Origin of the sequence: Streptococcus sp. HPH0090, from assembly GCF_000411475.1 — a bacterium.
GTDB lineage: Bacteria > Bacillota > Bacilli > Lactobacillales > Streptococcaceae > Streptococcus.
This window is the reverse complement of the sequence record NZ_KE150464.1, coordinates 286659-344329: the sequence shown is the minus strand read 5'-3', so window position 1 is coordinate 344329 and position 57671 is coordinate 286659. Positions and strand designations below refer to the sequence as shown.

57 protein-coding genes and 2 tRNA genes (1 of these 59 only partly in view) are annotated in these 57671 nt (G+C 39.2%); 5 read left to right on the top strand and 54 right to left on the bottom strand.

Annotated elements, in window-relative coordinates:
• Positions 1-67 precede the first annotated feature (67 nt).
• The gene (locus tag HMPREF1481_RS03655; RefSeq protein ID WP_004253349.1) at positions 68-310 is read left to right on the top strand and encodes a type B 50S ribosomal protein L31; all 243 of its coding nucleotides are present in this window, start codon (positions 68-70) and stop codon (positions 308-310) included.
• Positions 311-507: 197 nt separating this feature from the next.
• On the opposite strand, the gene HMPREF1481_RS03650 is transcribed toward HMPREF1481_RS03655, so the two are convergent.
• The 4 genes from HMPREF1481_RS03650 to HMPREF1481_RS03635 all read right to left on the bottom strand — a co-directional run bounded on the left by HMPREF1481_RS03650 (position 508) and on the right by HMPREF1481_RS03635 (position 4291).
• Positions 508-783 carry an HU family DNA-binding protein gene (locus tag HMPREF1481_RS03650; protein WP_004253345.1) on the bottom strand — a complete coding sequence of 92 codons (276 nt, stop codon included), beginning with the start codon at positions 781-783 and terminating at the stop codon, positions 508-510.
• Positions 784-890: 107 nt separating this feature from the next.
• The gene (locus tag HMPREF1481_RS03645; protein ID WP_016465722.1) at positions 891-1727 is read right to left on the bottom strand and encodes a DegV family protein; all 837 of its coding nucleotides are present in this window, start codon (positions 1725-1727) and stop codon (positions 891-893) included.
• A gap of 178 nt (positions 1728-1905) precedes the next feature.
• Entirely contained in the window at positions 1906-3138 is a 1233-nt protein-coding gene (locus HMPREF1481_RS03640) for a tetratricopeptide repeat protein (protein ID WP_016465721.1), read from the bottom strand.
• Positions 3128-4291, bottom strand: coding sequence for an AI-2E family transporter (locus HMPREF1481_RS03635; protein ID WP_016465720.1), 1164 nt, complete (start codon positions 4289-4291; stop codon positions 3128-3130). Before HMPREF1481_RS03635 ends, HMPREF1481_RS03640 begins: the two co-directional genes overlap by 11 nt.
• A gap of 187 nt (positions 4292-4478) precedes the next feature.
• Between HMPREF1481_RS03635 and HMPREF1481_RS03630 the strand changes: the two genes are divergently transcribed.
• Positions 4479-5492 carry a lactonase family protein gene (locus HMPREF1481_RS03630; RefSeq protein ID WP_016465719.1) on the top strand — a complete coding sequence of 338 codons (1014 nt, stop codon included), beginning with the start codon at positions 4479-4481 and terminating at the stop codon, positions 5490-5492.
• A gap of 40 nt (positions 5493-5532) precedes the next feature.
• On the opposite strand, the gene HMPREF1481_RS03625 is transcribed toward HMPREF1481_RS03630, so the two are convergent.
• The 12 genes from HMPREF1481_RS03625 to HMPREF1481_RS03575 all read right to left on the bottom strand — a co-directional run bounded on the left by HMPREF1481_RS03625 (position 5533) and on the right by HMPREF1481_RS03575 (position 16668).
• Positions 5533-5952, bottom strand: coding sequence for a F0F1 ATP synthase subunit epsilon (locus HMPREF1481_RS03625; protein ID WP_016465718.1), 420 nt, complete (start codon positions 5950-5952; stop codon positions 5533-5535).
• 10 nt (positions 5953-5962) lie between these two features.
• The gene (gene atpD, locus HMPREF1481_RS03620; protein ID WP_000094353.1) at positions 5963-7369 is read right to left on the bottom strand and encodes a F0F1 ATP synthase subunit beta; all 1407 of its coding nucleotides are present in this window, start codon (positions 7367-7369) and stop codon (positions 5963-5965) included.
• Between the two features lie 81 nt (positions 7370-7450).
• On the bottom strand, positions 7451-8329 hold the full coding sequence (locus HMPREF1481_RS03615; RefSeq protein ID WP_016465717.1) for a F0F1 ATP synthase subunit gamma: 879 nt from the start codon (positions 8327-8329) through the stop codon (positions 7451-7453).
• Positions 8330-8344: 15 nt separating this feature from the next.
• Positions 8345-9850 (bottom strand): F0F1 ATP synthase subunit alpha, encoded by a 1506-nt coding sequence (gene atpA, locus HMPREF1481_RS03610; protein ID WP_016465716.1) that lies wholly within the window; start codon positions 9848-9850, stop codon positions 8345-8347.
• 14 nt (positions 9851-9864) lie between these two features.
• The gene (locus HMPREF1481_RS03605; protein ID WP_016465715.1) at positions 9865-10401 is read right to left on the bottom strand and encodes a F0F1 ATP synthase subunit delta; all 537 of its coding nucleotides are present in this window, start codon (positions 10399-10401) and stop codon (positions 9865-9867) included.
• The gene (gene atpF / locus HMPREF1481_RS03600; RefSeq protein WP_016465714.1) at positions 10401-10895 is read right to left on the bottom strand and encodes a F0F1 ATP synthase subunit B; all 495 of its coding nucleotides are present in this window, start codon (positions 10893-10895) and stop codon (positions 10401-10403) included. The genes HMPREF1481_RS03605 and atpF overlap by 1 nt, the downstream gene beginning before the upstream one ends.
• An 18-nt stretch (positions 10896-10913) precedes the next feature.
• Positions 10914-11630, bottom strand: coding sequence for a F0F1 ATP synthase subunit A (gene atpB, locus HMPREF1481_RS03595; RefSeq protein WP_006150950.1), 717 nt, complete (start codon positions 11628-11630; stop codon positions 10914-10916).
• A 32-nt stretch (positions 11631-11662) separates the two neighbouring features.
• Entirely contained in the window at positions 11663-11863 is a 201-nt protein-coding gene (locus tag HMPREF1481_RS03590) for a F0F1 ATP synthase subunit C (protein ID WP_001054551.1), read from the bottom strand.
• A 226-nt stretch (positions 11864-12089) separates the two neighbouring features.
• Positions 12090-12401 carry a CHY zinc finger protein gene (locus HMPREF1481_RS10625; protein WP_016465713.1) on the bottom strand — a complete coding sequence of 104 codons (312 nt, stop codon included), beginning with the start codon at positions 12399-12401 and terminating at the stop codon, positions 12090-12092.
• Positions 12402-12414: 13 nt separating this feature from the next.
• Positions 12415-13701 (bottom strand): peptidase U32 family protein, encoded by a 1287-nt coding sequence (locus tag HMPREF1481_RS03585; protein WP_016465712.1) that lies wholly within the window; start codon positions 13699-13701, stop codon positions 12415-12417.
• Between the two features lie 122 nt (positions 13702-13823).
• Complete coding sequence (locus HMPREF1481_RS03580; RefSeq protein WP_016465711.1) at positions 13824-16043, bottom strand: ComEC/Rec2 family competence protein; 2220 nt, start codon at positions 16041-16043, stop codon at positions 13824-13826.
• A complete protein-coding gene (locus HMPREF1481_RS03575) occupies positions 16027-16668 on the bottom strand; it encodes a helix-hairpin-helix domain-containing protein (RefSeq protein ID WP_016465710.1) in 642 nt (213 codons plus the stop codon). Before HMPREF1481_RS03575 ends, HMPREF1481_RS03580 begins: the two co-directional genes overlap by 17 nt.
• Before the next feature lie 228 nt (positions 16669-16896).
• On the opposite strand from HMPREF1481_RS03575, the gene ald reads away from it, so the two are divergent.
• Complete coding sequence (gene ald, locus HMPREF1481_RS03570; RefSeq protein WP_016465709.1) at positions 16897-18009, top strand: alanine dehydrogenase; 1113 nt, start codon at positions 16897-16899, stop codon at positions 18007-18009.
• A gap of 45 nt (positions 18010-18054) precedes the next feature.
• On the opposite strand, the gene HMPREF1481_RS03565 is transcribed toward ald, so the two are convergent.
• From HMPREF1481_RS03565 to HMPREF1481_RS03505, 13 genes are all read right to left on the bottom strand, one after another.
• Positions 18055-19041 carry a PhoH family protein gene (locus tag HMPREF1481_RS03565; protein ID WP_016465708.1) on the bottom strand — a complete coding sequence of 329 codons (987 nt, stop codon included), beginning with the start codon at positions 19039-19041 and terminating at the stop codon, positions 18055-18057.
• An 84-nt stretch (positions 19042-19125) separates the two neighbouring features.
• A complete protein-coding gene (locus HMPREF1481_RS03560) occupies positions 19126-19341 on the bottom strand; it encodes a YozE family protein (RefSeq protein WP_016465707.1) in 216 nt (71 codons plus the stop codon).
• Positions 19342-19349: 8 nt separating this feature from the next.
• A complete protein-coding gene (gene cvfB / locus HMPREF1481_RS03555; RefSeq protein ID WP_016465706.1) occupies positions 19350-20204 on the bottom strand; it encodes an RNA-binding virulence regulatory protein CvfB in 855 nt (284 codons plus the stop codon).
• 60 nt (positions 20205-20264) lie between these two features.
• Positions 20265-20822, bottom strand: a complete 558-nt coding sequence (gene frr / locus HMPREF1481_RS03550) for a ribosome recycling factor (RefSeq protein ID WP_006145717.1) — start codon at positions 20820-20822, stop codon at positions 20265-20267.
• Positions 20823-20830: 8 nt separating this feature from the next.
• Positions 20831-21568: a UMP kinase gene (gene pyrH / locus HMPREF1481_RS03545; RefSeq protein WP_004253279.1), complete on the bottom strand. Its 738-nt coding sequence runs from the start codon at positions 21566-21568 to the stop codon at positions 20831-20833.
• Between the two features lie 83 nt (positions 21569-21651).
• Positions 21652-22986, bottom strand: coding sequence for a methylenetetrahydrofolate--tRNA-(uracil(54)-C(5))-methyltransferase (FADH(2)-oxidizing) TrmFO (gene trmFO / locus HMPREF1481_RS03540; RefSeq protein WP_016465705.1), 1335 nt, complete (start codon positions 22984-22986; stop codon positions 21652-21654).
• A 157-nt stretch (positions 22987-23143) separates the two neighbouring features.
• Positions 23144-24097 (bottom strand): hypothetical protein, encoded by a 954-nt coding sequence (locus HMPREF1481_RS03535; RefSeq protein WP_016465704.1) that lies wholly within the window; start codon positions 24095-24097, stop codon positions 23144-23146.
• A gap of 78 nt (positions 24098-24175) precedes the next feature.
• Complete coding sequence (gene rsmI / locus HMPREF1481_RS03530) at positions 24176-25054, bottom strand: 16S rRNA (cytidine(1402)-2'-O)-methyltransferase (protein WP_016465703.1); 879 nt, start codon at positions 25052-25054, stop codon at positions 24176-24178.
• Positions 25055-25056: 2 nt separating this feature from the next.
• Positions 25057-25374 carry a DNA replication initiation control protein YabA gene (gene yabA, locus HMPREF1481_RS03525; RefSeq protein WP_016465702.1) on the bottom strand — a complete coding sequence of 106 codons (318 nt, stop codon included), beginning with the start codon at positions 25372-25374 and terminating at the stop codon, positions 25057-25059.
• Between the two features lie 35 nt (positions 25375-25409).
• Positions 25410-26294, bottom strand: a complete 885-nt coding sequence (locus tag HMPREF1481_RS03520) for a DNA polymerase III subunit delta' (RefSeq protein WP_016465701.1) — start codon at positions 26292-26294, stop codon at positions 25410-25412.
• On the bottom strand, positions 26291-26929 hold the full coding sequence (gene tmk, locus HMPREF1481_RS03515; RefSeq protein WP_016465700.1) for a dTMP kinase: 639 nt from the start codon (positions 26927-26929) through the stop codon (positions 26291-26293). The genes HMPREF1481_RS03520 and tmk overlap by 4 nt, the downstream gene beginning before the upstream one ends.
• Before the next feature lie 270 nt (positions 26930-27199).
• Positions 27200-28396: an elongation factor Tu gene (gene tuf, locus HMPREF1481_RS03510; RefSeq protein ID WP_016465699.1), complete on the bottom strand. Its 1197-nt coding sequence runs from the start codon at positions 28394-28396 to the stop codon at positions 27200-27202.
• Positions 28397-28599: 203 nt separating this feature from the next.
• Entirely contained in the window at positions 28600-29700 is a 1101-nt protein-coding gene (locus HMPREF1481_RS03505) for an AI-2E family transporter (protein ID WP_016465698.1), read from the bottom strand.
• A gap of 105 nt (positions 29701-29805) precedes the next feature.
• On the opposite strand from HMPREF1481_RS03505, the gene pbp3 reads away from it, so the two are divergent.
• Positions 29806-31047 carry a D-alanyl-D-alanine carboxypeptidase PBP3 gene (gene pbp3 / locus HMPREF1481_RS03500; RefSeq protein ID WP_016465697.1) on the top strand — a complete coding sequence of 414 codons (1242 nt, stop codon included), beginning with the start codon at positions 29806-29808 and terminating at the stop codon, positions 31045-31047.
• 27 nt (positions 31048-31074) lie between these two features.
• Here the strand turns inward: pbp3 and HMPREF1481_RS03495 are convergent, their stop codons facing one another.
• From HMPREF1481_RS03495 to HMPREF1481_RS03380, 25 genes are all read right to left on the bottom strand, one after another.
• Positions 31075-32472, bottom strand: a complete 1398-nt coding sequence (locus HMPREF1481_RS03495; protein WP_016465696.1) for an APC family permease — start codon at positions 32470-32472, stop codon at positions 31075-31077.
• A 137-nt stretch (positions 32473-32609) separates the two neighbouring features.
• Entirely contained in the window at positions 32610-33179 is a 570-nt protein-coding gene (locus tag HMPREF1481_RS03490; protein ID WP_016465695.1) for a hypothetical protein, read from the bottom strand.
• Between the two features lie 19 nt (positions 33180-33198).
• A complete protein-coding gene (sufB, locus tag HMPREF1481_RS03485; protein ID WP_000797053.1) occupies positions 33199-34611 on the bottom strand; it encodes a Fe-S cluster assembly protein SufB in 1413 nt (470 codons plus the stop codon).
• A gap of 57 nt (positions 34612-34668) precedes the next feature.
• On the bottom strand, positions 34669-35109 hold the full coding sequence (gene sufU / locus HMPREF1481_RS03480) for a Fe-S cluster assembly sulfur transfer protein SufU (RefSeq protein WP_016465694.1): 441 nt from the start codon (positions 35107-35109) through the stop codon (positions 34669-34671).
• On the bottom strand, positions 35096-36322 hold the full coding sequence (locus HMPREF1481_RS03475) for a cysteine desulfurase (RefSeq protein WP_016465693.1): 1227 nt from the start codon (positions 36320-36322) through the stop codon (positions 35096-35098). The genes sufU and HMPREF1481_RS03475 overlap by 14 nt, the downstream gene beginning before the upstream one ends.
• Positions 36323-36332: 10 nt before the next feature.
• A complete protein-coding gene (sufD, locus tag HMPREF1481_RS03470) occupies positions 36333-37595 on the bottom strand; it encodes a Fe-S cluster assembly protein SufD (protein ID WP_016465692.1) in 1263 nt (420 codons plus the stop codon).
• A gap of 27 nt (positions 37596-37622) precedes the next feature.
• Positions 37623-38393, bottom strand: coding sequence for a Fe-S cluster assembly ATPase SufC (gene sufC / locus HMPREF1481_RS03465; RefSeq protein WP_000114489.1), 771 nt, complete (start codon positions 38391-38393; stop codon positions 37623-37625).
• 155 nt (positions 38394-38548) lie between these two features.
• The gene (locus HMPREF1481_RS0101760; protein WP_004253242.1) at positions 38549-38743 is read right to left on the bottom strand and encodes a DUF3272 family protein; all 195 of its coding nucleotides are present in this window, start codon (positions 38741-38743) and stop codon (positions 38549-38551) included.
• A gap of 22 nt (positions 38744-38765) precedes the next feature.
• The gene (gene dnaX / locus HMPREF1481_RS03460; RefSeq protein ID WP_016465691.1) at positions 38766-40430 is read right to left on the bottom strand and encodes a DNA polymerase III subunit gamma/tau; all 1665 of its coding nucleotides are present in this window, start codon (positions 40428-40430) and stop codon (positions 38766-38768) included.
• Complete coding sequence (locus HMPREF1481_RS03455) at positions 40430-40927, bottom strand: GAF domain-containing protein (protein ID WP_016465690.1); 498 nt, start codon at positions 40925-40927, stop codon at positions 40430-40432. The genes dnaX and HMPREF1481_RS03455 overlap by 1 nt, the downstream gene beginning before the upstream one ends.
• 85 nt (positions 40928-41012) lie before the next feature.
• Complete coding sequence (rpsA, locus tag HMPREF1481_RS03450; protein ID WP_006145742.1) at positions 41013-42215, bottom strand: 30S ribosomal protein S1; 1203 nt, start codon at positions 42213-42215, stop codon at positions 41013-41015.
• 158 nt (positions 42216-42373) lie between these two features.
• Positions 42374-42445, bottom strand: a tRNA-Gln gene (locus tag HMPREF1481_RS03445).
• A gap of 9 nt (positions 42446-42454) precedes the next feature.
• Positions 42455-42535: transfer RNA gene (locus HMPREF1481_RS03440), tRNA-Tyr, on the bottom strand.
• 49 nt (positions 42536-42584) lie between these two features.
• On the bottom strand, positions 42585-42815 hold the full coding sequence (locus tag HMPREF1481_RS03435) for a DUF2969 domain-containing protein (RefSeq protein ID WP_006148690.1): 231 nt from the start codon (positions 42813-42815) through the stop codon (positions 42585-42587).
• Between the two features lie 134 nt (positions 42816-42949).
• Positions 42950-43594: a pyroglutamyl-peptidase I gene (gene pcp / locus HMPREF1481_RS03430; protein ID WP_016465689.1), complete on the bottom strand. Its 645-nt coding sequence runs from the start codon at positions 43592-43594 to the stop codon at positions 42950-42952.
• 13 nt (positions 43595-43607) lie between these two features.
• Positions 43608-44531 carry a DUF979 domain-containing protein gene (locus HMPREF1481_RS03425; protein ID WP_016465688.1) on the bottom strand — a complete coding sequence of 308 codons (924 nt, stop codon included), beginning with the start codon at positions 44529-44531 and terminating at the stop codon, positions 43608-43610.
• A complete protein-coding gene (locus HMPREF1481_RS03420; protein WP_016465687.1) occupies positions 44528-45217 on the bottom strand; it encodes a DUF969 domain-containing protein in 690 nt (229 codons plus the stop codon). Before HMPREF1481_RS03420 ends, HMPREF1481_RS03425 begins: the two co-directional genes overlap by 4 nt.
• Positions 45218-45251: 34 nt before the next feature.
• Complete coding sequence (locus tag HMPREF1481_RS03415) at positions 45252-47219, bottom strand: peptide ABC transporter substrate-binding protein (RefSeq protein WP_016465686.1); 1968 nt, start codon at positions 47217-47219, stop codon at positions 45252-45254.
• A gap of 21 nt (positions 47220-47240) precedes the next feature.
• The gene (locus HMPREF1481_RS03410; RefSeq protein ID WP_016465685.1) at positions 47241-48263 is read right to left on the bottom strand and encodes a branched-chain amino acid aminotransferase; all 1023 of its coding nucleotides are present in this window, start codon (positions 48261-48263) and stop codon (positions 47241-47243) included.
• A gap of 126 nt (positions 48264-48389) precedes the next feature.
• Complete coding sequence (gene parC, locus HMPREF1481_RS03405; RefSeq protein WP_083936637.1) at positions 48390-50870, bottom strand: DNA topoisomerase IV subunit A; 2481 nt, start codon at positions 50868-50870, stop codon at positions 48390-48392.
• Between the two features lie 311 nt (positions 50871-51181).
• Positions 51182-52492 (bottom strand): hypothetical protein, encoded by a 1311-nt coding sequence (locus HMPREF1481_RS03400; RefSeq protein WP_016465683.1) that lies wholly within the window; start codon positions 52490-52492, stop codon positions 51182-51184.
• A 105-nt stretch (positions 52493-52597) separates the two neighbouring features.
• Positions 52598-54547 (bottom strand): DNA topoisomerase IV subunit B, encoded by a 1950-nt coding sequence (parE, locus tag HMPREF1481_RS03395; RefSeq protein ID WP_016465682.1) that lies wholly within the window; start codon positions 54545-54547, stop codon positions 52598-52600.
• Between the two features lie 145 nt (positions 54548-54692).
• Complete coding sequence (locus HMPREF1481_RS03390) at positions 54693-55535, bottom strand: amino acid ABC transporter substrate-binding protein (RefSeq protein WP_016465681.1); 843 nt, start codon at positions 55533-55535, stop codon at positions 54693-54695.
• Between the two features lie 9 nt (positions 55536-55544).
• The gene (locus HMPREF1481_RS03385; RefSeq protein WP_016465680.1) at positions 55545-56174 is read right to left on the bottom strand and encodes an amino acid ABC transporter ATP-binding protein; all 630 of its coding nucleotides are present in this window, start codon (positions 56172-56174) and stop codon (positions 55545-55547) included.
• A gap of 10 nt (positions 56175-56184) precedes the next feature.
• A complete protein-coding gene (locus HMPREF1481_RS03380; protein WP_006151191.1) occupies positions 56185-56826 on the bottom strand; it encodes an amino acid ABC transporter permease in 642 nt (213 codons plus the stop codon).
• A 217-nt stretch (positions 56827-57043) separates the two neighbouring features.
• On the opposite strand from HMPREF1481_RS03380, the gene plsY reads away from it, so the two are divergent.
• Positions 57044-57671 carry the 5' portion of a glycerol-3-phosphate 1-O-acyltransferase PlsY gene (gene plsY, locus HMPREF1481_RS03375; protein ID WP_016465679.1) on the top strand. The gene runs 14 nt beyond the window's last position, so 628 of the gene's 642 nt are visible here — the first part of the coding sequence; its start codon is at positions 57044-57046; its stop codon lies beyond the right edge, outside the window.

Sequence of the window (57671 nt, the reverse complement as noted above, 5' to 3'; positions counted from 1 at the left end):
TGATAGACTAGTATGGTAACAATCTATGGCTCGCAAAGAGACCATGGCAGAAAGGAAATATTGCAAAATGAAAAAAGATATCCATCCAGAATATCGCCCAGTTGTCTTCATGGACACAACTACTGGTTACAAATTCCTTAGCGGTTCAACAAAACGCTCTAGCGAAACAGTTGAGTTCGAAGGCGAAACTTACCCATTGATCCGTGTGGAAATTTCATCAGACTCACACCCATTCTACACTGGACGTCAAAAGTTCACTCAAGCAGATGGACGCGTGGATCGTTTCAACAAAAAATACGGTCTCAAATAATCAACCGCATCACTTGCATAAGGTTGAACAAAAACAACTTCGATTCGAAGTTGTTTTTTTGTTGCTTTCATTAGACTCATCGATGATGATTTCAAATGTAGTTCGACTAGAAATACTAGTTTATCTCCTCCTGCTACTTTCACTCGAAAATATGAAAAAAACCTGTCACTTAATATGACAGGCTTTTTATAGAATCATTATTTAACTGCTTCTTTAAGAGCTTTACCAGCTTTAAATGCTGGAACTTTAGAAGCTTTGATTTTGATTTCTTTACCAGTTTGTGGGTTGCGACCTTTACGAGCTGCACGTTTACGAACTTCGAAGTTACCAAAACCGATCAATTGAACTTTTTCACCAGCTGAAAGGAATTCAGTTACAGCTGCGAATACAGCGTCAACTGCTGCTGCTGAATCTTTCTTAGTCAATTCTGTAGCTTCTGCTACTTTAGCGATCAAATCTTGTTTGTTTGCCATGTTAATGAATCCTCCAAAATTATTTCTAATTAACACTTATAATCATAACCTAAAATTCCTTTTAGGTCAAGTCAAAAACACCTTTTCTTTGATTTTTCTCAATTTTTTTAGGAATTATAGTGAATTAAGATAGCCCAGGCGTTTTCTCCGGTGTGAGTTTGGATAATAGAACCAGTTTCTAGGACTGAAATTGGCTTTTCAACGTATGGTTGAAGCACCGCTTTCATCTCATTTGCCCATTCGTTAGTACCAGCATATGAAATGCCAATCTCAGCAACTGAACGATGTGACAAAGTCTCTACTAGTTCATCCAACCATTTTTTAAAAGTTTTTGCACCACGTCCCTTCACAATAGGTTGAAGTTCGTTATTTTTCATTTGCATCACTACACGAATATTAAGCAGTGAGCTTAACAAACCTGTTACACGACCAATACGTCCACCTTTAACAAGGTTTTCTAAAGTAGATACACCGATATAAAGTTCTGTGTGATTTTTAACGTCTTCTACATGTGCTAGGATAGTTTCTAGGTCTTTTCCTTCTTTAGCTAATCTAGCAGCTTCTACAACTTGAAACTTCAATGCCTGGTCTGTAAAAGAGCTATCTAGAACAGTGACATCAGCCGTTGAAAGACTTGCTCCTTGACGAGCTGCTTCTACCGTACCTGATAGAGCATAAGACATGTGAATCGCAAGAACCTGACTACCATCTTTGCCTAAGTCATCAAATATTTCTGCAAAGAGTCCCACAGGAGGTTGACTAGTCTTAGGAAGATTTTTACTTGCTTGCATCAAGCGAAGGAATTCACCTTCTTTAAGATCTGCATCTGAATAGAGGACACTATCAATCATTACAGATAAAGGAACAATCGTAATATCTAATTCTTTGACCACTTCTGGTTCAATGGTAACAGACGAATCCGTTACAATTTTTACTTTTGTCATAATTCAAATCTTTCTATTTTTACTTATTGTGATTATTCAATTTAACTATAACAATTATATCAAAAAAAAACTAAAAATTCATACTGTATCTATCTATTTTAGTGCGATTCTTGATTTATTTTTTTGATGTGTATATAAAAAAATAACCGCCTATTTAAAGGCGATTATTTCTAACATTTTAAATGAGATGATTATACAATTCTTGCATCTGAATATCATCTGGAACTAGATCAAGATAAGCCTGAATGTATTCTGTTGCTTCTTCTAACTTCCCTAGTTCTCTTAATAAATAAATGTATTGTTCCAAGAACTCCGGATTATCCTTCAGTTCTGTAGCAAGCTCCTTATAGAGTTCATAGGCTGCATCCAACTCCTCAGTTTCCTGGTAGCTTCGAGCAATCATCCATTTTGTTAAGAGATTTTCAGGTTCATGCGCCTCTAAGGCTAAAATATCTTCATATCGCTCTTGTTCTTGGTAGATGGTCGCTAAGCGCAATAAAATCTCTTCTTGATCTTCAGCATTCTCTTGTGCTTGCAAAAGATAAGCTTCGGCTTGTTCTGGTTGATGTAATTCATAAGATAACTGAGAAGCAAGGAGCAATAAACGTGTTTCAAAAGGATTTTTTGACAATCCCTGCTGGGCAATCTGTAAGGCTTGTTCCGTTTGATGTTCCTTATGGAGTGCCTGGCTATAGCCATACTCATATCCTTCGAAATCTGGAGAAATCGTATCTAATTGTTTAAAGTATAAGGCTGCTTTTTGGTAGTCCTCTTGGTCAAAATAGAGACTTGCCAGTTCATTGGCCGTTTGGTCGTCATATTCTAGTTCCAAAGCTTTTTCAAGAAACTCAATAGCAGATTCGAATTTTCCAAGTCGTGCATATGCAAGGCCAATTCTCTGATAGGTTGAAATTCCAGTTTGGTCATAGATAGCACGATTATCTAATTGAGCATAGCCCTTAATAGCCTCTAAATCGTTTCCTAGTTCGCTATCTAGCTCTGCTAGTCCAAATATCAAGAGAGGATCATCGGAGTAGTTACGAGCTTCTAAAAGCTTCTCACGCGCAACATCTGTCAATCCTTCCATCTGATATAAATCAGCCTTTAAGGCAAGAGCTGATACATACCATTCGCTCTCCGGACCAATATTCTCTAGATAGTCAAAAGCTTCTTCAATCAGTCCATCTTCGCCAGAGATTGCAGCTAGATTGATGTAGACTTCTGGGAATTTCGGTGCTAATTTCTCATAAATTTGACCTGCTTGCGGGTAGAAACCTATTCCTTCGAGATATGCAGCAAGTTCAAGAAGCACTTCATCTGAGTCTTCTTCTAAAGCTTTTTGAAAGAAAGAATCTGCGCTTGTTAAATCCTGTTGTTCTAAGGCTTCAAGCATTTGTTGACTATTGTTCACAATCAGTCTCCTCTACCGATTCATAAAGTCCACTAACTTCTTTGTACCAATCAAAAACCGCTGAGATGACTACTTTAGCAGAAGCATAGATTGGAATTCCTAGCAATACTCCCCAGATACCAAACATAGAACCCGAAGTCAAAAGGACAAAAAGAATGGTAATTGGGTGAATATTCAATTGGCTTCCTAAAATCAGTGGTGAAACGAAACGACCTTCAATGGTTTGCTCAACAATAAAGACGATAATAACCTTTAGGAGCATGACTGGACCTGCAATGAGACCCAACACAAGGGCTGGAAGCATAGCAAGGAAGCTTCCAAGATAGGGCACAAGGTTCAATACACCTGCTGTAACACCTAGTGCTACTGCATAACGAAGGCCAATAATCTTGAAGAAGATAATAAACATGATAGCTACGATTACAGCGACCGTAATTTGTCCTCTAACGTAGTTCGCAAGTTGTTGGTTCACATCTGATAGAACCTTACCTACTGGTTCTCTTAATTTATTTGGTAAAAACTGAGTGATATAATCTCTCAACCCTTTTCCATCTCTAAGAAGATAGAAAAGCATAAATGGCATGATAATCAAAGCGACAATTACTTGAGAAGTTCCACTAATAATAGCACTCACCCAGTTAACAGCTTTGGAAGAGATATTACTTGCCCATGCAGTTGCCTGAGTTGAAAATTGCGCTAAAACCTGTTCCAGTTGAGGTCTAAAGTCATCTGGCAAACGCTTGGTTACAAGATCATCAATCACTCTGTCAGCATCTTCTATATAACTTGGCACATTTTGCGCAAAAATGACAACTTGACGTTGAAGGTTTGGAATCGCAACAGCAAGCCCTATAATCAAAAGAAAGGCGATTATCACAAAGATAATACTAATGGCTAAGACACGGTTTATCTTGTACTTCTCCATCAAATCTACCAGTGGATTCAATAGATAAAATAGTAGCCCTGATAAGATAACAGGCAACATAACTACAGATAAAAAGTCAATGACTGGTATAAATAAAAAGCTGATTTTACTGAGAATAAAAATATTAAGACCTAACAGTAAAGTCACCAAAAAGACCGTGACGGCCTTATTATCTAAAAACCATTTAAAAAACCAAGATAAGTTAAAGTGTTTCTCTTTTTGTTCCATGATATCTTCCTTTCCTATGTCCTAACATTATACCATTTTTTAGAAAAATAAGGGGTTTTTATAGGGTTTTCATTATAGAGAAATAAGTTCTTTCTATGTTGAATTAGCTTACTATTTCTTCTCTAGAATTTTCACGTAGTAAATCTTTTATGATATAATGGAAGTATATTTTCTTAGAGGTATGAATATGAAAGAAACAGTATATTTTGGAACTTATACTCGTCGTATATCCCAAGGGATTTACAAGGCTAATTTTGATACCGAGACAGGTGAACTAGCAAATTTAGAACTCTTTGCAGCAGAACCAAGTCCAACCTATTTAGCATTTGACCAAGACCAGCATGTATATACCGTTGGAAGCCATGATGGCAAAGGGGGTATTGCAGCATACAAGACGGATGGTAGTCTCCTTAATCATGTCGTTGAAGAAGGTGCTCCTCACTGTTACGTTGCAGTTGATGAGAAGCGTAGTCTAGTCTATGGCGCAAACTACCATAAAGGACAAGTGCTAGTCTATAAACGAAAAGAAGATGGCAGTCTTGAATTGGCTGACATTGTTCAACATACCGGTCATGGTCCTCATGAAAACCAAGCCTCCTCACACGTCCATTATACAAATTTAACACCGGATCAATATTTAGTAACTTGTGACTTAGGTACTGATGAAGTTATCACTTATGATGTCGATGCAGAAGGAAAATTAAGTCCATTAGCAACATACCACGCTAACCCTGGTGCGGGTGCGCGTCACCTGGTTTTCCACCACCACTACAAGATTGCTTATCTTATCTGCGAACTGAACAGTACAATTGAAGTATTGATTTACGATGGAGTCGGAGCGTTTGAAAAAATGCAAGTTATTTCAACCTTACCAGATGACTATAAAGGTTTTAACGGCACTGCTGCTATTCGTCTCTCAAAAGACGGCAAATACCTCTATGCTTCGAACCGCGGACATGATTCTATCGCAGTATATAGTATTTTAGCAGATGGAAGTTTAGAGTTATTAGAGATTGTTCCAACTCATGGACAAAACCCACGTGATTTTGATTTGTCACCTGATCAAGAATTTCTTATAGCAGTTCATCAAGATTCAGATAATGCAACTGTCTTTAAGCGTAATCCTGAAACTGGTCGACTTGCAGAACTTTCGAATGACTTTCATGTACCTGAAGCAGTCTGTATTAGTTTTCATAACTAACAAAAAAAGAACTTGAATAAAGATCAAGTTCTTTTTTATTTTATAATTTATTTCCGACATTGATACGGTTAATGGCACGTTGCAATGCAATCTTAGCACGACGTTCTTGGTCAATCAAATGTTTATCTTGTGCTTCTTCGATTTCACGTTCTGCACGAAGTTTCGCACGTTCTGCACGGCTAACATCGATATCACGAGCGCGTTCAGCTGAGTCAGCGATGATAGTTATGACATCATTAGCAATCTCAATGATTCCTCCGTTTACTGCTATCCAGTTTACATGAGAATCATCATCAACACGTTTGACTTTAACTTCATCAACTGCTAATACCGCAATCATATTTTGATGTCGTGGCAAGATCCCCATCTCACCATCCAGAGTTCGAACCGATACAAAGCTGGCATGGTGATCATAGACGAGGCCATCTGGTGTCACGATCTGGACAGTTAACTGAGCCATAGGTCACCTCTTAAAATCCCATTTTTTCAGCCTTAGCAATAACATCTTCGATTGAACCTACACCACGGAAGGCATCTTCTGGGAGATGATCGTGTTTTCCGTCGAGAATTTCCTTAAATCCACGAACTGTTTCAGCTACTGGAACATAAGAACCTGGTTGACCAGTAAATTGTTCCGCAACGTTGAAGTTTTGTGAAAGGAAGAACTGAATACGACGCGCACGAGCAACCAAAGTTTTTTCTTCATCAGAAAGTTCATCCATACCAAGGATTGCAATGATATCTTGCAATTCATGGTAACGTTGAAGGACACGTTTAACCTCAGCAGCAACTGCGTAGTGCTCTTCTCCAACGATTTCAGGTGCCAAGGCACGTGAACTTGAAGCAAGTGGGTCTACGGCAGGGTAGATACCCAATTGAACCAATTTACGTTCCAAGTTTGTAGTAGAATCCAAGTGAGCGAAAGCTGTTGCTGGCGCTGGGTCAGTATAGTCATCCGCTGGCACGTAGATAGCCTGGATAGAGGTTACTGAACCTTTCTTGGTTGAAGTGATACGTTCTTGCAATTGACCCATTTCAGTTGCGAGTGTTGGCTGGTAACCAACGGCTGAAGGCATACGACCCAAAAGGGCAGATACTTCTGAACCAGCTTGTGTGAAACGGAAGATATTATCAATGAAGAGTAGAACGTCTTGGCCTTCAACATCACGGAAGTATTCAGCGATTGTCAAACCGGTAAGAGCAACACGCATACGTGCTCCTGGTGGCTCATTCATCTGACCAAATACCATGGCTGTTTTTTCGATAACGCCTGATTCTTTCATTTCCCAGTAAAGGTCATTCCCTTCACGAGTACGTTCCCCAACACCAGTAAATACTGAGATACCACCGTGTTCTTGGGCAATATTGTGAATCAATTCTTGGATCAAGACAGTTTTACCAACTCCGGCACCACCGAAGAGCCCGACCTTACCACCTTTAAGATAAGGGGCAAGAAGGTCGATAACCTTAATCCCTGTTTCGAGAATTTCTGAAGAGGTAGACAACTCATCAAAAGTAGGTGCTTTTTTATGAATTGGCTGACGTTCTGCGTCTTCTCCAAAAGGAGCTTCCAAGTCAATGGTATCTCCCAAAACATTGAAGACACGTCCCAAGGTTTCTTTACCTACTGGTACAGAGATTGGACGACCTGTGTCCAACACTTCCATTCCACGAGTTAAACCATCTGTTGATTCCATGGCGATGGTACGTATCATACCATCTCCCAACTCTAAGGCTACTTCAAGGACGATTTTTGTTTTCTTTTCGTCATTTTTGTAGACGACAAGTGCATTGTTAATCTCAGGAAGTTTTTCCCCTGCTGCAAACAAAACGTCTACAACGGGTCCGATAACCTGAGCAATTTTACCTGAACTCATCTCCTTCTCCTATTCTATATAAGATACTGTCGGTTCCTAGTATTGCTAGGTCCTAAGTTCATTCATTTTAGCAGGATGGCTTTATTCTAAAGCGCTAGCTCCTGCCACGATTTCTGTGATTTCTTGTGTAATCGCCGCCTGTCTGGCACGGTTATACTGAATGGTCAAATCATTAATCACTTTTTTAGCATTATCAGTCGCTGTTTGCATGGCTGTCATCCCTGCAGCATTTTCAGCTGTCTTGGCATCAATAATAGCACCATAAATCATACTTTCAGCAAATTGTGGTAGTAATTGATCCAAGATTTCTTCACGACTTGTTTCAAGATCAAAGGTCAAGCTATAGTTCTCATCTGCTTCATTTGGGTCCAAGTCCACAATTGGAAGCATCTGTTCTACACGCATTTGACTTGTCAGTGTATTAACGTGGTGGTTGTAACAAACATAGAGCTCATCAAAAAGTTCGTTTTGATACATTTCAATCGTTTTTGTAATAATCTTACGAACTTCATCAAAGCTTGGTTGGCTTGCAAGTCCACGCAATTCATAGATTGGTTGAATACCGCGTGATTTGAAGAAATCGGCTCCCATACCACCGATACAGATAACTTCAAAATCATCACCTGACGGATGGTATTCTTGCTGAAGTTCCATGACTGCTTTCAAGATTGAAGAATTATATCCTCCAACAAGACCACGGTCAGATGTAATGACGATATAGCCTGTTTTTTTGACAGGGCGACTGATCAACATAGGGTTAGTTGATCCGCCTGCACCATCTCCGTGGAGGATATCTGTAACTAGTTTACGCACTTTTTGTGCATATACTTGGAAGTTACGAGCTGCTTCTTCAGAACGACCTAACTTAGCTGCAGAAACCATCTGCATAGCGTTAGTAATTTGACTAGTATTTTTTGTTGAGGCGATTTTTGTTTTAATATCATTTAGAGATACTGCCATCTGACACCTCTATTCTTATTGGAAGCTTGATTGATTGAGAAACTCAGTAATCGCAGCATCCAAGACTGCTTCATCTGGCAAGTCTTTTGTTTCACGAATGGTTTCCAAAATCTCAGGATGTTGAGCATCAAAGAACATATGGAACTCTTCTTCGAAACGAACGATATCGTCTACAGGAATTGTATCCAAGAAACCATGGGTCAAAGCATAGAGAATAGTAACTTGTTTCTCAACAGGTAATGGTTTGTGAACGGGCTGTTTCAATACTTCTACAGTACGACGACCACGGTTCAATTTAGCCTGAGTAGCTGCATCCAAGTCAGAACCAAATTTAGTGAAGGCTTCTAACTCACGGTATGAAGCAAGATCGATACGAAGAGTACCAGCAACCTTCTTCATGGCCTTAATTTGTGCAGAACCACCAACACGAGATACAGAAGAACCCGCATCAATAGCTGGACGGATACCTGCATTAAAGAGACTATCACTTAGGAAGATTTGTCCATCCGTAATAGAGATTACGTTTGTAGCGATATAGGCTGAGATATCTCCGGCTTGTGTCTCGATAAATGGAAGAGCTGTAATAGATCCACCACCAAGTTCATCAGAAACTTTAGCAGAACGCTCAAGTAGACGACTGTGAAGATAGAAGACATCCCCTGGGAAGGCTTCACGACCTGGCGGACGACGGAGCAAGAGAGAAAGTTCACGATAAGCTACCGCTTGTTTAGATAAGTCATCATAAACAATCAATACGTGCTTACCTTGATACATAAATTCTTCCGCCATAGCAACCCCTGCATAAGGTGCGAGGAAAAGCAATGGTGAAGGTTGTGAAGCTGACGCTGTCACGACGATTGTATAATCCAAGGCTCCATACTGACGAAGTGTTTCTACTTGTGTACGAACTGTTGATTCTTTTTGACCAATCGCTACATAGATACAAATCATATCTTGACCTTTTTGGTTCAAGATCGCATCGATAGCGATGGTTGTTTTCCCTGTTTGACGGTCACCGATAATCAACTCACGCTGACCACGACCGATTGGAACAAGGGCATCAATAGCTTTCAAACCAGTTTGCAATGGTTCTGATACTGATTTACGTTGCATAACCCCAGGAGCTGGCGCTTCAACTGGACGAGTTTTGTTTGTGTCGATTGGACCAAGTCCATCTACTGGACGACCAAGTGGATCCACGACACGTCCAATCAAGCTATCACCAACTGGAACTTCCATGATTTTTCCTGTACGACGAATAGTGTCGCCTTCGCGAATATCTGTAAAGTCTCCAAGGATGATAATACCAACATCTGTTGATTCTAAGTTTTGCGCCATACCATAAGAGCCGTTTTCAAAAATCAACAACTCTCCACTCATGGCATTTTCAAGGCCATGAGCACGCGCAATTCCGTCCCCGATGTATGTTACAACACCAGTTTCAGTCACATCAAAATTGGGTTTGAAATTTTCAATTTGTTGCTTAATTAAAGCGCTGATTTCTTGTGCGTTAATTGCCAAAAGAACACCACTTTCTATTTCAAATTTTCCTTAACAACTTTAAGTTGTTGTTTAATACTAACATCAATTGTCTTGTGATTGGCGATAATGACAAAACCACCGATTAAACTATCGTCGATTTCTTCTTTAATGCTACGCACTTTTAAAGACATCTTTTTCTCTATAATAGGAAGTAGACGTTCTTTCTGTTCATCAGTCAGAGGATGAGCAGACATAATCGTTACTTCAAAACGATTCGTTTCTCTCTCAAGACGGTTTAAACAATCTACAATCACATCATAAAAAAGATATGAGCGATGATTGTACAACAGAACTTGAATGAAGTTTTGTAATAATGGCGATGCCGAGTCTTGGAAATAACTAACTGTTTTATCCTTATCAGACTCATCCACATCTACCTGAGCCAAAAAAGAAGTCAAATTTGTTTCTTCAGCGATTTGCTTGATTTGAGTCAAATCTGAAAAGATACGATCTTCTTCTCCTTTTTCAATCACCAATTGGACAAAAGGCATGCTGTATTTTTCAATTACCTTTACTGTCTTTTTGTCCATTAAGCTTCTCCTAGCTGATCGATATACTGATCAATGAGTTCTTTATGGGCATGACCGTCAAGGTTTTGTGAGATAATTTTTCCAGCTAGATTAACTGTCAAATCTGCTACCTCACCTTTAACGCTTTGTAAAGCTTCAGCTTTATTTTGAGCAATTTCTTGGTTGGCTTTTTCTTTTAAGCGCCCTGCTTCAAGTTTAGCTTCAGCCAAAATATCAGCTTTACTTTTCTCAGCTGTTTCCTTTGCATTCTCGATAATAGTTTTAGCTTCGGTACGGCTACCTGCTAACTCAGCTTCGCGTTTGCTAGCAAGTTCCTCTGCCTTTTTACGGGCTTCCTCGGCACCATCAATATCTGAAGAAATCTTTTCAGCGCGTTCATCTAAGACACTGGTAATATTTCCCCAAGCATATTTCTTCACTAAAAAGATTAATAAAAGGAAGGAACCAGCGATCAGAATAAAGTCACCAATAATGGTACTAATAGTTAAATCCATCTTCTAATCCTCCTCTACTTACTCTTCCCCTTCATTTATTTTTTTACCAATGTACATAGATGACAACATGGTAAATACATAGGCTTGAATACATGAAATGAAAATCGAAAAGGCTGTCCATAACATGTTTGCAATAAAGGCAAAAGGATACCAATACAAGGCATGTTGTGACAAGGCCAATAGCAATCCTGCTAAGACCTCACCGGCAAAAATATTTCCGTATATCCGAATCGCCAAGGAGGCAAAATTGGTGAACTCTTCTAAAATGTTCATCGGAGTCATGAAGCCAGGTGTAACAAATGCTCTCAAATATTCTTTAACGCCTCTACGACGAATTCCTTCTACATGAGCGATCAAGGTGATCAATAATGAGAGGGATAAATCGTATCCAAGGTTGGCTGTTGGAGAAGTCCACAAGTTATAACCGTTTGTTGTTTGTACCTTTGCCATTAAACCAATATTATTGGCAACCAAGATAAACAAGAATAGAGAAAATAGGAACAAGGAATAGTCCTTGATGTATGAATCTCCAATGTTTGGTTTTACAAAACTAACCACAAAGTCATAAATCATCTCAAGAGCATTTTGTTTGCCCTTTGGACGGATGGTCATTTTTCGACTTGCCCAGTAGACAAAGGCAAAAACCATCAAAACAGTTACAAGAGACATGGCAAGCAGGGTCAAATCAAAGGATATTGGTCCAATATTAACGGTTGGATTCAAACTTTCTTCCATGGTTTGACACCTCCATTTCTAAATAGAGTTGTCTATTTAATGACAAATGACATCGCTAGAGTTACAAAGAATGTTCCTTCGATAAAGGCGATCCCCATGATCATCAAACTACGCAATTGTGGAATGATATCTGGTTGGCGTGCTGCAGATTTGAACAAACCGTTCATCAAAAATCCTTCTGCAAGAGATACACCCATACAGGCAAGACATAGACCGAAAAATGTTAAATTCATGACGAATTCTCCTTTTTAAATAAATTTACTTCCCTAGTTTAGTCCTAAAATTTGCTTTTGTCAACTTTTTACTAGCATTGAAAGCGTTTCTAATCATTTATTTCTAATTTTGCGATTTTCATGACCTTTATATAGAAAATTTTAAGGACTTTTCATATTGTTTTCCTTTTCTTTCCCATTTTTCTGAAAGCAAAAACCCAGGTTTTACAACCTGGATTTTTTATCCTTATTTAAAATAATAGGAATGGTGACTCTTACAAGCTGGATTAAATGCAGCTTTACAATATGGACAGCTACTTTTCTTTGAATATTCCTCATAAGTTAAGGTTTTCTTACAAGAACCACATAAGATAGGTCTGTCCTCTTTTAGACTTAAAGGATAAGGAGTAAATGTGTGTGTTTCTAATGCATTGTGGCATTGATAACAAGCATAGTATTTACGACACTCATAGCATTGAAGTACTACGATGTCTTTATCAGTATGGTAATGAACACATCTGCTTTCATCATCTACCAGCAATCCCTGAGCTTGAACCATGATTTTTCCTTATCTAGGCACGAATAGTAACGCTTGTTCCATCTTCTTTATAGAGGTTAATCAGACCTTCTTTTAAAGCACGGACCATATCACCTGCTTGTACTGGTTGAGGAACCTTGATGGTCAAGAGTTCCATTGGGTTTGGTGCACGGTCGATTTTATTTCCTTTAGCATCATGAAGGTCTTCGATATAAGTTTCAAAATGGCGGAAACCTGGTCCGTAAAACTCAACTTGGTCACCTTCGTTGATAACGTTACGTTGGCGAATAGTTGCTGTTTGCGTCGCATCATCATAAGCTACTACTTCAGCAACAAACTTGTATTCTGGAATCTTACGGCGTGCTCCGAATAGTTGTTCGTTTTCAGATGGTGTTCCATAGTAGAAACCTGTAGCCAATTCACGTTGGGCAACCTTCCACATTTCATCAATCAAGTCTTGCTTGATTGCTTCAAACTTTTCAGGACTTTCAAGGTAAGCATCGACTGCAGCCTTGTAGCAGTTTGTTACTGTTGAAACGTAATGAATAGACTTCATACGACCTTCAATCTTCAAACTGTCCACTCCATTTTCAATCATATCTGGAATATGGTCAATCATAGACATATCAACCGCAGACATGGAGAATTCTTCAGGAATTTCTCCCTTGAGGCTCTTACGTTCTTTACCAAATGGCATATCATAAAGGTCATATTTCCAGCGACAAGACTGTGAACATCCACCACGGTTGGCATCGCGCATACTCATATGGTTTGAAAGAGTACAACGACCAGAGTAAGAAATACACATCGCACCATGTACGAATGCTTCGATTTCTACATCTGTACGTTTGCGGATTTCTGCCAACTCTTCCATAGAAACCTCACGCGCCAAAACAACACGCGTCAAGCCAAGTTCTTTCCAGAATTCTAGTGTTTCATAGTTGGTCGCACTAGCTTGTGTAGAAAGATGGATTTCAAGACCTGGTGCTTCAGTTGCCGCAATCATAATCAAGGCTGGGTCTGATACGATGACCGCTGCAATTCCGATATCACGCAATTTGCGGAACCATTCTCCAGCACCTTCTTCATTTCCCTCGTGCATAACCATATTAGCCGCTACATAAACCTTAGCGCCATACTTAGCCGCAAACTGAACTCCTTCTTCCATTTGTTCGAAAGTAAAGTTACCAGCACGGCTACGTAGACCATAGGCCTGACCACCGATAAAGACAGCATCTGCACCGTATTGAACAGCTACTTTTAGTTTTTCTAGTGTTCCTGCAGGTGATAAAACCTCAGGACGTTTCAAAGTTTTTGTCATGTTTTCTCCTATTTGCAATATAAAAGTTTGACACTAATCTTTACCATTTTATAGCAAAAAGGTTCTAAAATCAAGTTTTGATTGATTGTTTAGACAATTTTAATTTTCTTGAAAATCTAAGTTCAGCGAACTGTTTCTATTTTCCAAGTACTCCGCCCTTTAAAACGAATGGCTCCCTTTTGGTCCGTTTTGTAAATCGAATTCCCAAGTTCTTGGTTAACTGGATTACTATCCCCATATTTTTCTTTGTATGTTTTCTTCTTGTCTACCGAAATGACCGTGATTTTAGGTTGTAAGGTTTTGAAGACTTCGACATCATTCTTTTTCTTGGCTGTTTCCTGATAAGTTATCACTACATCTGCTTGGATTTTTGGATAAGACTTGGTTAAGAACTTCTCCTCTATATTTCCAGTAACTAGAAAGGTTTGATTTAGTAACTTTCCATACAAGACCATTGAGTCCTTTTCATCGCTATTTTGACTAGTGATTGTTTCCAAACTACTCCCAAAAATAAACAACTGCTGACCTGTTTTAATAGTAGCTACCTTGATTTTGGTTTCCTTGAGCTTATCCATAAATTCTCTTTTAGATAATGTTTCTTCAGTTACTAGGATCTCTTCAAGCTCGAAGGCTTTACTCATTTCTAACACATGATCTAACTGCTTAGTATCACTAGTTGTTAGCACAAGCTGATCAATCTTTGCAACTCCTCGACTTTTCAGATAAGGGATTAAACTCCGTTTGACATTGCTAGAGGAAACCCTCTCCTGCCAGGCTTCTTTCTTGTCACGTTCAGATTTTTCTCCTACATCTAGTAGTATGGTCTTTCCTGCTATGTCTCTTAGGAAAATACTTCGTCCCTGTTCCATATCTAGAACTGTGATTTCATTTTCTAGTGGATGTTTGGTTACTAAAAAGAATGAGATGGCAACTATGATAAGCATAGATATTTTTTTCACATTCTTTCGATAATCGTAGATGAGAGCTAAAGTAATCAAAAGAAGAATTAAAATCCAAAGACTCGGCTGACCAAAAACAAGAGCCCTCGTAGAAAGCTGAGCAATATAGCGTATGATGTTTTCTAGCCATTCAAAGAGAAAGTTGAACTGGGTGATGGGATATATAAATGATAGACAAAAGAGAATCGATAAGAGCGGCAACAGGACCATATCAAATAAGAATGAAAAGACAAATGTCAAGAGAATGGACCACGGTTGAAATTCTGAAAAATAAAATGATAAAATTGGCAGAATTCCCAAGGAAATAATGCAACTCTCTCTAACCAGACCTTTTATCCCTGCTACTTCCTCACCAGTCATGGTCAGGATAAAGGCATAGGCACATGAAAGTACTCCTCCAGCTGTTAAGAAGAAATTCGGCATGACTATGAACAAGACAAGGACTGTCATGGCAAAATTATCCAGAGACTTGATACCATGTTGAGCCAATAGCTTTTGTAGAAGACTACGAATAACAGAGGCTGAAAATCCTGTCAAACCTGCATAGACTAAGGAAAAGGGATAGGCTAGCCATTTGAACTTCTCTTGCGTCAAACCTAAACGCAAAAGTAACTTCTTGAAAGCATCCATGAAAAATCCGACCTGCATTCCAGATAAAGCAAAAAGATGAATAATCCCTAAACTGGAATAAAGTTCATTCATTTCCTCAAAGTCTGTGTCTAAATGTCCCAATAAAAGACCAGTCATATAGTTGCGCATGGGATCAGGGAAATTCCTTTTTATCCAGACAACTGCTTTTCTCCTTAAGCTTGATAGATTTTCTCCGATATCCCAGCTGGATGTTTTCTTTAAGTCGACAATTTCCGATATGGTCAAGGTCTGATAGATTCCTTGCGTTTTGAGATAATTTCGATAATCAAAACCAGCAAAATTGTTTGCGCCTTGAGGACTAGCTAACTTGCTTTTCACAGCCATTTCATGTAGTTCAGATAAGTCTTGAAATTTTTTCTTTTCAGCTTCTGACTGGAACTTATAATAGACCTGAAAGAGTCTACCATCAGCCTTGCCACGAAAAGACAAGCTATCACCATTTACCTTGATGGTGTCCGGTAAGACTCGGACTGTATCAACTGTATTGACTAGATGTTGACCAGCTTCTTCTTGCTGCCATTTTTGATATATAAACCAGCTACCAAATAGGACACTAACCAAAAGGACTTTGGTCACAGTCTTCCATGGAAATTGAAAAAACAGGCAGATCAGTAAAAAGACAAATCCCAAAAGTGCTAGCAAACTTGCTGAAAAGATAGCATAGTAGAGCCATAGCAAAAGAAAACTGAGATAGATTTTTGGAATGGGAAAACGACTAATCCACTGTAACATACTCTTTTAACTTTTCTATCGTTTTTGCACCAATACCAGAAACCTTTTTAAGCTCATCAACTGACTTAAACTTACCATTGGACTCACGATGGTCGATAATATCCTGAGCACGTTTAGCACCTAATCCTTTGACCTGTTTAAGTTCCTCTACACTGGCTTTATTGAGATTGACTTTCTTATTTTCCTTGTTGTTAGAGGTATTTGATTGTGATTCTTGACTGGTAGCTTCTTCCTTGGTCGGAACATAGACAAGCGCTTCGTCACTAATTTTCTGGGCAAGATTGATAGACTTACTATCAGCATTATCTGTCAGTCCACCAGCTTTTTGAACAGCATCATTGATACGACTTCCAACTGGCAAATCGTAAATCCCTGGCGATTTAACAGCCCCTTTGACATCGACAGTAATTAGATCTTGCTCTACCACTTCTTCCTTCTGATTCCCATCCTCCTTTTCATCCGTCGAATCCTTCGAAACAGTTGTAAATTCTGTCTGCAAATTACTTTCTTTAGCAGGTGTTTGAGCGACTGGTTTTAAGAGGAAAAATCCACCCAGGATCAAACCCAAACTAACACAGATGACAAAGATTTTATATTCTTTAATTTTCTCAATAAGTTCTTCCATATTTTCTCCTCTCTTAGCTTATTCGTAAGAGAAAGAAAAAACAGTCGAAAAATCTTTTCAACTGCTTACTGGTTTGAAAAATAGTCTACCTTGGTTACGATTTCTGAAAATAAGTTTACAAGTTTTTCTTGCAATTTAAAGCGGTTTCATATACAATAAAATCATCACAAAAACTCAAAAAAATGTGATATAAAACTGAAACTGTCTGATAGAAAGTGAGTTATCTTTATGCTAATTGGAATTCCTAAGGAAATTAAAAATAATGAGAATCGTGTTGCTTTGACACCAGCTGGTGTACAGAGTCTCGTTGGTCGTGGTCACCGTGTCCTCATCGAAACAAATGCTGGACTTGGTTCAGGATTTACAGATGCCAACTATGAAAAACAAGGTGCTGAAATTGTCGCTACAGCTGCTGAAGCTTGGGCTACAGAATTGGTTGTTAAAGTGAAAGAACCACTTGCTAGCGAATATCAATACTTGCGTGAAGATTTACTTCTCTTTACATACTTGCACATGGCTGCTGCTCCTGAATTGGCAGATGCTATGTTAGCAGCGAAAACAACTGGTGTCGCTTATGAAACTGTTCGCGATACTGAAGGACAATTACCTCTTCTCGTTCCAATGAGTGAGGTTGCAGGTCGTATGGCAGTACAAATCGGAGCTCACTTCTTGACGAAACAAGAAGGTGGATCAGGAGTCCTCCTCGGTGGTGTGCCTGGTGTGCCAAAAGGAAAAGTAACCATCATCGGTGGTGGTGTCGTTGGTACACATGCAGCTCGTATCGCTCTGGGGTTGGGAGCTCAAGTTACTATTCTTGATATCAGCGCCAAACGTCTAGCAGTCCTAGAAGACGTCTTTGGTCACCAAATCCAAACTTTGATGTCTAATCCATTTAATATCGAAGCAAGTGTGCGCGAAGCAGACGTTGTGATTGGTGCTGTCTTGATTCCTGGTGCCAAAGCTCCAAAATTGGTAACAGATGACATGGTTCAACAAATGCGTCCTGGTTCTGTCATCGTAGACGTTGCTGTAGACCAAGGTGGTGTTATTGCAACAGCTGATCGTGTGACAACTCACGATGAGCCAGTCTATGAAAAACATGGGGTTCTTCACTATGCCGTTGCCAACATTCCTGGTGCAGTTGCACGTACATCTACCATCGCCCTCACAAATGTGACACTTCCTTATATTGAAGCCTTGGCAGGAAAAGGCTTTAAGAAAGCGATTCTTGAAGATGATGGTTTACGTGAAGGTGTCACAACTTATCAAGGTCAACTGACTAGTCAACCAGTTGCGGAAGGCTTAGATCGTGACTACACTCCTATTAGTGAACTTGTTTAATAAGAAATTCAAAAAATTAGAGCAGTTTTTCAACTGCTCTTTTTCTTATTCAGTTTCTTCTTGGTTTTCTTCAGCCTTAACAGCTAGCGGTTCATAGGCTCTAATAATCTGAGCAACGACTGGATGACGAACCACATCCTTAGCTGAGAAATGTACAAAGTCAATCTGGTGAATGTTCTTGAGTTTTTCTTGAGCATCAATCAAACCTGACTTAACAGTCCGCGGCAAGTCAATCTGACTGATATCCCCATTGACAATCATTTTAGAATTAAATCCAAGACGAGTCAAAAACATTTTCATCTGCATGATGGTCGTATTTTGCGCTTCGTCCAAGATGACAAAGGCATCGTCCAAAGTACGTCCACGCATATAGGCAAGTGGAGCGATTTCAATGATTTCACGTTCCATGAGACGAGTCGTTTGGTCTTTTCCTAGAATCTGGTACAAGGCATCGTAAACAGGACGAAGGTAAGGATCTACCTTTTCCTTGAGATCACCTGGAAGAAATCCTAGACTCTCGCCCGCTTCCACTGCTGGTCGAGTCAAGATAATACGTTTGACTTGTCCACGTTTCAAAGCTGTTACGGCTAAAGTCACTGCTAGGAAGGTCTTACCTGTACCTGCAGGGCCAATCCCAAAGGTTACATCATGGTGCTTCACACTATCGACATAGAGTTTTTGCCCCAAGGTCTTCACACGAATTGGTTTACCTGTATTATCCTTGATGATTTCTTCTTCGTAAAGAGCGACAAATTTATCAATTTCATGATTTCGAACCATATTGATAGCTGTCACCACGTCAGGAGTTCCGACAGTCATCCCACGATTGACCAAGACCATCAAGGCTTGAATTACTTGCCGTGCTTCCTCACACGCAGACTCCTCTCCCAAGACCTGAACAATCTCTGTACGGGCATGGATGATGACATCTAACTCATCCTCCATCAAGCGAAGATGGCGTTCATTAGAACCAAAAAGGTGAAACAAGTCATCAGGATGACTCAGCTGAATATCTATTGAATGTTCCTTCAAATAAAGAACCTCTCTCATACTTTAATTTCTTTTTATTATAACAAAGGCTTTTAGAAATTGCTATCCCTAACATCCCCAGCAGGTTTAATGTTCTAAATATTCCTGCCAGATACGGTCAAAATCACCTAAGTTAAAGGAAAAACTAGCATGTTCTTCTAAAAAACGACTGACTTCATCAAAATCATCCGTATGTTTCGGAAAAGCTGATTCCTGAAAGGCTAGGTCGGCCAAGATAGCTTTGGGACTATTACTTTTAGGATTGCGTTCAGTCATAAGCCAGGTATAAAATGATTTTCTCATAAGCCTCCCTAAATCAACTCTGTACCAAACTGGTCTTGCTTAACCTTTCCAGCTTTCATTAATCCGCCGAGAGCTTTTTTGAACTGACCTTTTGAAATACCAAAAGTAGCCTTGATATCGTCAGGTGATGACTTATCGTTGAGAGTCATGAAACCACCATTGCTTTCCAAGTAAGTCAAGATCATCTGGGAATCATTTTCTAACATCTCAAAAGAGCGTGGTTTTAGTGATAGATTAAGCGTTCGGTCAACCTCACGGAAACCAATAACTCGCGCATCTAACACTTGTCCCAAACGCGGTTCTGCATAGCGCTCACTTGGATGGATAAATCCAAGCATGTTGTTCTCTGGTAGATAGACAAAAGTTCCTGATAGCTTAAGACGATAAACGATTGCAGGCCAATTTTGATTCTGCATGTTATTGTAAGCAGGACGTGCCAGTCGTTGGAAATCTTCCTGATATGCTAAGATTCCCCAGATACGATCTTTCTTATCTACTTCTAAACGAATATAAAGTTTATCGCCCTTCTTAGGCCAGAGCTCTTTGAGTTCAGGCAGGATATCAAGTGACACAACGATTTCCTTATCAGGAAGCCCTGTATCAACAAAAACACCCAAGTCCTTACGCACTTCTGTGACAGTTCCCCAACCAAATTGGTCCTGAGTTGCAGTCACTTCTAGAGTTGTCAAGCGTAATTTTTGCTTCATATCTGTGTAGGCAAAACCTTTGACCGTATCACCAACCGCATGCTGACCTTCTTCCTTAGCAAGAGCGTATGTTTGACCATCCTTTTGAACAAAGTAAAAACGGTCATTTTCATCGATGATAAGTCCAACGATAAAACTTGCAAGATTTGTATTCATGTTTCCTTCTTTCGAATAAAACTCAGCCAGCAATGCCAACTGAGTTTTTCTGTTTATTTCTTAGACTTCCAAGATTTCTTTTTCTTTATTGGCAGTCATATCGTCGATGTGTTTAACAGCATCGTCTGTCGCTTTTTGAATCTCTTTCTCGAGAGTTTTCAACTCATCTTCAGTGATTTCTTTAGCTTTTTCTTGTTTTTTAGCTTCATCCATAGCATCACGACGGATATTACGGATAGCTACTTTAGCATTTTCACCAACTTTTTTCACTTCTTTAGCGAGATCGCGACGAGTTTCTTCTGTAAGAGCTGGGATAACCAAGCGAATAACAGAACCATCGTTAGCTGGTGTAATACCAAGATCTGAAGCGTTCAAAGCACGCTCGATATCCTTCAATGAAGATTTATCAAATGGTGTTACCAATAGGACACGCGCTTCAGGAATTGTGATAGAAGCGATCTGGTTCAGAGGTGTTTCGACACCATAGTATTCAACAGTAATACGGTCAAGCAAGCTTGCGTTTGCACGTCCTGCACGGATACCACCAAACTCACGAGCAAGTGAGTGGTGAGATTGAGTCATTCTCTCTTTAGCTTTTTCTACAATTGCGTTAGCCATAATTTTTCCTATTCCTTTTCTTCGATATTGTTTGAAACTGTTGTACCGATATTTTCACCAAATACAACACGTTTGATATTACCAGGTTGGTTCATATTAAAGACTACCAAGTCAATGTCGTTATCCATTGACAGTGTTGAAGCTGTTGAGTCCATGATACGAAGGCCTTTATTGATGACATCACGGTGAGTCAATTCTTCAAATTTAACAGCAGTCTTATCTTTCTTAGGATCGGCATTGTAGACACCGTCTACACCATTCTTAGCCATCAAAATAGCATCTGCTTCAATTTCAGCTGCACGAAGAGCTGCTGTAGTATCTGTTGAGAAATATGGTGAACCGATTCCTGCACCAAAGATAACGATACGTCCTTTTTCAAGGTGGCGAAGGGCACGCCCACGAATGTAAGGCTCTGCTACTTGTTGCATAGCAATAGCTGTTTGTACGCGAGTATCAACACCAGCTTGTTGCAATGAGTCTGCCATCACAAGTGCATTCATAACTGTCCCAAGCATTCCAGTATAATCCGCTTGTACACGATCCATACCAGCTTCTGCTGCAGGTTCTCCACGCCAAAGGTTTCCACCTCCGATAACCAAGGCAATTTCAATTCCTAGTTCGTGAACTTCCTTGATTTCTTGAGCCATACTTTGAACAGTTTTGATATCAATCCCGACACCACGTTCGCCAGCAAGGGCTTCACCAGATAGCTTGATTAAGATACGTTTATACTTAGGTTCTACCATTTTCTCTCTCCTTTTTTTATCCTACCTATTTTATCACAATTTCAAAGATTTTTATAGTATCACGAGCAATTCTTTCAAAAAAATTAGACAGATAAAAATTTCTCTAAATCAGACAAGGCACGTTCCGCAATTTTTTCATAACGAGTCTTCTTATCACGGATTCGTTCACCTTCTAATTCTTTGATAATGCCGAAGTTGACATTCATTGGTTGGAAGTGTTTGCTATCAGCATGGGTGATATAATGAGCTAAACTTCCGATTGCAGTTGTCTCTGGGAAAATAGCTTCGCTTTCTCCCTTGAAAAGTCGAGCTGCGTTAATACCTGCTACTAATCCTGAAGCTGCTGATTCAACATATCCTTCCACACCTGTCATTTGCCCAGCAAAGAAAAGATTTGGTTGTTTCTTAGAACGGTAGGTCTGCTCAAGAAGATTTGGCGAGTCCATGTAGGAATTGCGGTGCATAACACCATAGCGAACAAACTCGGCGTTTTCAAGACCTGGAATCATTTGGAAGACACGCTTCTGCTCTCCCCATTTGAGGTGAGTTTGGAATCCCACGATATTGTAGAGACTACCTGCTGCATTGTCCTGACGAAGCTGAACGACTGCATAAGGAGTTTTAAAATCTCCATCACGAGGTCCCTTGTAGTCTTCTGGATATTCTAGGCCAACTGGTTTCATAGGACCATAAAGCATAGTTTTAATACCACGTTTAGCCATGACTTCGATGGGCATACAACCTTCAAAATATTTTTCTTTTTCAAAAGAATTTAACGGAGCCTCTTCTGCATTAACCAAGGCTTCATGGAAATCCATAAATTCTTGCTTGGTCATAGGAGCATTGAGATAGGCCGCTTCTCCCTTATCATAACGTGATTTGAGATAAACCTTGTTCATATCGATTGTATTGACATCCACAATAGGCGCTGCAGCATCGTAGAAATAGAAACCATCTCCTCCATTAAGTGCATGAATTTTCTCAGCAAGGGCATCACTAGTCAAAGGTCCAGTTGCTACAACAGTAATAGCATCTGTTGGCAATTCTGTGATTTCGTCACGAACGACCTCAATCAAAGGATGATTGGCAATCTTTTCAGTAACCATTTGAGAGAAACCATCACGGTCAACCGCGAGAGCACCACCAGCAGGAACACGCGTTGCTTCTGCCGATTCCAAGATAAGAGAACCTAGACGACGCATTTCTTCCTTGAGGAGACCAACAGCATTTGTAAGAGCATCCCCACGCAAGGAATTCGAACAAACCAATTCTGCAAAATTGTCAGTTTTGTGTTGTGGTGTTGACTTGACACCACGCATTTCATAAAGTTTAACAGGAATACCACGCTCTGCAATTTGGTAGGCTGCTTCCGAACCTGCCAAACCAGCACCGATAACATTGATATAAGATTGAGACATGACACTAATACCTCTTTAGGTGCAAACTAAGTCCAAATCAAAACAAGCTACTAGATTGTTTGACACCCACAAATCTTTCTAAATTCATACTTGGTCCATTATACCAAAAAGCTAAGTAAAAAGACAGACAGGAGAATTCCTGAATGTCTTTCAAAAATTATTGTTTATAGAAACTGTAAGATTTATGAGCATACCGATTACTTTTGTCTTTGTAATCTATGCCAAAGCCTACTTCTGTATTCCTAGGTAGTTTTTCGATTTCAATTATTTGAGCAAGTAAATATTTAAAATCAGACCTTGTCCAATTGTCAATATCTTCATTAGTTACTTGGAGGTTCTGTTTTCGTACCTGATCTATACTAAATAGTATTGTAACACTAAAGGTCGAACGATTGTCAGCAACCCTTTTTAAGAGTAAATCTCGATTACGGACAAGTGTCTCTTCATCGAGATTGTTGACTCTACTTGGGTCTAAATCCTTGATTAAGGGAGTGAGTTCTTCTACATCCGTCTTCAAAATTGCTTCTCTTTTTTCTCTCAATTTAAGACGGATTTTAGGGTTGTCACTATATTCTTCTTTCGGTAACAAAGAATATTTGAACCAAAAGTCATAGTGACTCAATTCAACTGAATTTTTAATGTAAAGTTTCCTAATCGCATCCTCGCTTAAATATGTTGAAGTCAAGGTAGCAGTTGAAGTCCAGCTAGCACTTGGAAGTATCGTATTGTAAGCTTTTTTAAATCGGTCATAGTCGTCATCACCAGAATCATACTCCATTTCTAAACGATAGACTGTTTTCTTAGGAAAAACAAAGAAAATTTTCTTTTCAACTTCTTTAAGATCCGGATTGTATTTAAGGACTGGAGTTTTCTCAACATAGTCTTTTTCAAAATCCACATAGACATCAACTACTCGTCTACTAGTTCCTTCAACGTAAGCTGTCGAGTATTCTTCTGCTTCTAGTCCTGCAGCTTCTACTACGGAACGAATGTTTGAAATAGCTGTTTTAGCTAAATCACGATCGACTCTGTTGTTACATGCTGACAATACAAATAATGTGAGAATAGGCAACAGTAGGCCAATTACTTTCTTCAACACTTTGCTTTTCATTTCCCCTCCAATTAAGCATTCGTAGTAAAATGCTTATGATTGTTATTTCTATTTCGGGAAGAAGGAAAACTTCCCTGTTTAGTCATTAGATTGGTTCTCTTCCCACTCATGGTAGGCAGCGTAGAGTTGGCTTTTGTTCCACTGATAAATTTTAGCGACTTCCTTAATGGCTTGATTTTTCTTCATGCCTTGCTGGATACGAGCTTGGATTTCTAAGAACAAATCCTCCTCATCCTTTTCTACCGCATCCTGACTGGCACCTTCCACAATCAGAAGACACTCGCCCTTAAGTGGTGTTTGAGAAATATTTTCTAATAATTCAGTAATACTTCCACGTTGATATTCTTCATAAATCTTAGTCAATTCTCGAACTAGAACCACTGAACGATCACCGTAGACCTCTAGCATATTTTCTAGAGTATCAGCCACGCGATGTGGAGATTCATAGAAAATCTGGGTCTCAGGATACTCTTTTTTTGATTCGAAAAATTGCTTTTGTTGTCCCGATTTTCGAGGTAAGAATCCATAAAAGATATGAGGTTGGGGGGCTAAACCACTGGCAATCAAGGCAGAAATCCCTGCACTAGCTCCTGGAACTGTGACAACTGCGATATCTTCTTCAATTGCAGCCTTAACCAAATCGTGACCAGGATCTGAAATGCTAGGAAGTCCTGCATCCGAGACCTGAGCGATATTTTGTCCTTGTTTCAACAAATCAATCAAATCAGGAATCTTTTCCTTGGCATTGTGCTCATGAAAACTGATTTGTTTGGTCGGAATATCAAAATGCTTGAGTAAAAGCCCAGTATTTCGAGTATCCTCGGCAGCAATCCAGTCCACTTCTTTCAAAGTCTGAATGGCACGATAGGTCATATCCTCAAGATTTCCAATGGGAGTTGCAACAAGATATAGCTTACCATAAGGTGACTGACCTTTAAAACTTTTTTGAATCTGCATGCTTACTCCCTAAACAACAACTCATCACAGAACATACATTCTGCATCTTGTTCACGACGCTGTCCATAAAAATCGCGACACACATGAAAACCATCTTCGTAGATTCGACGAACATTTTCTCGAACATGCTTGGTCTTTGCAGGAGCAGAATCCTCTTCTTCTCCTAAGCGCTCTCTCAGTTTGTCATTTTCCAAGCGAAGAGCTGTATTCTCTTCTACTACACTTTTGAGATTTTTTTTGATGGCTTCGACATCTGCCAAGGTTGCCAACAACTGTTGAGAAAAATCGTCTAAAGCATCAAATAATTCTTTTTTGTTCATAGACAGCCCTTTCTTTTTCTGTTTTCATCTTCATATTATTGTAAAACGAGGTTTTCCAAAGCATTTTGGAAGGAAACATTTGCTTTCCACATTCTTCGAGCTTCGATGAGATTTTGCAAGATTCTACGAGCTGATTTTTTTAGAATCTCTTGTCCAGCGATTACTTCTAAAATTCTAAATATCTGGTCTTGCTTTTCTTTGTCGTCTGCTAAACTAGCTAATTTTGCAACCTGTAAATATGCTTCCTTTTTCCCAGCTTCTGACCAAGAATAGAATCGCTCACTTTCTTCTACCAAAGTCCAAAAACTAGGTTGATTAATCAGTCTTTCGGCTTCTGCTTGCGATTGGCTGAACTCGGCTAAGAGTCTTGCTTTATTTTTGACCAATCCTGCTTTTTCCAATTCAACTATTAGATTTGCCACTTGTTTCTTAAATTGGAAAATCTGTGTCCGGCTTCGAATGGTTGGCAAAATTTGTTCTTGATCATTGGTTAAGAAGAAAATATAGATTTCACTTTGAGGTTCTTCGATAACCTTTAGAAGTGAATTAGCAGCATTAACATGCATTTTTTCAGCTTGTTCAATGATAAAAACCTGACGTTGATTTTCAATCCCTGATTGCGAAAACTGACTAACTAATTCTCTAATTCTCTCAGTTTTTATAATCTGATTAATCGGACGAATAACTGTGACATCAGGAAATTCGTCATGTTCAATCAACTTACAATTTCGACAAGACTCGCAGGGTAAGACCCCCTGTTTTTCAGTACAAAACAAACTCTTAGACAGAAATAAAGCCATCTCCATACTTCCAAAAAAACCTGAAAAGAGATAGGCATGATTGAGCTGTTTTTGTTCTAAGATATGAACAAAACGTTCAAATTGTTGTGGTTGACAAGCCTTTAATTGCTCTTGATTCATTCTTGCAGCCCCATTCTGTCAAATAAGACTTTCTTAGTATTCTCAACAACTTGATCTAGTGGTAAGCTGGCATCAATCTTAACAATGCGATCACCTTCTTTTTCAAGAAGGGAGAGATATCCTTGACGGACTTTGCGATGCAAGTCTAAACCTTCCAAGTCTAAACGATTAACTTCACGATTACTATTTGCTGCGATTCGTTCAAGACCTTTCTCAACATCAATATCAAAATAAAGTGTCAAATCAGGCTTAAGACCATCTGTCGCAAATTGATTGAGCCATTCAATAGCATCAATGTCCAAACCACGACCAAAGCCTTGATAAGCAACCGAACTATCAATAAAACGGTCCATGATGACCAATCTACCAGCTGCAAGTGCAGGTAAAACCTTTTCCACTAAATGTTGTCGACGACTAGCTATATAAAGTAAAAGCTCTGTCTTAGCATCCATTTGAGTATGACTAGGGTCCAGAATAACTTCTCGAATCTTTTCACCAATCAATACACCACCTGGTTCACGTGTCGTTAAGACCTCAATATTTTTTTCTTCTAACACAGGAAGGATAGCTTCAAGAACACTCGTTTTACCAGCTCCCTCTGGCCCCTCAAGAGATACTAAAAATCCTTTTGACATGACTAACTCATTTCTTTTTTTCTTCCTTCTATTTTATCAAAAAAATAGGCATTTGTGAAAAGCTTTTTAGCCTAATAAAAATTTATTCTGAAAAACTAGGATATACATTCGTTAATAAAGTAGATAATTATTTAATTAAGTTTCTATATTCGTAATCAACTACCATACTGTCTTATTTTGTCTTTGTATAGCTAGAAAAAAAGAACCTTGCTTAGCAAGATTCTTTTAGTGTCTGACTTAAATAATTGTTCTTCTGGGAACTAAATCGAATTAAGCTTCGATTTCTGTAACCATACCTGAACCAACAGTACGTCCACCCTCACGGATAGAGAATGTAGTACCTTGTTCTACGGCGATTGGGTGGATCAACTCAACGTCGATTGTCACGTTATCACCTGGCATTACCATTTCAGTACCTGCTGGAAGTTCGATTGAACCTGTAACGTCAGTAGTACGGAAGTAGAATTGTGGGCGGTAGTTGTTGAAGAATGGAGTGTGACGTCCACCTTCTTCTTTAGTAAGGATGTAAACTTCACCTTTGAATTTAGTGTGTGGGTTGATTGAACCTGGTTTAGCGATAACTTGTCCACGTTCGATTTCATCACGTTGGATACCACGAAGAAGCACACCTACGTTGTCTCCTGCAAGACCTTCGTCAAGTTGTTTACGGAACATTTCAACACCAGTAACAACTGCTTTTTGGATTTCTTCTTTGATACCAACGATTTCGATTTCGTCGTTGACGCGAACGATACCACGGTCGATACGTCCTGAAGCAACAGTACCACGTCCAGTGATTGAGAATACGTCTTCGACTGGAAGAAGCAATGGTTTGTCAGTGTCACGTTCTGGTTCTGGGATGTACTCATCAACTGTGTTCATCAATTCCATAACGATATCTTCGTATTTAGTGTCACCTTCAAGGGCTTTAAGAGCTGAACCTTGGATAACTGGAAGATCGTCACCTGGGAAATCGTATTCTGAAAGAAGGTCACGGATTTCCATTTCAACCAATTCAAGCAATTCTTCGTCGTCAACCAAGTCAACTTTGTTCATGAAGACGATAAGGTGTTTAACACCAACCTGACGTGAAAGAAGGATATGCTCACGCGTTTGTGGCATTGGTCCGTCAGTTGAAGCTACTACAAGGATAGCTCCGTCCATTTGAGCGGCACCAGTGATCATGTTTTTAACGTAGTCCGCGTGTCCTGGAGCGTCGATGTGAGCGTAGTGACGTTTTTCAGTTTCATACTCAACGTGCGCAGTGTTGATAGTGATACCGCGTTCGCGTTCTTCTGGAGCAGCATCGATAGACGCATAGTCTTTTGGTTGGTTAACTGATGAAGGCAAGCGACGTGCCAAAACAGTTGTGATAGCTGCAGTTAGGGTAGTTTTACCGTGGTCAACGTGTCCGATAGTACCAATGTTAACGTGTGGTTTACTACGATCGTATTTTTCTTTTGCCATTTGAGTAAAAGCCTCCAATAAAATATATTTTATAGATAGACAGTAGGCAATACAGTCTAACTTTCCTTACTATTTTATCAAATTTCAGCTAAATTGCAAGTGTTTTACAAAGATTTTGTGAATTATTCTTATACTTATTCGAAGTCCTTGATTTATTAATAAAAAATAGAGAAACAGTTAAATCTATTTCTCTATTAATATCGTTACATTTTTTCAACTTCTTGTACTTCTTTGTGTTTTTCGTAAAGTTGTACAAGGAATTTGGATATTTCTTTTAATATAGAATAAGTTGGGACGGCAACAATCATACCAATAACACCATAGATATTACTTGACAATAGTAACAGAACCAGGATAGTAATTGGATGAACTTTCATAACACCACCAACAATTCGAGGGTAGAGGATATTGCCATCCACTTGTTGGATAATCAACATATAGATGACAGCAATAATCATCTTTTGTGGATCCGTAAATAGATTTGAAATAACCATTGGAACCAAACCGATACTTGGACCAACATAAGGTATCAAATTCGCCAAACCAGAGAAAATAGCAAAGACCAATGCATACTTGAGTCCAATGACACTATATCCGATAAAGGCCAGACATCCGATTATGAATGCATCAATTGATACACCGCTAATGTAACGGGAAATAGTCGCATTCAAGTTTGTTAATAAACCAGAGATATTCAGTCTATCTCTTTTTAAAACAGTTCTTTCTAACATCGGTAAGAACTTATGCCCATCTAGTAGGAAGTATACCAAGAAAACCGGCGTCATAATGATAATTAAAACTGTACTTACTAATGCTGACAGAACACTACCGACACTGTTTGTTACACTATTTAAGATATTTTGCAGAATATCAACATAAGAAAGATTTAATTGCTGGATTGTTTGTTGAATATCAAGCTCTTGGAAAGTAGGGTATTTTGATAATTCTATTACTAAATCTTGGAGTCGACCATAGATTCCTTGACTAGATATAATCAAGCTACTCAACTGATTGATTAAAATCGGTAAGAGATAGACAAAACCAATGACAAGTGACCCAAAGAGAACAAATAGGGTCAACAAAATTCCTATAATGCGGTTAATTTTGCACTCTTTCTCTAAAAAGATAACAATTGGGTTGGTCAAATAGTATAAAAATCCTCCTAATAAAAAGGGAATCATGATGGTATTAACGACACTTACAAAGGGTGTAATAATTGCCCCCATTTCCCTCCATAGGTAGAAAATTAAGGTTATTAATAAAATCTCAGTTGTCCAGAAGAATAATTTATTTCTTCGAAACATAGGCCACCTCCTCTTTTTCCTATTTTACCATAAATCGAAAAAGATTGATAACCTTCATCATAAAAACAAGAATATTTTTTGTCTTTATGATAGAATAAAATTACTATGAAGAAATTATTTTTAACATTAATCACACTTATTTCATTTGGTTCTGCTACTACTGCTTTTGCTCAGGATTTTGATGTCGCCGCAAAACATGCCATCGCTGTTGAAGCGACTACTGGTAAGATTTTATATGAAAAAGATGCGACTCAACCAGTTGAAATTGCTTCTATTAGTAAGTTACTAACTGTTTACTTGGTCTACGAAGCTTTGGAGCAAGGAAAAATCACCCTCTCTACTCCAGTTGAAATTTCAGATTATCCTTACCAACTCACAACTAACTCCGAAGCAAGCAACGTTCCTATGGAAGCTAGAAACTACACTGTTCAAGAATTGCTAGAGGCAACATTGGTCTCTAGTGCAAATAGCGCAGCTATTGCTTTGTCTGAAAAGATTGCGGGATCTGAAAAAGATTTTGTAGATATGATGAAGGCCAAACTTCTTGAATGGGGAATCCAAGATGCTACCCTAGTCAATACAACCGGTCTTAACAACGAAACCCTTGGTAACAACATCTACCCAGGTTCTAAAAAAGACGATGAAAATAAATTGAGCGCCTATGATGTGGCTGTCGTCGCTCGTAATCTTATCCTCAAGTACCCTCAGGTCTTAGAAATTACCAAGAAACCTTCCTCTACTTTCGCAGGAATGACCATTACTTCTACTAACTATATGTTGGAAGGAATGCCTGCTTACCGCGGTGGTGTCGATGGTCTTAAGACTGGAACAACTGATAAAGCGGGTGCTTCTTTTGTCGGCACAACTGTAGAAAAAGGAATGCGTATCATCACAGTTGTCCTCAATGCTGATAACCAAGATACAAATCCTTATGCTCGTTTCACAGCAACTTCTGCACTTTTAGATTATATCTCATCAAACTTTGCTCTCCAAACAGTTGTAAAACAAGGAGAAAGCTACCAAGATAGTAAATCTCCTGTTCTAGATGGAAAACAAGATACAGTTACAGCAGTTGCTAAAGAAGATATAAAAATTGTTCAACGCCTTGGAAGTCGAGCTCAGTCATCTGTCACCTACACGCCTGATACTACTGAACATACCGCTCCACTTGAAGCAGGTACTGTGGTTGGTCATCTAACCTATGAAGATAAAGACTTAGTTGGTCAAGGTTATATTACCTCTGACAAACCAAGCTTCGAAATGGTTTCTGATAAAAATGTCGAAAAGGCCTTCTTCTTAAAAGTATGGTGGAATCGCTTTGTTCGATTTGTAAATGAAAAATTATAAAAAAATCGCAATTACTCGCGATTTTTTTTATTTTCTTTCTGATAAAGTTGAGTGTTTATAGCCATAAGTAAAGTAAATAATAACTCCTATTATTAAGGCTAAACCAAATGCTATCCATGTTTCAAGAGTATATTGAAGCATGAAGGATAGACAAATAAGAATCGATAAGATTGGTAGAAAGGGAACCAGGGGTGTTTTAAATTCTCCCTCTTTAGGCTCTCCCTTATCTTTCCTTAGCTTGATAATCCCATAGGCTAATAAAATAAGATAGGCCAAAGTACAGATATTAAGAAAGGCTGCAATACTAGATAGAGGAAAAATCCCTGCTGCAATCGCTGAAACGACTCCCGTTAAAATAGTAGCATTCTTAGGTACTCGACTTGTCTTAGTTACTTGTTTGAAACTTTGGGGCAAGAGCCCATCACGTGCCAAACTATAAATCATGCGAGACAAGGCATAAGTCATTGAAATACATACCGTAATCAAGGTAAAAATAGCAACAATAGAAACATAGTTTGCTGCCCACCCTATACCAATATTCCTAAGAGCAAAAGCTACCGCATCGTCAACATTAAGCTTGCTATAGTGGACAACACCTGTCAATACTAAGGTAACCAAGGCATAAAGGATGGTTACGATCATCAAGGATAAAACAATTCCACGTGGAATATTTTTCTGAGGATTTTGAATTTCATCAACTGCCATAGAAATAGACTCAAAACCTAAGAATCCAAAGAACATGAGTGAAGCTCCAGCCATAATCCCTGTGCTTCCACCATAAATCTGACCAAAACCAAATGGAGCAAAATTGGACCAGTTCTCAGGTTTTATATACCAAATTCCAACTAAGATAAATAAGGCAAGAGCAGAAAATTTTAAAACAACAAGAATCGAATTAAAACGAAGAGCAGTTTTCGAATTCATGAGGACGACTGCTGTAACAAGCATAATCACTAAAATTGGTAAAAGATCAATATAAGTACCATGTTCTTGGTTAAATGTTCCGTTTAAGGTTTGTGGCAAGGAAATTCCATAATGGCTAAGCAAACCTTTAAAATAGGCAGCCCAACCAGATGCTACACCAGAGACTGCTGTCATAAATTCCATAATGGTTAGCCAACCAGCTATCCAAGCAGGAAATTCTCCCAAAACCACATACAGATAACTATATGCACCACCTGTTGCTGGAACACGGGAAGCAAATTCTGCAAAAAAGAGCGCTGATAGGGAAACACAGATTGCTGAAATTACGATGGATACAACAAGAGCAGGTCCTGCTAGTGTTGCCGCAGCTGTACCTGTAATGGTAAAGATACCTGTTCCCACCATGGCGCCAATTCCCAAGAGAATTAAATCCCATAATTTCAGATGACGATGCATCTCTGTTTTACCTAGACTTACGTCTTTGGTTCTAAAAATATTCATAATTGATCTCCACTAACAATAATTGTTTTATTTTACCACAAATAATGGATTTTGTGAATATTTATAAAGTTGTATCAAAAAAACTGAACAATTTAGTATTTGCTCAGTTTTTATTTCTAGTTAAAATTCGACAGTTATTAGACTTCGTAGTATGGGAACGGACGGTCACTATCTAAAGGACGATTTGGAATTTCTTGTTCCAAAATAGCGCGCCATCCAGATACTAATTCTTCAAAAGTTAATTTGGCTTCTGGAGAAGTTATTGTAATCTTCCGACCAAACCAAGCCATAGTTGCAGTTTCAAACTGAAGCATAGCGTAGTCAATGACTGGAACACCAGCTTCTTCATAATTCTCATTTACTGCACACGCTACTTCTGCTGCTTGTGGTAGAAGTTGATTGCTAATTTTATCGACAACACTTTCATCCATCTCTCTCCAAGAAAGTAATTGACCATCCACCTGATAAAAGAGCTCAAAGGTTTCTTGATTTTTCTTAAAATTGGTAAGAACAAAAGCACGTTCCACTGCCTCTGGACCACCAACAGCCTTGACAGCGTTTATAAGGAGATTTTGTTCCATTTGTCTCCAATAATCATCAGCTTCTTCTACTAAATCAATTGTAAAAGGTGGAACAATTTCCTCAGCAGAAATTTCTCCTTTATTTGCTTTCTCGATATTACCAAATAATTTTTTTAAGAATCCCATTTGCTTCTCCTTTTGGTTTTTACCCGACTGACCCTTCCATTTCATAGCTAATCAAGCGGTTAAGCTCAACAGCATATTCCATTGGTAGTTCTTTAGTGAAGGGCTCTACAAATCCCATAACGATCATCTCAGTTGCCTCAGACTCTGACAAACCACGGCTCATGAGATAATAGAGTTGTTCTTCTGAAATCTTAGATACTTTGGCTTCGTGTTCCAAAGCTACTTGTGAGTTATGGATTTCATTGAACGGAATAGTATCTGATGCTGACAAGTCATCCATGATAATGGTATCACACTCGATGTGAGAAACAGATTTCTTAGAGTTCTTGTTAAAGGTTACTTGTCCACGATAGTCAACCTTCCCTCCGCCTTTGGCGATGGATTTAGATACGATAGACGAGCTTGTATGTGGCGCATTGTGGATCATCTTAGCACCAGTATCTTGGTGTTGACCAGCATTTGCAAAGGCAATCGAAAGCATGGTGCCACGCGCTCCTTCTCCATCTAAGTAAACAGATGGATATTTCATGGTTGTTTTGGCACCTAAGTTCCCATCAATCCACTCAACAGTCGCATCTTTCAAGGCTTTTGCACGTTTTGTTACCAAGTTATAGACGTTATCAGACCAGTTTTGGATGGTTGTATAACGCATGTAAGCTCCGTCCAAGGCAAAGATTTCTACAATGGCAGCATGCAAGCTGTTACTTGAATAAGTTGGTGCTGTACATCCTTCTACATAGTGGACGCTTGCTCCTTCATCAACGATAATCAAGGTACGTTCAAACTGACCAGTATTTTCGTTGTTGATACGGAAGTAGGTTTGTAGGGGAATATCAACTTTCACACCTTTAGGAACATAAATAAAGGTTCCACCTGACCATACTGCTGAGTTGAGGGCAGCTAACTTGTTATCTGTCGGCGGCACTAACTTAGCAAAGTACTGTTTAAACAAGTCTGGGTACTCTTTGAGGGCAGAATCTGTATCAGTAAAGATAATACCCAATTTCTGGAATTCTTCCTTCATGTTGTGGTAAACCACTTCTGACTCATACTGTGCAGAAGCTCCAGCAAGATAAGCACGCTCAGCTTCAGGAATCCCAATACGTTCAAAGGTTTCTTTGATTTTTTCAGGAACTTCATCCCAAGAACGAGCTGGTTTATCAGATGGTTTTTGGTAGTAAATCAAGTCATCAAAATCAATCTCTGACAAGTCTGCTCCCCATGTTTGCATGGGCATTTTTTTAAAGGTTTCATAAGACTTCAAACGGAATTCTAACATCCACTCAGGCTCACCCTTAGCAGCTGATAGTTCACGAATGACATCTTCATTCAATCCTTTTCCTGTCGATAGGACAGGCTCTACATCATCATGGAAACCAAATTTATATTCACCAAGGTCAATTGGTTTTGGTTCTACTCTTTCTTCAGCCATAATATCCTTTCTTTCATTCTTCATTACTTATGATTAATAAAACAAAGAAACTTTGTCTTATTTGTTTTCTTGGTCTTCAATTGTTTTTTTAAGGGCGTTCCAAGCTAGGGTTGCGCATTTGATTCGTTGAGGAAACTTGGCAACTCCTGATAAGAAAGCTGCATCTCCAAGTTGATCTTGACGCTCATCCTTTTGACCTTGAACCATTTCAGAAAAGATGGTTGCAAGCTCTAAGATTTCTTGCTTGGTCTTTCCTAAGACTGCATCTGTCATCATACTAGCAGAGGCAGTTGAAATCGTACAACCAGAGTTTAGAAAAGCAATATCTTCCAAACGATCATCTGCATCAAACTTGACAGAGAGGTTGATGACATCACCACAGGTTGGATTGTTAAGACTGATTTGTTCAGCATCTTCCAACCTCCCTTGGTGATGGGGATTTTTCGAATGGTCCGCTACCACTGCCATATAAAGGCTATCTAGTTTAGAAAGTGCCATTGAAAAACTCCTTTGTCTTTAGTAATGCATCGACTAACTTGTCACAATCTGCCTTGGTATTGTAGATATAAAAACTTGCACGAGCTGTTGCTGGAACATCCAAATACTGGAGCAAAGGTTGAGCGCAATGGTGACCGGCACGAACCGCTACTCCTTCATAATCCAGAGCAGTCGCAAGGTCGTGAGGATGAAGATGACCTAGATTAAAGGCAATAACACCTGAACGTTGAGCCAAATCTTGCGAACCGTAAATGGTCAATCCCTCAATTGCCTGCAATTTTGGAAAGACATATGCAATCAATTCCTGTTCATGAGTTTCAATCGCATCCATCCCAAGATTTTCAAGATAATCTACTGCAGCAGCAAGTCCAATCGCACCTGCCATGTTAGGAGTCCCAGCCTCGAATTTCCAAGGCAATTCTTTCCAACTAGCAGATTGCTCATATACGAAATCAATCATCTCTCCACCAAACTCCACCGGCGACATTTGTTCCAGATACTTTTCTTTGCCATAAAGAACACCGATACCTGTAGGACCAGCCATCTTGTGGCCTGAGAAGGCAAAGAAGTCTACATCCAAGTCCTGAACATCAATCTTCATATGAGGTGTAGACTGAGCACCATCTACCACCATAATAGCTCCAACTTTATGAGCCATTTGCGTGATTTCTTTGATAGGATTGACCACTCCAAGAACGTTGGAAGCATGTGCTAGTGAAACGAACTTAACCTTATCAGTCAATTTAGCTCGTAAATCATCCATATCCAGAGCGCCATCTTTGAGATAGACATAGACAAGCTCAGCACCTGTCTTGCGACAAGCTTCCTGCCATGGGATAATATTGGAATGGTGTTCCATGACTGAAATCAAGACCTGGTCTCCCTCAGTCAAAATTTCCTCAGCGAAACGTGCCACCCAGTTGAGACTAGTCGTAGTTCCTCTGGTGAAGAGTACTTCCTTTGTCGAACCTGCATTGATGAACTTACGAATGGTTTTACGAGCAGCTTCATAGGATGCTGTCGCTCGTTCTGCCAAAGTATGAACTCCACGGTGAACATTAGCATTGTCCTGCTCATAGTAGTGATTAATGGCTTCCAGAACTGCTAGTGGTTTTTGTGTCGTCGCAGCATTGTCCAGGTAGACCAAAGGCTCATCATTGACGATCTGGTCTAAAATTGGAAAATCCTTGCGAATCACTTCTACATCTAACATAGGCTTCCCCTTAGCGTTTTGACAATTTTTCTTCGATAGTCGCAATCATTTCATCGCGAACTTCCTTGACTGGAATTTCTACAATAACTGATCCAAGGAATCCACGTACAACCAAGCGTTCTGCAGTTGCTTGATCTAAACCACGACTCATGAGGTAGTACATATCTTCTGGATCTACTTGACCGATAGAAGCTGCGTGTCCTGCAGTCACATCATTTTCGTCAATCAAAAGAATTGGGTTAGCATCTGAACGAGCTTGGTCCGAAAGCATGAGAACACGGCTTTCTTGTTGGGCATCTGCTGCCTTGGCACCCTTAATGATGTGTCCGATACCGTTAAATGTCAAGGTTGCTTTTTCAAGGATAACTCCATGTTGAAGGATATTACCGATAGAGTTGCAACCATAGTTAGTCACTCGAGTATCAATCCCTTGAACCTGACGGCCACTTGAAAGTGCTACGACCTTGAGATCTGCATGGCTACCATTACCAATCAAGTCACTATCAAAGTCAGCAACGACATTTCCTTCGTTCATGACACCGATAGCCCAGTCAATACTTGCATCGTTGCCCAATTTCCCACGGCGGCTAATGTAGGCTGTAACATTTTCGCCTAGACGGTCAATCGCTGCAAACTTCACTTGCGCACCTGAACGAGCAATGACTTCTACAGTGATATTAGCAGTTGCCTTAGCACTACCTTCACCACGTGACTCCAGACGCTCAAGGTAGCTAATCTTACTGTTCTTACCAGCGATGATGAGGATATGCTTGTTAAATGGCACATCGCTATCGCTGTCTTGGTAGAAAACACCTTCAATTGGTTCTGTGATTTCTACGTTATCTGGAATGTAGAGAACAGCACCACTGTTAAAATATGCTGTATGGTAAGCTGCCAACTTATCATCATCGTATTTCACTGATGACATGAAAAATTCTTCTACAAGATCTGGAATTTCTTCTAAAGCTGAGTGGAAGTCTGTAAAGACAACTCCTTGTTCAGCCAACTCAACTGGAGTTTGTTCAAAAACAGTCTGGGTTCCTACTTGCACCAACTTCAAGTGATTGTCTAGAGCAGTGAAGTCAGGTACATTTGCTGACGGTTCGCTTTCTGTAATAGTTCCATCACCCAGATTCCAACGGTGAAATTTAACACGCTCAATAACTGGTAATTCTAAACTCTCAATCTTATCAAAGGCTTTTTGACGGAGGTCAGCCAACCAGCTTGGTTCAGCATGCATTTCTGAAAAAAGTTTAATAGTTTCTTTAGTCATTTACTTCTCCTAAAAGATACGAGCGAATTACAATTCTTCCTTGTAGTCGTAGCCAAGTTCTTCAGCTAATTTTGCGTATCCTTCACGTTCCAAACGTGCAGCCAATTCTGGACCACCAGAAAGTACAACACGACCTTCCATCATAACGTGTACTACATCTGGCGTGATATAGTTCAAGAGACGTTGGTAGTGAGTAATGATCATTGCACCAAAGCCTTCGCCACGCATAGCATTGACACCTTTAGAAACAACTTTAAGAGCATCGATATCAAGGCCTGAGTCAATCTCGTCAAGAAGGGCAAAAGTTGGTTCCAACATCAAGAGTTGTAGAATTTCATTACGTTTTTTCTCACCACCAGAGAATCCTTCGTTGAGGTAACGCTCTGCCATTTCTTCTTTCATGTTGAGCAATTCCATTTTTTCGTCTAGCTTAGTAATAAATTCACGAACTGAAATCTTTTCGTCATCTTCTTTACCAGCATTCATGGCTGCACGAAGAAATTCAGCATTGGTGATTCCAGGAATTTCTGATGGGTATTGCATAGCAAGGAAAAGTCCCATACGAGCACGCTCATCAACTTCCAATTCAAGAATATTTACACCGTCAAACAAGACTTCACCTTTAGTGACTTCATAGTTTGGGTTTCCCATAATTGCAGCTGAAAGGGTAGACTTACCGGTACCATTTGGTCCCATGATAGCTGCAATTTCCCCTGTTTTAAGAGTCAGGTTGACCCCTTTTAAAATTTCTTTTCCTTCAATTTCAACATGAAGATCTTTGATCTCTAATACTGACATGATTGTTCCTTTCTTTTCATCCTTTTTACTGTATTTACCTGAAACTTAACCTTTTAAAATCCCCTAGAAAAATACGGTAAAATGTCAATAAATATACCTTTATAGTATAACAAAAAAAAGCCTAAAAGGCTTTGATTTTGTCTAGAAGCTAGGAGCTACTTCTTCCCTTGAAAATGATCATCTATAGCGCTCACAATTTTACCCATGATATAGCTCACGCGAAAATTTCTCAGGATCAAAATAGCCCAAAGCAAGGCCACGATATACCGTTGCTCCATTATGGATTCATTAAAGAAATAAGTCTCAGCAGCAGTAAATAAGGCCATGATAATAAATTGTTGTCGGTTCATAGTCTTTTACCACAAATTCCTTTTAGTCTTCTGTTATAGTCACTTTATCTGCTAAAAATTCAAAACCTTGAGGAAGAATTGATTCCTCGGACTCCTCCTTAGCGACTTGTTCTTGAGAACCTTTAGCTCGGCTAGAAAATGCAGCTCGAACTTCCTTCCATTCTTCCATGGAAATAGCGAGAATCTCTGGAGAAAAACCAGCAGCTCGGCTAAGAATATTGCCAAACATAGTGTTGAGATTGTCTCGTTTCATGGTTTGACCAGCATTGAAATTCGATTCAAAAGCCAAAATCGCATGGTGTTCATTAGCAGCAACTGGTTGAGAACCAGCCAAAAGTGCCTTATCTGGTCCTGATAAGCTTTCAATAACTTCACCCCAAGCATTCTGAAGACGAATTAGGTTTTGACGAGCTAAGTCTGGATTTTCTACCGCTTCTTGAAGAATAGACTGCACCTTGTTTCTGTCTACACGATAGATGGACTTACTGTTCGTCGGACGACTTGGTGTAGAAGCAGTTTGTTTAGGATTAGAACCAACATTGGCAAGAGCTTGTTTCAATCGTGTAACTTCTTCTCGAAGAGAAGATAGCTCTTCAGCCACGACACCTGAAAGTTCTGGCTGTGAATCAATTTCTGCCAAACGAATGGTCATCATTTCAGCATAAATCTTAGGTTGTAAGCTAGCCTTAATATCAGCCAGACTTTTAGTAGCAAGACTAATCATCTCAAACAAGATATCCTGCGGAAGGTCTAAATTTCTCTCAAATACATCACTATGGTGAGTATTCTCTCCACCTGCTTGAACAATTAAGATATCACGTAAGTATTGTAGTAAATCCACTATAAACCGTGTCATGCTCTTTCCATTCTCAAAAATCAGATCAAGTTGTTCCAAAGCACCTGTTACATTCTTTTGTGCTAAAGAAGCAACATAATCGTCCAAAGCACTTAAACTAATGGTCCCAGTGATTTCCTCAGAAACTGCTGTAGTAAGAGTAGGTTCTTGTGTTAAGCTTAATGCCTGGTCTAAGATAGACAAGGCATCCCGCATCCCGCCTTCAGCTCGTCGAGCAATAATTTCAACAGCTTCTGTTTCGTAATCAATTCCTTCTTTTTCCAAAATCTGGAAGATATGATCACGAATATCCTGCGTCTTAATAGACTTAAACTCGAAGCGTTGAACGCGAGACAAGATAGTTGCAGGAATTTTATGCAACTCTGTAGTCGCCAGTATAAAAACGACATTTGGAGTAGGTTCTTCCAGTGTTTTCAAAAGGGCATTAAAGGCACCTGTTGAAAGCATGTGGACCTCGTCAATGATATAGACCTTGTACTGAGCTATACTCGGAGCATAAGTTGATTTGTCACGAATATCACGGATTTCATCAACTCCATTATTAGAAGCCGCATCCATCTCGATAACATCTTCCAAACTTCCTTCTGTGACAGCTTGACAGATATAACAGTTATTGCAAGGTTCTCCCCCTTCTTGATTCGGACAGTTCATTGCCTTGGCAAAAATCTTGGCTACACTGGTTTTACCTGTTCCACGAGGACCTGAAAATAGGTAGGCATGACTGATTTTATCTTGTTCCACAGCCTGTTTAAGGGTTCGAGCAATAACTTCCTGGCCCACTAGCTGTGAAAAATTTTGACTTCTATACTTTCGATAAAGCGCCTGATACATTATGCTTTCTCCTCATACATTGAAAATGTCCATTCTGTTTTTTCTAACAAAATGGTAACAAACTCTTCTAAATACTGTTGATCAATGTGATCATAATCATCTACACAAGATGAATCCAAATCTAACACTCCGAGAAGCTGTCCATCTTTTACCATTGGAAGAACAATCTCACTATGAGCACTACTATCGCAAGAAATATAGTTGGGATAGGTCTTTACATCCCCAACGATAACTGTTTGACGGATAGCCGCAGACTCCCCACAAACTCCTTTTCCAAGTGGGATTCTAACACATGAAACTCCACCTTGAAAAGGTCCTAAAATGAGCTCATTTCCGTCATATAAATAGAATCCTGAAAAAACAGTATGAGGAAAGTTCATTTTTAGAAGAGCACTAGCATTTGAAAGATTAGCCAATACATTAGACTCGGTATCTAAAAGCGCAGTGAGCTGGGCATTTACCATCTGATAAATTGATTCTTTTTCGGAATATAACATAAAACCATTATATCAAAAAATACTAGTTGAAAAAAGAAAAATCCCTTGTTTTAACAACAAAGGATTTATAATTAAATCTGATTGATTAAAGTTCGATGTCACCGAACAAGTCAGCCATTGAGAATCCAGTTTGTGTTTCTGGAAGTTCAAAGTCACGTTTTTCTTGACGTTTTGGACGACGTGGACGTGGAGCACGTTTTTCTTCGTTTTGTCCTTCTTCTTGAGCTGGACGTTCTTCAAGAGCTTTGATAGAAAGTGATACGCGTTCTGCATCAGCGTTAACATCAAGAACTTTAACAGTAACTTCTTGACCAACAGTAAGAGCTTCTTTTGGATTTTCAATACGTTTGTGTGAAATTTGTGATACGTGAACAAGTCCATCGATACCTGGTAATACTTCAACAAACGCACCAAAGTCAGTCAAACGTTTAACTGTACCTTCTACAACGTCACCTTTAGCCAATTTTTGCTCAACGCCATCCCATGGTCCAGGTGTTGTTGCTTTAAGTGAAAGTGATACACGTCCTTCTTCTTCGTTAAGATCAAGGATTTTCACTTCAACTTCTTCACCAACAGTTACAACTGATTTAGGTGAAACGTTACGTTCGTGTGACAATTCAGTCAAGTGAACCAATCCATCAACACCACCAAGGTCGATGAAAGCACCGAAGCTTGTGATACGTGCAACTTTACCAGTCACAACATCACCAACAGCCAATTTACCGAATACTTCAGCACGAGCTGCAGCAGTAGCTGCTTCTACAACTTCACGACGTGAAAGGATGAAGCGGTTTTCTTTAGGGTCAACTTCTTTAATTTTAGCTTCAAATTCTTGACCTACAAAACGCTCAGTGTTACGTACAAAACGAGTATCCAACATTGAAGCTGGGATAAATCCACGCAAACCTTCAAATTCTACTGAAAGTCCACCTTTAACAGCGCGAGTTCCTTTAACTGTAACAACTTCTTCTTCGCGTCCTACAAGTTTGTCCCATGCTTTGCGAGCTTCAAGGCGTTTTTTAGATACAAGGTATGTTACTGTATCAGTATCTTTACCAACTACTTGACGAAGTACAAGAACATCAAATACTTCACCTACTTTTACAAAGTCATTGATATCTGCGTCGCGATCGTTTGTCAATTCGCGAAGAGTCAAGACACCTTCAACACCAGTTCCAGAGATTGCAACGTTAGCTTGATTAGCATCAACTGTCAATACTTCAGCACTAACAACATCACCAGGTTCAACTTGGCTAACGCTATTTAGCAAATCTTCAAATTCATTCATCTAAAAAATCCTCCAACAATCAAGTTTTTTAACTTGACATACTTATAATTTTTTTCCTAAGCACCCGCAACGACATGAACATCTCGAACGTCCTTCAATTATAAAAATAAAATACCCTAAGATATTTTTCTTTTTATCTTGAATTTATTACCTAAGAACTGGGGTAGCTGGATTCGAACCAACGCATGAGGGAGTCAAAGTCCCTTGCCTTACCGCTTGGCTATACCCCATTGATGATATGGAGAGAGAGGGATTCGAACCCCCGAACCCGAAGGAGCGGATTTACAGTCCGCCGCGTTTAGCCTCTTCGCTATCTCTCCGACAATCAACGAAAACTATTATATCATGAAAATTTGCAAAAAACAAGCATTATTTTGCTAAATTATAGTTCTCAATCAATATTTCCACAGCTTTTTCAAGATTCTTGTAAAAACTATCGACATTTCCATTCTTTATGATTGCAAATTGGTCATCTAGTTCGGCAATTTCACCGATTAATTTTTTTCCAATCATTAAAGTATAACCATCGTACTTATCTTTTCCAACTACTACTTTAGCATCTGATAATTGAATCTCAATTTTTTTGTCTTTTTTACTCATACCATACCTCTTTTCACTTTTTCTATTTTACAAGAAATTCCCTAATCTAGCAAGAAAAAACTCTCTGTCATGCTTATCTTGACAGAGAGTTTAAGGAATAAAATAGAAAATTTTTTAATTTGAAAATTGAATCATTAGTGAGTCGTCCCTCCGACCAACTTCAAATCTTTATCTTTATGGTCCACGATAGCACCAATAGCAGCTTCGATGCCTCGGACAATATCTCTTAAGCACATGGATGCAGTATTAGGCTTATTTACCACTTGTTCTGTCATATAGGGAATATGCATAAATCCTGCTCTCATATTGGGAAATTTCTTATCCGCTAAGTAGAGAACCTGATACATCAGATGATTGCAAACAAAGGTTCCAGCTGTATTGGATACTGAAGCAGGTAGCCCTTCTTCTTTTATGGCTTGTACCATTGCTTTGATAGGGAGTGTGCTAAAATAGGCGGCTTCTCCATCAAGGCGAATTGGAGTGTCAATCGGTTGATTTCCTTGGTTATCTGGAATTCTAGCATCATCTTGATTAATAGCAACTCTCTCAGGAGTTAAACTCGCTCTTCCTCCTGCTTGTCCAATGCAAAGCACAACATCTGGCTGGTATCGATTTATTTCTGCTTCTAAAACCTCTGCTGATTTATAAAAGACTGTTGGGATTTCTACCCAATGAAGCTCTGCACCATTGATTTCAGACGGTAATGATTTAACTGCTTCTAGAGCTGGATTGACCTTTTCACCACCAAAAGGATCAAATCCTGTAACTAATATTTTCATTTTATTTCCTTTACTAAAATGCCAAAAAGTACATCAGAAATACATGTATGACAATCATGACAATAGCTACTCCTACTTGTGCTTTGATAACGCCATTTGGATCTTTCATATCCAAAAGGGCTACAGGTAGAGTATTGAAATTGGCAGCCATTGGGGTTAATAGAGTCCCACAACAACCTGCTGTCATAGCAAGAGCACCCGCCACGATTGGATCTGCTCCCAAGGAAAATACAAAGGGAACACCAATTCCAGCAGTAATGACAGTAAAGGCCGCAAAGGCATTTCCCATAATCATTGAAAATAGAACCATTCCCAACACATAAGCCACTACACCCATCAACCGACTCCCCGAAGGCACAAAACCACTTATCAGATGTGACATTAAATCTCCAACTCCAGCTACAGTAAAAATAGCCCCCAAAGCTCCTAAAAGTTGGGGAACAATCCCACTAGTTGAGACTTGCTGAACCATGCGATTATTTTCTGATAATAAGCTTTTAGGAGAACTCTTAGTAATCAATAAAAGAGAAATGGTTGCTAAAAATGCTGCAAGACTGATAGCAATCTTACTAAACTCTGGGATCATTTTTGCTAATACTAAAGCAATCAAAGCCATCAGCATGACCGGAATAAAAATTTTATTCTTCAACCGTTTAGCTTCAAAGTTTGCCTTGACTTCATCCAGAGACGGTAAGGTTCCGATACGAACCTGTTTAAAGAGTGTTAGTAGGGCTAAGAGCACTACGATAATTCCAATACAGATAGATGGTAGATAGGAACCACCAATAAAACTGATTCCCAATAAAGCCCAAAACCCAGCTGTTCCATATCGAACTGGGTTTGTTTTGTCTTTATAGCTACAGTAGGCCGTATGAAGAAATTGACAACCAATCACAATATAGGTTAACTCTAATAACTGTCTTGCTAGATTGTTCATTCATCTTTTCCTTTACTAAGCTTATTCGCTAGCAGTTTTCTATCAAATAAGTAATTGTAAATCCCTACCACAAGCAGGGCAACTCCTGCAACAATAAGAGAAGCCGAAGCGATTCCTGCATAATTACTTTCGTAACCTAATTGGTCCAGAGTGCCCCCAACTAAGAGGACACCACCTGCACCAACGAAAGTATTCTGAGCAAAGAAATTTGCAAAATTATCATTTGCTGCTGCACGCGCTTTTAGCGCTTCGCTCTCCTGCTCCGTTAATTTTCTACCTAATTGTAACTCTGCCGCTGCTTGTCCCATGGGTTGAACCAGAGGCCTTACAAACTGCGGCTGCCCTCCGATACGAATGGCAAAGAAACTGTCAAGTTCCCGAAAAAAGAAATAAACGGTATAAAAACTTCCTACGGTCAGTCCTTTAATCTTTTGAATCAAGTCAATTGAACGTTGCTTGAGTCCAAAAGTTTCAGATAAACCAACCAAGGGCAAGGTTACCATAAAAATCGTAAGAACTCGTTGATTGCTAAATTCTCTTCCTAAAATTTCCAAGAACTCAACAAGAGAAACTCCAGAAACTAGAGCTGTAACTAAACTAGCTAAGACTACCGTTGCGATGGTATCTAATTTATAGCTAAAACCAACCACAATAATAACTATCCCTATTAGTTTAATCCATTCCATATAGGCCCCTTTATTCCAAAAATACTAGTCTGTTTTATTTGACATGACTTTCTAGTTCTTTTTGATATTTACTGTTTGATTCCAATTTTTCTTTTTGCCATTTTTCAAGAGCTGCTTGATATTCTTTAGCAGATACAATTTCTTTTTGCAATTTCATTCCCTTGAAGATATATGGATCACCCTTAATACCTACTTGTGAGTATGGTTTAGAGAATGGAACGACGTTGCTGACAACTGGTGAGCCACCTGATGAAGCTGTTGGCATCAAGAGAGAACTATCAGTGAGCCATGCTTGAGCCTTAGCATATTTTTCATATCTCTTGTCCAAATCGTTTGTTTCTGAAACTGCATCATCCAAGAGTTTCTTATATTCGTCCAGACCAAGTTGAGCTACTACTTCCTTGTCTTTACCTTTCGTAATACCAAGGTGTTTCATAGCAGAACCTGTCTTAGGATCCATGATATTGAGATAACTTGCTGGATCTTGGTAACTTGGAGCCCATCCAGTACTGTTCAAGTCATAGTCTTTTTGAGCTGGAACACGCGCCTGCGATGTAATACTTTCCTTTTCGTTATCGGTCATTTGAAGAACATCGATCACGACATTTTCAGAACCAAGAGTTGACTCGATTGATTGTTTGAAGGAATTGCTTTGTTGAACGGCAATTGTATCTGTCTGTTCAACTGGAACATCCAAATGAATTGGGAAGGTTACACCTTTTGTTTCCAATTCTTTCTTAGCTTTTTCGAATAAAGCTTTGGCTTTGTCTGGATTGTAGATGGTATCTTTTCCGTCTACAAGCTCAACGCCTTTCCATTGGTCTCCATAGTTGACCAATTCTGCTTGAGCGATGTCACCAAAGTTTTTACCACCAGATTGTACAAAGTTATCTGGAACTAGACTGTTACGAATAATCTTGTCCGCACCATCTTCACCATTGAGCTGTGCAGCATATGAATGACGGTTGAAAGCAAAGTTGATTGCTTGACGGAAGTCCTTGTTCAACATCGCTTCTTTTGTAGAAGTTTTCTGTTCTTCACTTGTTTTCGCAGTCTTATTGTAAGATTGACGGTTTACGTTAAAGGTAAAGTAATAACTAGTTGAATCCTGTGGACTGTATGTAATTTTATCTCCGTATTGTTCCAATGTAGAAGCAAAGTTTGAGCTACTTGGGAAGATACGAGCTGTTGTATAAACACCTGAAGAGAAGCTACGGATTAATGATTCTTGGTCTGAACCATCATAGTAGGTCAATTTTACTTTCTCAATTTTAACCTTCTCTTTATCCCAATAATTTGGGTTCTTTTCGTATTCGATTAAAGATTTTGAAGTCAATGTCTTCAGGATATACGGACCGTTATAAAGAATACCAGATGGACTTACTGCTCCGTAGTTCTTGCCTGAAGCTTTGAGGAATTCCTCGTTTACCGGCAACATAGTTGCTGAAGTTACTTTCGAATTCCAGAAACTTTCAGGTGCATTAAGAGTATACTGGACTGTGTAGTCATCCAATGCCTTAACCCCAACTGTAGAGAAGTCATTAGTCTCACCAGTCATATATTCATTCAAGCCCTTAATGGAGTTTTGAATAAGAGTGACACCGTCTGATTTACCATCTGCTACGTGTTTTAGTCCAGTAACAAAGTCATGCGCAGTTACTTCAGCGTATTCTTCACCTTCTGACGTGTACCATTTAACCCCTTTACGAAGTTTATAAGTATAAGTCAAACCGTCTTGTGAGACACTCCAGTCTTCTGCTAGTGAAGGAACCAAATTTCCATATTCATCGTTTTCCAACAATCCATCAACAACGTTACCAATAATATCCGTTGTTGAAGTACGAGTTGCAATACTGTAGTCCAAAGATGATGGGTCTACTCCATAGACGTAAGAGAAGGTAGTAGGTGCGTCTGCTTCCTTGTCAGCTTTCCCACAAGCCACAAGAAGAACTGCTGTACTCAGGACAACTCCTGCTGTTAACATCCATTTTTTCGTTTTCATAAAGATCTCCTTTAATAATGTTTAATCTACTTTTACAATCCAGCCTTCTGGTGCTTCAATGTCACCAAATTGGATACCTGTCAATTCATCGTATAGTTTACGAGTCACTGGACCAACCTCTGTTTCACTGTAGAAAACATGGAAATCATCACCGTGTTGGATTCCCCCAATTGGCGAAATTACTGCTGCTGTTCCACAGGCACCTGCTTCTACAAATCGATCAAGGCTGTCAATTGGTACATCTCCCTCAACAGGCTTCAAGCCTAAACGATGCTCTGCCAAGTAAAGCAATGAGTACTTGGTAATGGATGGCAAGATTGATGGACTCAGTGGCGTTACGAACTCGTTGTCAGCTGTAATCCCAAAGAAGTTTGCTGAACCGACTTCTTCAATCTTGGTGTGGGTTGATGGGTCAAGATAAATAACATCTGAGAAATGACGGGATTTAGCCATTTTTCCTGGTAAAAGACTAGCTGCATAGTTCCCACCGACCTTGGCAGCTCCAGTTCCATTTGGTGCAGCACGATCATACTCATCTTGAATCAAGAAGTTTGTTGGAACCAAACCACCCTTAAAGTAATTTCCAACTGGCATAGCAAAGATAGTGAAAATATACTCCTCGGCTGGTTTTACCCCGATGATATCTCCGACACCAATCAAAAGTGGACGGAGGTAAAGGGTTCCACCTGTTCCATAAGGCGGTACGTATTCTTCATTGGCACGAACAACTGCTTTACATGCTTCTACAAACATTTCTGTTGGAACTTGAGGCATCAAAAGACGATCACAAGTACGTTGTAGACGTTTAGCATTTTCATCTGGACGGAAGAGTTGTACGCTACCATCCTTTGTACGATAGGCTTTCAATCCTTCAAATGCTTGCTGTCCATAGTGAAGACTTGGAGATGATTCTGAAATATGCAAGGTTGCATCTTCTGTTAATTCCCCCTGTGTCCATTGTCCATCTTTAAAATAAGCGATATAACGATAAGGTAGTTTCATATAGGAAAAACCGAGATTTTCCCAATCAATCGTAACTGTCATGACAATCTCCTTTATTCTAATCAGGCTTTGTGTTCTATTCTACACTATTCTCCTAAAAATTCAAGTATTATTTGTAATTTTCTGAAAATTTTATTTATAAAAAATCAGTCACTAGGACTGATTTTCTTATGAATTATCTTTTTCTTCTTTAAAGACTTCTTTGAGATAGGCATCGAAAACTTCCTCGTCTGAAATAGTATCTGAGATAAAGCTTCCATTACTTGTGCGCTCTGATAGATTCAAATCTTGCAGAATTGCTTCGTAAATCGTTCCATTATTTGATTGGATAACAAGAGTTTGTTCGCCATCTTCTACTTCTGTACTGAAGAGATCTCCGATAAATCCTTGTTCTAAGACAGCACCGGCCAAGAAGACGCGATGTGGTTTACTCTTCAATTCTCTCAAAACTTGAAGACCTCGCTTAGCACGACTAGTCGCTGGAATTTCCTCTGTTGATACACGTTTCAAGCTTCCACGTTGCGTTAACAGATAGAAGGATGAAGTATTGCAGATAAAGGCAGCTTGAAGCTCATCATCTGCTTTCAGATTCATAGCTTTGACACCTGCAGCCTTGGCTCCAACAACTGGAACCTCTTCGATATTAAAGCGAAGAGCATAGCCATTTTTACTGATTAATAGGACATCATCTAGCTTGATTGGTGCTACTGCTACAATCTGGTCACTATCGTCTTTCAACTTAGCGAACTTAACAGATTTAGAACGGTAGGTTCTCCATGGAGAAAATTCTTTACGTTCTACACGTTTGATTTGTCCAAGGCGAGTCGCTGCAAAGTAGGTTGTCGCATCCTCAAACTGATCCACAACTTCAACATAGAGCACTTCTTCATTGGTTTCAAAGTTTGTAATTGTTTGGCTCAAGTGCTCCCCGATATCCTTCCAACGAATATCTGCTAACTCATGGACAGGGCGGTAAATAACATTCCCAAGCGTTGTAAAGATTAATAGATGTTGAGTGGTTTTAACTGATTGTACAAATAACAAGCGGTCGTCATCCCGTTTCCCAATTTCTTCTAAGGTAGAAGCTGCGAAAGAACGAGGACTAGTACGCTTGATGTAACCTGCCTTCGTCACGCTGACGTAAGTATCTTCTTCAGCGATTAGACTAGCTGTATCAATCTCGATGACTTTTGCTGTATCTTCTAAAGTACTCAAGCGCGGAGTCGCAAATTTCTTCTTGACCTCACGGAGTTCTTTCTTCATGAGATTGTACATAGTTCGTTCGTCACCGATGATAGCCGCAAGCATAGCAATCTTCTCACGAAGTTCTGCTTCTTCTTCCTGCAAGACAACTACGTCTGTATTCGTTAAACGATAAAGTTGCAAGGTAACGATAGCTTCAGCCTGTTCTTCGGTAAATTCATAGCTGACCTTGAGGTTTTCCTTTGCATCAGCCTTATTCTCAGAAGCACGGATAAGGGCAATGACTTCATCCAAAATCGAGATAACGCGAATCAAACCTTCCACGATATGGAGACGGTTTTCAGCCTTTTCCTTGTCAAAGCGAGAACGCGCCAAGATAACTTCACGACGGTGGGCGATATAACTAGACAAGATTGGTACAATTCCAACCTGGCGAGGCGTGAAATTGTCAATCGCAACCATGTTGAAGTTGTAGTTGATTTGCAAGTCAGTGTATTTGAAAAGGTAGTTGAGAACAAGTTCCGTGTTCGCATCTTTTTTGAGTTCGATAGCGATGCGAAGACCATCACGGTCAGACTCATCACGAACCTCAGCGATACCTGCCACTTTATTATTAACACGGACTTCATCGATTTTCTTGACCAAGTTAGCCTTATTGATTTCATAAGGAATCTCAGTGATAACGATTTGTTCCTTACCACCTTTAAGCTTCTCAATTTCCGTCTTAGAACGAACAACCACGCGCCCTTTACCAGTTTCATAGGCCTTTTTGATTTCGTCACGGCCTTGGATAATGGCACCTGTGGGGAAATCTGGTCCCGGCAAGAATTCCATCAACTTATCTACCTTGGCAGTCGGATGATCAATCATGTAGACTGTCGCATCAATGACCTCAGCCAAATTATGCGGTGGAATATCTGTGGCATAACCAGCTGAAATCCCGGTTGAACCATTGACCAAAAGGTTTGGAAAAGCCGCTGGCAAGACAGTTGGCTCTTTTTCGGTATCGTCAAAGTTCCAAGCAAAAGGAACTGTCTTTTTATCGATATCTTGTAGGAGATAACCTGCAATTTCAGACAAACGTGCCTCGGTATAACGCATAGCCGCAGGTGGATCTCCGTCCATAGAACCATTGTTCCCGTGCATTTCAACTAGAATCTCACGGTTCTTCCAGTCCTGAGACATACGAACCATGGCATCATAGATAGAAGAATCTCCGTGTGGGTGGAAATTACCCATGATGTTCCCGACAGACTTGGCTGATTTACGGTAACTCTTGTCAAAAGTATTACCATCCTTATTCATCGAATAAAGAATACGACGCTGAACCGGCTTCAAGCCATCACGAATGTCTGGCAAAGCCCGGTCTTGAATGATGTATTTGGAGTAGCGCCCAAAGCGCTCTCCCATGATGTCCTCAAGGGACATGTTTTGGATATTACTCATATAGGATACAAAGCCCGTAAAATACAAATTGAAAACAGGAAATTCTTGCAGGGAGCGATGCTCTCAAGAGAATTTATCTTTTTCACACAGTATTTAGGGCGTGTTCAACTCCTTTCAAAGAATATAGAGTAGTTTTTTATAGACGAAAGTGTTCCGTTATTTTATATAACTAAACTATCCTTTCTGTAGTTTAAAAATTTTAAATTATATACTTTATTTAGTTAACGATGGGAAGTCTCTTTTCAGCATACTGAATCTAACTCATTAATTTACTCTATTCTACAAGAAATTATTCATAGTTTAAGAAAATATTATTCTTCGTTTTCTTCACTATTTATTCTTTTTTTTAGTTCCTGTTTTTTCTCATCAGATAATTCAGATAAAAACTTATCTAGATTTATATCTTCTATATTATCAGGATATTTTGTATAGAACCAATTTTGTTGCTTTAATATTTGTTCAAAAAATATTCTTGTGACTACAGATACTTCCCCTGATGTTGGGAACTCAAATTCCTTAATCTCTGTGTTATACTTTAAAAAATTATGAATTCCATAGGAAATAACAAATTGTACATCATCATTTTTATGATGAAGTGGATATCCTTTCGCCTTAATTTTTTCTCTATTTGCAATACTTTGTCTAATACCTATCCATAAAATTGCATATATTTGTGCGGGTGTATACCTATTTTTGACAAGTAAAGTTCGAATTTCTGTTTTGATAGCATCAATTTGCTTCTCACAACCTTCTTTATCCCATTTATAATGAAAATTATAATTTTGAAACTGATAATTGAATAGTTTGAGTAATTCATTAGTAACGATATACTTCCATAATTCTTGTTTTTCTTCTAAAGAATAAGATAAGTTATGAGGAAACTTAAGATCTTCAAACCAATTTTCATCACTTCCAAACATAAGTTCTAAATTTTTTAACGAATAACTCACCTTACGTATGTAAAATTCATTTGGATAACTTAGTGACTCTGACGGTTTAACAAAAGCTTCAATAGAACTTGATGGTGAAACAACTAAAATATTATTTTTGCAAAGATAACGAATTTCTTCTATGTAATCATCTTCAAAGAAAAGCTGTGGAAATATTTGAGACTCGTATCTACAGTCAGAACTTCCGTTACTAATTTTTAATCCTTGTAAAATTACGGCTAGAATTAATCTTTCCTTCAACTTGAATTTTACAAGTCTTTTAGGTTCCTCAAAACTAAATGATTTCAAAATTAATTCGCGTTTCTTAATTCTACAGTCCATGCATAAGCAATCTACATCATCTTGAATATGTCCGCAAATAGTACATCTTGGTTCATTAAAATGTAAATCAGAGTCGATATTTTTGACAAAATCTTTAAAACCAGCTTTAGTTGGTAACTCTTTATATTTTTCATTGCCACATTTTTCGCATTTTTCACCTATCATTATTTTAGGGAAATGTTTTCGTATAAGTGAAGGAGTAGTTTGTAGGTCATAGATATATATTAAATCTACTAATTTTTTATTTCCTAAATAATAGTCTTTCAACAAACCAAGAAGTTCCTCATCCGGAAAATCTTTAAAAATTTCACCCTTACTGCTAGTATCAATCAATGACCAAATATCTTTCATACGTTACGTACCTCGTATAACTTTAAAGTAAAAAGAATTAAAATAGCTTTGATATCAATTTCTTTTACCACTATTGTTCTTCTTACAAAAATCCAATCTAGAATCTCAAAAAACCATCTCCCCGCTCTCTTCCAGCGTAAACTTGACATTATCTTCAATCCACTTACGACGTGGTTCGACCTTATCACCCATTAGGACATTGACGCGACGTTCTGCGCGTGCTAGGTCTTCAATCGTAACACGGATGAGGGTGCGAGTTTCTGGATTCATGGTTGTTTCCCAGAGCTGGTCCGCATTCATCTCACCAAGACCCTTGTAGCGTTGAAGGGTAGCACCTTTACCGAACTGCTTGCGAAGTTCTTCTAGCTCACCATCTGTCCAAGCGTAGGCCACTTCTTCTTTCTTACCTTTCCCTTTTGACATCTTGTAAAGAGGCGGAAGGGCGATATAAACATGACCTGCCTCAACTAGTGGACGCATGTAACGGTAGAAAAATGTCAAGAGCAAGGTCTGGATATGGGCACCGTCGGTATCAGCATCGGTCATGATAATAATCTTGTCATAGTTAGCATCTTCAAGTGAGAAATCTGCTCCAACACCCGCACCGATGGTATAAATCATGGTATTGATTTCTTCATTTTTCAGGATATCAGCCATCTTGGCCTTGGCTGTATTGATAACCTTACCACGAAGAGGCAAGATAGCCTGGAACTTGCGGTCACGACCTTGCTTAGCAGAACCACCGGCAGAATCCCCCTCGACTAAGTAGAGCTCGTTCTTTGCTGGATTTTTAGACTGGGCTGGGGTTAATTTCCCAGAAAGCAAGCCCTTGTCTTTCTTATTCTTCTTGCCATTTCGGCTCTCATCACGCGCCTTACGTGCTGCTTCACGAGCATCGCGCGCCTTGATAGCCTTGCGAATCAGGTTAGAAGCTAGTTCTCCATTTTCCATGAGGAAGAAGGTCAACTTATCAGCCACAATTCCATCTACAACAGGACGAGCAAGGGGACTTCCTAGTTTATCCTTAGTCTGTCCTTCAAACTGCAAGTGTTCTTCAGGGACTAGAATAGAAAGAACGGCTGCTAATCCTTCACGGTAATCGGACCCTTCAAGATTTTTATCCTTTTCCTTGAGAAGACCTGTCTTACGGGCGTAGTCATTCATGACTTTGGTAATAGCAGACTTAAGTCCTGTCTCATGCGTTCCACCGTCCTTAGTGCGAACGTTATTGACAAAGGACAGGATGTTATCTGAAAATCCATCATTATACTGAAGGGCTACTTCTACTTGGAAACCATTGTCTTCGCCTTCAAAGTAGAGAACTGGTGTCAGGGTTTCCTTGTCTTCGTTGAGGTAGGAAACAAAGTCCTGAACCCCATTCTCATAGTGGAACTCGATTGACTCGTCTGTTCGCTTGTCCGTTAATGACAAGGTTACATTTTTCAAGAGAAAAGCAGACTCATTGAGACGCTCTGAAATGGTATTGTACTTGAAGTCTGTCGTAGAAAAGATACTAGCATCCGGCATAAAGGTCACTTTTGTACCTGTCTTAGATTTAGGTGCTGTGCCAACCTTTTCAAGAGTTGTTACGGGCTTCCCACCATTTTCAAAACGCTGTCTATAAACTGTTCCATCACGAGTAATTTCTACTTCGAGCCAACTAGAGAGGGCATTGACGACAGAAGATCCAACTCCGTGGAGACCACCAGAGGTCTTGTAACCACCTTGTCCGAATTTTCCCCCAGCATGAAGAATAGTAAAGATAACCTCAACTGTCGGAATCCCCATAGCGTGCATACCAGTTGGCATCCCACGCCCATGGTCTTGAACCGTTAAACTACCGTCTTTATTAATCGTCACATCGATGCGATCACCAAATCCAGACAAGGCTTCGTCAACCGCATTATCCACGATTTCCCAGACTAGGTGATGAAGTCCAGCACCATCGGTCGATCCGATATACATCCCTGGACGTTTACGGACCGCATCCAACCCTTCTAGTACCTGAATGGCGTCATCATTATAATTGTTAATATTGATTTCCTTTTTTGACACAAGGAACCTCCTATTTGTTCATCTTTTCTATTTTACAGGTTTTCTAGGGATTTTGCAAAGTTTTTCTAGTTAAAAAGCCTATTCCCAAGTCCTTTTTAGCAAAAATCGTCCATCTTCACCAAAAAAAGAAACCAAGATATACATCTTAGTTTTCTTTTCCTTTAATTTGGCTAGTAGCCACATCTTCGCCAAACCATTTCTGGCTGATTTCTTGGAATTTTCCTTCTTGATAAAGCTCGACAAAAGCTTTATTCAAATTTGCTAACAAGGTCTTATCAGCCGGTCTTACTCCTACTGCAAAGGATTCACTCTCAAAACCAGCTGGGAAAATCTCATACTGGTCTATGATTCCTTCAGTTTTAAGATAATAGTTGGCATAAACACGGTCAATTAATAGTGCATCAATCCGATCATTTTGCAGGTCAATCAAGGCTTCATTAAAACTCTGATATTGGTTAGCCTTCTGATCTTTTACGATATTTTTCAAAAGGTCAGGCTGAGCTTCAAAATCTAGATAACCCGAAGAACCTGCCTGAGCACCTAAAACTTTACCTGCCATATCAGACACTGATTGGATATTTTGTGATTTCTTAGAGACAAGAACCTGCTGATTCTCCATATAAGGAATGGTAAAAGCTACCTTCTCACGGCGTTCATCTGTTGCGGAATAGCCGTTCCAAATTGCATCAATGGTCCCGTTTTGAAGCTCTGTTTCCTTCATATCCCAATCAATGGGTTGAAACTGGACCTTAAAGCCAAGTTTCTCAGAAACAGCTTGTGCTAAATCAATATCGAATCCAGCATATTGCCCATTCTTTTCTTCAAAACCCATAGGAACAAAAGTATTGTCAAATCCGATGGTAATTGTTCCCTGTTGTTGGTATTTTTCCCAATTATCGACTTTGGGATCACTAGCTTTTTGAGTGCATCCTACCAGGAAAAAAGCAAGAAAGAATACCAAAACAAGGCTGATTTTCTTTCGATTCATAGACACCTCCTACTTAGGCTCTACTTTGAGAATCTGGTCAGCGATATTCTCTGCAAACTGGAGATCGTGGGTTACCACAATTTGAGTCATGCCTAATTCTCTATTTTGTAAAATCAGTTTTTCAACTTCGAGGCGCAACTCTGGATCAAGGGCAGAAGTTGGTTCATCATAACCAATCACTTCTGGATCGATCATCATAGCCCGTGCTAAGGCAACCCGTTGCTTTTGACCACCAGATAAGGAGTAGGGATAAGCATCCGCGTGTGCTTCAAGACCTAGACGAGTTAGTAATTCTACCGCCTTCTTCTTAGCATCTGCTTCAGACATCCCCATAGTCTTGATGGGCGACAAAATCAAATTTTCCATAACGGAAAGGTGCGGAAAGAGCTGAAAATCTTGAAAAACAAAACCTAATAAGTGACGCTTTTCAAGTTCATCCAAAGGTAATGATTCTCCGTTATAAAAAATCTCTCCTGAATCAATAGTTTCAAGTCCAGCTAACATTCTAAGCAAGGTTGTCTTTCCACCACCAGAAGGTCCAACGATGGCCAAAATCTGCTTTTCAGGAATTGTTAAACTGAAATTGGATAAAATTTCTTTTTTTCCAAATTTTTTGCTAATATTTCTTAACTCTAACATGGATAACCTCCTATCTATAGTAGCTGAACTTTTTCTCAAGTTTCTTAGCTAGGATTGTAACAACACCAATCATTAGAAGATAGATAGCTCCCGCTAGAAACATCGGAATCAAGCTAGCATCACGATTGGCCGCAGTTCGACTGGCTAGGATTAAATCTGAAATACCGAGTGCATATACCAAAGAAGTATCTTTAACCAAACTCATAACCTCGTTAAATACACTTGGTAGGACAATCTTGGTCACCTGTGGCAAGATGATATAGCGAACGGTATCGATAGGATTGAATTTTAAAACTTTCGCTGCCTCATATTGCCCCTGAGGAATGGTTGCAATCCCTCCACGGAATATTTCTGCAAAATAAGCTGCATAATTAAGCGTGAAGGCAATAATGGCTGCTGGTACTCGGTCGAGTCGAATTCCGATACTTGGCAGGACATAATAAATAAAAATCAACTGCAAAAGTAAGGGTGTTCCACGCATCACCCAGATATAAACATCAATCATGTAATGGAGGGGTTTCCAATGGACCTGTAAGCAAAAGGCAACCAAAATGCCTAAAGGGATTGAAAAGAGTAAGACCAGTGCAAAAACTTGTAAAGTCATTGTCGCACCGCTCAATAAACTTGGTAATATCTCGAATAAGTAAGACATACTCCACCTCCTAAAAATAATTGTTCCCATTATAGCATAAATAAACATAAATATAAAGCATTTCTGAAACTTTCATGAATTTTTAAAACTTTTCCTTAGTTTTTGGATTAACCAAAGCGTTTATCTGAAAAATTTCTAGTTGCATAAAGTATCAGATGTCACAAACTGAGGAAAAATTTAGTTCGGATTCTCTCTCATTTCATGGTATAATAGAAACATGATGACAATAGTATTATTAATTTTAGCTTATTTATTGGGTTCAATCCCTTCAGGACTTTGGATTGGACAAGCCTTCTTTAATATCAATCTTAGAGAACATGGGTCCGGTAATACTGGAACGACCAATACTTTCCGAATCCTTGGGAAGAAAGCTGGTATGGCAACCTTTGCAATTGATTTCTTTAAAGGTACTTTAGCCACTCTACTTCCACTCATCTTCCATGTTCATGGAATTTCGCCAATCGTCTTTGGACTTTTAGCAGTCATTGGCCACACCTTCCCTATCTTTGCCAAATTTAAGGGTGGTAAGGCTGTTGCAACCAGCGCAGGAGTTATTTTTGGTTTTGCTCCTCTCTTTTGCCTTTACCTTGCAGTCATTTTCTTTGGAATTCTTTATCTAGGAAGTATGATTTCCCTCTCTAGTATCTCTGCTGCTATTGCTGCAATTATTGGCGTCCTTCTGTTTCCTCTCTTTGGATTTATTTTAACTAGTTATGACCTACTTTTTACTGTGATTATTATTGGTCTTGCAAGTCTAGTAATTGTACGCCACAAGGACAATATCAAACGTATCCAAAGTAAAACAGAAAATCTCATTCCTTGGGGACTTAACCTAACGCACCAAG

What these genes read in the sequence shown, in the direction of transcription:
- HMPREF1481_RS03655 (WP_004253349.1), top strand. Translation starts at nt 68, where the DNA reads ATGAAAAAAGATATCCATCCAGAATATCGCCCAGTTGTCTTCATGGAC.
- HMPREF1481_RS03650 (WP_004253345.1), bottom strand. Translation starts at nt 783, where the DNA reads ATGGCAAACAAACAAGATTTGATCGCTAAAGTAGCAGAAGCTACAGAA.
- HMPREF1481_RS03645 (WP_016465722.1), bottom strand. Translation starts at nt 1,727, where the DNA reads ATGACAAAAGTAAAAATTGTAACGGATTCGTCTGTTACCATTGAACCA.
- HMPREF1481_RS03635 (WP_016465720.1), bottom strand. Translation starts at nt 4,291, where the DNA reads ATGGAACAAAAAGAGAAACACTTTAACTTATCTTGGTTTTTTAAATGG.
- HMPREF1481_RS03630 (WP_016465719.1), top strand. Translation starts at nt 4,479, where the DNA reads ATGAAAGAAACAGTATATTTTGGAACTTATACTCGTCGTATATCCCAA.
- HMPREF1481_RS03625 (WP_016465718.1), bottom strand. Translation starts at nt 5,952, where the DNA reads ATGGCTCAGTTAACTGTCCAGATCGTGACACCAGATGGCCTCGTCTAT.
- atpD (WP_000094353.1), bottom strand. Translation starts at nt 7,369, where the DNA reads ATGAGTTCAGGTAAAATTGCTCAGGTTATCGGACCCGTTGTAGACGTT.
- HMPREF1481_RS03615 (WP_016465717.1), bottom strand. Translation starts at nt 8,329, where the DNA reads ATGGCAGTATCTCTAAATGATATTAAAACAAAAATCGCCTCAACAAAA.
- HMPREF1481_RS03605 (WP_016465715.1), bottom strand. Translation starts at nt 10,401, where the DNA reads ATGGACAAAAAGACAGTAAAGGTAATTGAAAAATACAGCATGCCTTTT.
- atpF (WP_016465714.1), bottom strand. Translation starts at nt 10,895, where the DNA reads ATGGATTTAACTATTAGTACCATTATTGGTGACTTTATTCTGATCGCT.
- atpB (WP_006150950.1), bottom strand. Translation starts at nt 11,630, where the DNA reads ATGGAAGAAAGTTTGAATCCAACCGTTAATATTGGACCAATATCCTTT.
- HMPREF1481_RS03590 (WP_001054551.1), bottom strand. Translation starts at nt 11,863, where the DNA reads ATGAATTTAACATTTTTCGGTCTATGTCTTGCCTGTATGGGTGTATCT.
- HMPREF1481_RS10625 (WP_016465713.1), bottom strand. Translation starts at nt 12,401, where the DNA reads ATGGTTCAAGCTCAGGGATTGCTGGTAGATGATGAAAGCAGATGTGTT.
- HMPREF1481_RS03585 (WP_016465712.1), bottom strand. Translation starts at nt 13,701, where the DNA reads ATGACAAAAACTTTGAAACGTCCTGAGGTTTTATCACCTGCAGGAACA.
- HMPREF1481_RS03580 (WP_016465711.1), bottom strand. Translation starts at nt 16,043, where the DNA reads ATGTTACAGTGGATTAGTCGTTTTCCCATTCCAAAAATCTATCTCAGT.
- HMPREF1481_RS03575 (WP_016465710.1), bottom strand. Translation starts at nt 16,668, where the DNA reads ATGGAAGAACTTATTGAGAAAATTAAAGAATATAAAATCTTTGTCATC.
- ald (WP_016465709.1), top strand. Translation starts at nt 16,897, where the DNA reads ATGCTAATTGGAATTCCTAAGGAAATTAAAAATAATGAGAATCGTGTT.
- HMPREF1481_RS03560 (WP_016465707.1), bottom strand. Translation starts at nt 19,341, where the DNA reads ATGAGAAAATCATTTTATACCTGGCTTATGACTGAACGCAATCCTAAA.
- cvfB (WP_016465706.1), bottom strand. Translation starts at nt 20,204, where the DNA reads ATGAATACAAATCTTGCAAGTTTTATCGTTGGACTTATCATCGATGAA.
- frr (WP_006145717.1), bottom strand. Translation starts at nt 20,822, where the DNA reads ATGGCTAACGCAATTGTAGAAAAAGCTAAAGAGAGAATGACTCAATCT.
- pyrH (WP_004253279.1), bottom strand. Translation starts at nt 21,568, where the DNA reads ATGGTAGAACCTAAGTATAAACGTATCTTAATCAAGCTATCTGGTGAA.
- trmFO (WP_016465705.1), bottom strand. Translation starts at nt 22,986, where the DNA reads ATGTCTCAATCTTATATCAATGTTATCGGTGCTGGTTTGGCAGGTTCG.
- HMPREF1481_RS03535 (WP_016465704.1), bottom strand. Translation starts at nt 24,097, where the DNA reads ATGAAAAGCAAAGTGTTGAAGAAAGTAATTGGCCTACTGTTGCCTATT.
- rsmI (WP_016465703.1), bottom strand. Translation starts at nt 25,054, where the DNA reads ATGCAGATTCAAAAAAGTTTTAAAGGTCAGTCACCTTATGGTAAGCTA.
- yabA (WP_016465702.1), bottom strand. Translation starts at nt 25,374, where the DNA reads ATGAACAAAAAAGAATTATTTGATGCTTTAGACGATTTTTCTCAACAG.
- HMPREF1481_RS03520 (WP_016465701.1), bottom strand. Translation starts at nt 26,294, where the DNA reads ATGAATCAAGAGCAATTAAAGGCTTGTCAACCACAACAATTTGAACGT.
- tmk (WP_016465700.1), bottom strand. Translation starts at nt 26,929, where the DNA reads ATGTCAAAAGGATTTTTAGTATCTCTTGAGGGGCCAGAGGGAGCTGGT.
- tuf (WP_016465699.1), bottom strand. Translation starts at nt 28,396, where the DNA reads ATGGCAAAAGAAAAATACGATCGTAGTAAACCACACGTTAACATTGGT.
- HMPREF1481_RS03505 (WP_016465698.1), bottom strand. Translation starts at nt 29,700, where the DNA reads ATGTTTCGAAGAAATAAATTATTCTTCTGGACAACTGAGATTTTATTA.
- pbp3 (WP_016465697.1), top strand. Translation starts at nt 29,806, where the DNA reads ATGAAGAAATTATTTTTAACATTAATCACACTTATTTCATTTGGTTCT.
- HMPREF1481_RS03495 (WP_016465696.1), bottom strand. Translation starts at nt 32,472, where the DNA reads ATGAATATTTTTAGAACCAAAGACGTAAGTCTAGGTAAAACAGAGATG.
- HMPREF1481_RS03490 (WP_016465695.1), bottom strand. Translation starts at nt 33,179, where the DNA reads ATGGGATTCTTAAAAAAATTATTTGGTAATATCGAGAAAGCAAATAAA.
- sufB (WP_000797053.1), bottom strand. Translation starts at nt 34,611, where the DNA reads ATGGCTGAAGAAAGAGTAGAACCAAAACCAATTGACCTTGGTGAATAT.
- sufU (WP_016465694.1), bottom strand. Translation starts at nt 35,109, where the DNA reads ATGGCACTTTCTAAACTAGATAGCCTTTATATGGCAGTGGTAGCGGAC.
- HMPREF1481_RS03475 (WP_016465693.1), bottom strand. Translation starts at nt 36,322, where the DNA reads ATGTTAGATGTAGAAGTGATTCGCAAGGATTTTCCAATTTTAGACCAG.
- sufD (WP_016465692.1), bottom strand. Translation starts at nt 37,595, where the DNA reads ATGACTAAAGAAACTATTAAACTTTTTTCAGAAATGCATGCTGAACCA.
- sufC (WP_000114489.1), bottom strand. Translation starts at nt 38,393, where the DNA reads ATGTCAGTATTAGAGATCAAAGATCTTCATGTTGAAATTGAAGGAAAA.
- HMPREF1481_RS0101760 (WP_004253242.1), bottom strand. Translation starts at nt 38,743, where the DNA reads ATGAACCGACAACAATTTATTATCATGGCCTTATTTACTGCTGCTGAG.
- dnaX (WP_016465691.1), bottom strand. Translation starts at nt 40,430, where the DNA reads ATGTATCAGGCGCTTTATCGAAAGTATAGAAGTCAAAATTTTTCACAG.
- HMPREF1481_RS03455 (WP_016465690.1), bottom strand. Translation starts at nt 40,927, where the DNA reads ATGTTATATTCCGAAAAAGAATCAATTTATCAGATGGTAAATGCCCAG.
- rpsA (WP_006145742.1), bottom strand. Translation starts at nt 42,215, where the DNA reads ATGAATGAATTTGAAGATTTGCTAAATAGCGTTAGCCAAGTTGAACCT.
- HMPREF1481_RS03435 (WP_006148690.1), bottom strand. Translation starts at nt 42,815, where the DNA reads ATGAGTAAAAAAGACAAAAAAATTGAGATTCAATTATCAGATGCTAAA.
- pcp (WP_016465689.1), bottom strand. Translation starts at nt 43,594, where the DNA reads ATGAAAATATTAGTTACAGGATTTGATCCTTTTGGTGGTGAAAAGGTC.
- HMPREF1481_RS03425 (WP_016465688.1), bottom strand. Translation starts at nt 44,531, where the DNA reads ATGAACAATCTAGCAAGACAGTTATTAGAGTTAACCTATATTGTGATT.
- HMPREF1481_RS03420 (WP_016465687.1), bottom strand. Translation starts at nt 45,217, where the DNA reads ATGGAATGGATTAAACTAATAGGGATAGTTATTATTGTGGTTGGTTTT.
- HMPREF1481_RS03415 (WP_016465686.1), bottom strand. Translation starts at nt 47,219, where the DNA reads ATGAAAACGAAAAAATGGATGTTAACAGCAGGAGTTGTCCTGAGTACA.
- HMPREF1481_RS03410 (WP_016465685.1), bottom strand. Translation starts at nt 48,263, where the DNA reads ATGACAGTTACGATTGATTGGGAAAATCTCGGTTTTTCCTATATGAAA.
- parC (WP_083936637.1), bottom strand. Translation starts at nt 50,870, where the DNA reads ATGAGTAATATCCAAAACATGTCCCTTGAGGACATCATGGGAGAGCGC.
- HMPREF1481_RS03400 (WP_016465683.1), bottom strand. Translation starts at nt 52,492, where the DNA reads ATGAAAGATATTTGGTCATTGATTGATACTAGCAGTAAGGGTGAAATT.
- HMPREF1481_RS03390 (WP_016465681.1), bottom strand. Translation starts at nt 55,535, where the DNA reads ATGAATCGAAAGAAAATCAGCCTTGTTTTGGTATTCTTTCTTGCTTTT.
- HMPREF1481_RS03385 (WP_016465680.1), bottom strand. Translation starts at nt 56,174, where the DNA reads ATGTTAGAGTTAAGAAATATTAGCAAAAAATTTGGAAAAAAAGAAATT.
- HMPREF1481_RS03380 (WP_006151191.1), bottom strand. Translation starts at nt 56,826, where the DNA reads ATGTCTTACTTATTCGAGATATTACCAAGTTTATTGAGCGGTGCGACA.